The following is a 57671-nucleotide window of genomic DNA, read 5'->3' on the forward strand; positions in this document are numbered from 1 at the left end:
GTGGAGCGCGGTGACTACTGCCAGGGTGCTTCGGGGGCGTCCTCGCACATGATCCATGGCGGGATCCGGTATCTGGAGAACGGGGAGTTCCGGCTCGTGCACGAGTCGGTGGTCGAGCGGAACAGGCTGCTGCGGATCGCCCCGCACTATGTGAAGCCGCTGCAGACCACGATCCCGGTGTTCTCCACGTTCTCGGGCATCCTGAACGCGCCGCTGCGGTTCCTGACCCACCGCTCGGGCAGGCCGGGCGAGCGCGGGGCGGTGCTGATCAAGATCGGCCTGAGCCTGTACGACCTGTTCTCCCGTCAGGGCGGGTCGGTGCCCCGGCACCGGTTCCTGGGCCGGAGGAAGGCCCTGGCGGAGCTGCCGGCCCTGCGCCCGGATGTGAAGTACACCGCGACGTACTTCGATGCCTCGGTGCACGATCCGGAGCGGCTGACCCTGGACGTGCTGCGCGACGGGCTCGCTGCCGGTGCGCATGCCCGGGCGAGCAACTACGTCTCGGCCGTGGGCATCACCGGGGCGGGCGAGGGCGCGGCGGTGCGGCTGCGCGATGGGCTGACCGGGGAGGAGTTCGACTTCGCCGCGGAGGTGGTGGTGAACACCACCGGGGCGTGGGTCGATGCCACCAACGGCGCCCTCGGGGCACCGACGCGGTTCATGGGCGGGACGAAGGGCTCGCACATCGTGCTGGACCATCCGGAGCTCCTCGCGGCGTGCGCGGGCCGGGAGATCTTCTTCGAGCACAGCGACGGGCGGATCGTGCTGATCTACCCGATCGGGGACCGGGTGCTGGTGGGCACGACGGACATCGACGCCGGGGAGGACCTCGAGCCGGTGTGCACGGATGCGGAGATCGAGTACTTCTTCGACCTCATCCGCCACGTCTTCCCGTCGGTCCGGGTGGGCCGGGAGAGCATCGTCTACACCTTCTCCGGGGTGCGCCCGCTGCCGCGGCATGACGACACCGCCCCGGGGTTCGTCTCGCGGGACTACCGGATCGAGAAGGCCGCGCTGCCGGGCGGGGCGGGCCAGGGGATGCTGAGCCTGGTGGGCGGGAAGTGGACGACCTTCCGGGCCCTGTCCGAGCATCTGGCCGACGAGGTCCTGGCCCTGCTCGGACACGGCCGGTCGGTGGGCACCGGGGAGCTGCCGATCGGCGGCGGCCGCGGCTTCCCCACCGACGAGGAAGGCGTGCAGGCCTGGCTCAAGGCCCACACCGGCCCGGGCATCGACGCCCACCGCGCAGAGATCCTGCTCGCGAGATATGGAACACGCGCTTCACAGGTGATTGCCTTCCTCCGCGAAGGGGAGGACAGTCTGCTGCAGAGCACCAAGGAGCTGAGCGTCCGCGAGATCGCCTGGATGGCCCGGAACGAGCAGGTCGCCCATGTGGAGGACGTCCTCCTCCGCAGGACGTCCCTCGCGTTCCGCGGCCTCCTCTCGGGCGAGCTCGTCCGGGAAGTGGCCGAGCACCTCGCGCCCCATCTCGGCTGGGACGCCGAACGGACCCGGCGGGAGGTCCAGCGCGCATCCGCGACGCTGGCGGACCGCCATCGCGTCGAGGTCGATCAGCTGATCGGCTGAGGCGCGAGAACCACTCGCCCTTGGCCACGGTGGCCCGGGGCGACCCATCGAATCAAGGAGTCAATGATGTCTCTAGGGATCGTCTTCCTGTCCGAAGTGCTCGGCACCGGCATGCTCACCCTGTTGGGCTGCGGCGTCGTGGCCAATGTGGCCCTCAGGGGCACGAAGGGCAATGCAGGAGGCTTCCTCATGGTGACCTGGGGGTGGGGCATCGCCGTCTTCTCCGGCGTCTTCATCGCAGCCAAGTCCGGCGCGCACCTCAACCCGGCCGTGACTCTCGGCCTGCTCCTCAACGGCAAGGAGGAGTACGCCCCGGGCGTGCGGGTCGATGCCGCCTCGACCCTCACCTATTTCGGGGGCGAGCTCGTGGGCGCGTTCCTCGGCGCCGTCGTGTGCTGGCTGGCCTACAAGCAGCACTTCGACCACGAGGAGGATCCGGCGAACAAGCTCGCGACCTTCTCGACCGGCCCCGCCATCCGGAGCACAGGGTGGAATGTCGTCACCGAGGTAATCGGCACGTTCGTGCTCGTCATCGTGATCCTCTCGTTCGGCGGGACGCCTTCCGGCCTCGGCCCGCTCGCGGTGGCCCTCCTCGTCGTCGGCATCGGCGTGTCCCTCGGCGGTCCCACCGGCTATGCCATCAACCCGGCACGCGACCTCGGCCCCCGGATCGCCCACGCCGTCCTGCCGATCCGGGGCAAGGGCAGCAGCAACTGGGCGTACTCGTGGGTGCCCATCGTCGGCCCCCTCGTGGGCGGCGGCCTCGCAGGGCTCGTGGCCCGCGTGACTCCGGACATCTTCGCCGCGGTCGCCAGCTGATCCTCCACCGACCCGAAACCACTATCCGTTCGCAGGACCTCATTCCAAAGGAGCTATGAATGTCCGAACAGGCACAGCAGAGCGCTGCCCGATACGTCATCGCCATCGACCAGGGCACCACGAGCACGCGTGCGATCGTCTTCGACCACTCGGGGTCGATCGTCTCGACCGGCCAGCTCGAGCACGAGCAGATCTTCCCGCAGGCCGGCTGGGTCGAGCACGACCCCCAGGAGATCTGGGACAACACCCGTGAGGTCATCGGCCAGGCCCTGTCCAAGGGGAACCTGACCCGCCACGATATCGCCGCAGTCGGAATCACCAACCAGCGGGAGACCGCTGTGGTCTGGGACAGGACCACGGGCAAGGCCGTCTACAACGCCATCGTCTGGCAGGACACGCGCACGCAGCCGATCGTCGACGGGCTCGCGGCCGACGGCGGCGTCGAGCGCTTCAAGGAGAAGGTCGGGCTGCCTCTCGCAACCTACTTCTCGGGCACCAAGATCAAGTGGATCCTCGACAACGTCGAGGGCGCGAGGGCCAAGGCCGAGGCCGGAGACCTCCTCTTCGGCAACACGGACGCGTGGGTCCTGTGGAACCTCACCGGCGGCACGGACGGCGGCGTGCACGTCACGGACGTCACGAACGCCTCGCGGACGCTCTTCATGGACCTCGAGACCCTTTCGTGGGACAAGGAGATCCTCGACGTCTTCGGGGTGCCGGCCTCGATGATGCCTGAGATCCGGTCATCCTCCGAGGTCTACGGCACGGTGCACGGCTCCCAGCTCCTGCGCGAGGTTCCGGTCGCCGGCATCCTCGGCGACCAGCAGGCCGCGACGTTCGGGCAGGCGGCCTTCGACACGGGCGAGGCCAAGAACACCTACGGCACCGGATGCTTCCTCATCTTCAACACGGGGGAGGAGATCGTCCACTCCAAGAACGGGCTGCTCACCACGGTGGGCTACAAGCTCGGCGACGCGAAGCCGCACTACGCGCTCGAGGGTTCGATCGCCGTGACGGGCTCGCTCATCCAGTGGCTGCGGGACAACTTGGGCATGATCCAGAGTGCGCCGCAGGTCGAGGAGCTCGCCCGCTCGGTCGAGGACAACGGCGGCGTCTACATCGTCCCCGCGTTCTCGGGGCTGTTCGCGCCCTACTGGCGGGCCGACGCGCGCGGCGCGATCGTGGGCCTCACCCGCTACGTCAACAAGGGCCACATCGCCCGCGCCGCGCTCGAGGCGACGGCCTTCCAGACGCGTGAGGTGCTCGACGCCGTCAACGCGGACTCGGGCGTCCCCCTCGCCGAGCTCAAGGTCGACGGCGGCATGGTCGCCAACGATGCGCTCATGCAGTTCCAAGCGGACATCCTGGGCGTGGACGTGGTCCGGCCGAAGGTCATCGAGACGACTGCCCTCGGCGCGGCCTACGCGGCCGGCCTCGCGGTGGGCTTCTGGAAGGACCTCGGAGAGTGCTCGGCCAACTGGGGCGAGGACCGGCGGTGGAGCCCGTCGATGGACGAGGGCGAGCGCGACCGCCAGCTTCGGCTGTGGAAGAAGGCCGTCACGAAGTCCATGGACTGGGTCGACGCCGACGTGAAGTAGCCAGAGCGCGCGTGCAGCAGCGGCGCACGGCGGCCTCCCGCCGTCGTGCGCCGCCTGCGGTAGGATGACTGGCATGCACGGCATCCTCCTGCTTCGATAGCCGCTCGCGGCCCGCTGGGCCGAGCGAGCGGCCGCCCCTCCTTTCGCGAGGGGCTTTTGTGTGTCAGGGACCGGATGCCGCCAGGAAACGGGAGACGTGGAGAGAATCACGGTGAGCGAAGAGCAGGATGGGGCACAGGGCACTGCCCTGGCCGCAGAGCAGGCGGAGAACGCGTACAGCTTCGCTGCGATCGAGGCCAAGTGGCCGGCGGTGTGGGACGAGCTGGGCGTGTTCACGCCCGCCGACGACGGCAGCCGCGAGCGCCGGTACGTCCTCGACATGTTCCCCTACCCCTCGGGCGACCTGCACATGGGCCACGCCGAGGCCTTCGCGATGGGGGACGTCGTGGCGCGCTACTGGCGCCTCAAGGGCTATGACGTCCTGCACCCGATCGGCTGGGACTCCTTCGGCCTGCCGGCCGAGAACGCCGCGATCAAGCGCAACGCGCACCCTTCCGAGTGGACGTACGCGAACATCGAGACCCAGGCTGCCTCGTTCAAGCGGTACGGGCTGAGCCTGGACTGGTCGCGCCGCCTGCACACCTCCGACCCCGAGTACTACCGGTGGACCCAGTGGCTCTTCCTGCGCTTCTACGAGCGCGGTCTCGCCTACCGCAAGGACCATCCGGTCAACTGGTGCCCCAAGGACCAGACGGTGCTGGCCAACGAGCAGGTCGTCAACGGCGCGTGCGAGCGCTGCGGCACCCCGGTGACGAAGAAGGCCCTCAACCAGTGGTACTTCAAGATCACCGACTACGCCGAGCGTCTCCTCGACGACATGGCTGAGCTCGAGGGCCACTGGCCCGAGAGGGTCCTCGCGATGCAGCGCAACTGGATCGGCCGCTCGGAGGGCGCGCACGTGCACTTCCGGATCGAGGCAGCCGGAGGCGCCGAGGATGCAGCCGGCGGCACCGGTGCGCTGCCGGAGCGCGACGTCACCGTCTTCACCACCCGGCCGGACACGCTCTACGGGGCCACGTTCTTCGTGGTCGCGGCGGACGCCCCGCTCGCGACGGAGCTCGTCGCCCCGGCCCAGGCGCAGGAGCTCGCCGAGTACCAGGACCGGGTGAAGAACCTCTCCGAGATCGAGCGGCAGAACACGGACCGTGAGAAGACCGGCGTGTTCCTCGGCCGCTATGCGGTGAACCCGCTCAACGGCGAGCGCCTGCCCGTGTGGGCCGCCGACTACGTCCTCGCCGAGTACGGCACGGGCGCGATCATGGCGGTCCCGGCGCACGACCAGCGCGACCTGGACTTCGCACGCGCCTTCGGCCTGCCGGTCCGTGCGGTGCTCGACACGGGCGAGGACGACCCGGCCGAGACCGGCGTCGCGACCGCCGGGGAGGGGACTCTGGTCAACTCCGGCCCGCTCGACGGGCTCTCCAAGGGCGAGGGCATCGCGAAGGCCATTGAACTCGTCGAGGCCGCCGGCACCGGACGGCACACGGTCAACTACCGCCTGCGCGACTGGCTGCTCTCCCGGCAGCGCTTCTGGGGCGCGCCCATCCCGATCATCCACTGCGCCGAGTGCGGCGAGGTCCCCGTGCCGGACGACCAGCTGCCCGTGCGGCTGCCGGACGACCTGCGCGGCGAGCAGCTGGCCCCCAAGGGCACCTCGCCCCTCGCCGCCGTGGCCGAGTGGGTCAACGTGGCGTGCCCCTCCTGCGGCGGCGACGCGCGGCGGGACACGGACACGATGGACACCTTCGTCGACTCGTCCTGGTACTACCTGCGCTACCTCTCGCCGGACTACACCGAAGGCCCCTTCGATCCCGAGGCCGCGAAGCGGTGGATGCCGGTGGCGCAGTACGTGGGCGGCGTGGAGCACGCGATCCTCCACCTGCTCTACAGCCGGTTCTTCACCAAGGTCATCAAGGACCTCGGCCTCATCGACGCCGACGAGCCGTTCGCCTCGCTCATGAACCAGGGCCAGGTCCTCAACGGCGGCAAGGCCATGAGCAAGTCCCTCGGCAACGGCGTGGACCTGGGCGAGCAGCTCGACCGGTTCGGGGTCGACGCCGTGCGGCTGACGATGGTGTTCGCCTCCCCACCCGAGGACGACATCGACTGGGCCGACGTCTCACCGGCCGCGTCGGCGAAGTTCCTCGCCCGTGCGTGGCGGCTCGGACGGGACGTCACGAGCGCCCCGGGGACGGACCCGGCCGGCGGCGACCGCCCGCTGCGGTCCGCCACGCACCGCACCCTCGCGGAGGCGTCCGAGCTGGTCGAGGCGCACAAGTTCAACGTCGTCGTGGCCAAGGCCATGGAGCTCACGAATGCGACGCGGAAAGTCATCGACTCCGGTGCGGGCGGCGCGGATCCCGCCGTGCGCGAGGCCGTCGAGGCCATCGCCGTGATCCTGAGCCTCTTCGCGCCGTACACGGCCGAGGACCTCTGGGCCTCTCTGGGCCACGCCCCGTCGGTGTCCAACGCCGCTTGGCCGGAGCACGATCCGGCGCTGCTCGTCGAGGAGACGGTCACCGCGGTCGTCCAGGTCGCGGGCAAGGTGCGGGACCGGCTCGAGGTGGCGCCGGACATCGGCGAGGACGCGCTCCGGGAGCTCGCGCTGGCCTCGCCTGCGGTGGCCAGGACGCTGGACGGGCGCGGCGTGCGCACCGTGATCGTCCGCGCCCCCAAGCTGGTCAACATCGTCCCTGCGTGATGTCCCGTGGCGATGGCTGAGGGGGCGGGGCCGGGGCGGCGGCCGCCCGGGGGAGGGGCGCCTGAGGGCGCGGCCCTCGGGTGGCTCGTGCGCGGCTGGCAGCGCTGGCGCCCCGGCGTCGCACCCCAGCCTACGGGGGTGCGACGCCGTCCCCGGATTGCCGTGGTGACCGACTCGGCGGCCGGCCTCCCCCCGACGTGGGCCGAGGAGTTCGCCGCGACGGGCGCGTTCGCCTCGGTGGCCCTGCCGGTCCTGGCCGGGGACGAGATCTTCACTGACGGTGCCGACGTCGACACCGCGCTCGCGCTCGCGCTCGCGGCGGGCAGCGCGGTGCGCACGTCCCGCCCCGCCCCGGGCCAGTTCGAACGGGTGTACCGCCGTTTCGAGGAAGAGGGCTTCGAGGGCGTCGTGTCAGTCCACCTGTCGGGGGGCCTCTCCGGCACTGCCGACGCCGCCTCGCTCGCTGCCGAGCGCGTCGGGATCAGCGTGGAGGTCGTGGACTCGAGGTCGGCGGGGATGGCACTGGGATTCGCGGTGCGCGATGCGGTCACGGAGGCGGCCGACGGCGGGGACCTCGCTGCGGTGCGGACCGCGGCGACGGCGCGGCTCGGCTCGTCAGAGGTCCTGTTCTACGTTCCGAGCCTCGAGCAGCTGCGTCGCGGCGGCCGCATCGGCGCCGCGGCCTCGTTTGTGGGCACGATGCTGGCGATCAAGCCGATCCTGGCCCTGCGTGCGGGGCTCATTGTCCCCCTCGAGCGGGTGCGGACCGCGGCCAGGGCGGTCCAGCGACTGCGAGAGCTTGCCGTGGAACATGCGCGGGGCCTCGCAGAACCCGAGGTGGCGGTGCACTACTTCGGCAACCGGACCGAGGCGGAGCGTTTTGCGGCGGACCTTTCCGAGGAGCTCGGCATCGGCCCCGGCCGGGTGGTCCTCTCCGAGCTCCCGGCCGTTCTCGCGGCTCACACGGGGCTCGGCGTGCTGGCCGTGGTCGTGGCAGGGGACATGTCCTCCACAGCCACGGCTTGAGCGTGTCCGTCCACATAGGGACCGCTGGCAGGCCCCGCGGGGTGTGCGCCGTGCAACCGTGGTCCCATGGGATGGACTGGGCAGCGGTTGGGAGCCGCCGGGAGCACGCCGCGGCACCGGCTCGAGGACTTCTTCCCCGCCTCGGCCCGTGCCGATGACACGGCGCTCCTGCCCGTCCTGACCCCTGCGGACAGGGAGGAGCCCGAGCCGTCGGGCGCGGAGCCCAGGGACCGCGGGCCGTCCGACCGGGACTACGGCGGTCACCCGACCGCTCCGACGGGCCGCCGTCTCGTCCTGTCGCTCCGGGCGGCAGTCGTCGTCACGGTGCTTGCCGCCGCGTGCGCGGCGGCATGGTGGTGGTCCGCGGGCTCGGCCTCGCCCGCCGTGTCCACGGTGCGGACGGACGGGCGCGCGGAAGGAACGGCGGGCCACGAGCCGGGGGGCGCCGCGCACTCCGAAGCTGCTCCAGACGGCGCGGAGGCCACAGCAGCCCCAGACCGGCGGGGCACCGAGATCGCGGTCCATGTGGTCGGCGCGGTGCGCAGGCCCGGCGTGTACAGGCTGGACGAGGGTTCGCGCGTCCAGGATGCGGTGGCTGCGGCGGGCGGGGCGCAGCCGGGAGCCGATGTCCACCGGCTCAACCTCGCCGCAGTGCTCGTGGACGGCGCCCGCATCCATGTCCCCCAGAAGGGCGAGGAGGCAGAGGAGGATCCGGGTGCCGGTGCCCTCGTCTCCTCGGGGCAGCCCGGGGGAACCACGGGGGCCGCGTCCGGCGCTGGGGGCGCGAAGGTCAACCTCAACACCGCAACTGCAGAGGAGCTCACGTCGCTCCCGCGGGTGGGCCCCGTCCTGGCGCAGCGCATCGTGGACTACCGCGCAGCACACGGCCGCTTCACCGCTCCCGAGGACATCGACGCGGTCGAGGGGGTCGGGCCCAAGATGCTCGAGTCGCTCCTGCCCCTTGTGACCGTATGAGCGCCGGGAAGGCGCAGAACGAGCGCGCCGGAGACGCCCGCGCCCGGAAGGTCCACGCGGAGGAAGCCCCCGCCGGCAGTTCCCGCGGACGGACCGCATGGGACCGGTACCGGGCGGCGGCGGCCCGCGATGTGCCTGCCGGCACGCCGTCTCCCGCTCAGGCTCCCGCCGCCCTCGCGCGGGCGTGGGCCGGATCGCTCTGGTCTGTCCCGGACACGCCCGGACCGGTCAGGGCATCGAGGTGGAGGGACCTGCGCCTCGTGCCCCTCGCTGCGGCGGCATGGGCTGGAGCGGCGCTCGGTCCCCCCGCGGCCGCGTGGGCAGCGAAGGCTGCGGGAGTGCCGCCGTCGGACGGGGCACGGCTGGTCCTCGCGGCCGCTGGTGCGCTCGCTGTGTCAGGCGCCGCGCTCATTGCTGTCGCGCTGCTCCGCAGGGCCGCCCGTACCCTCCGCCCTGGACTGCTCCTCGGCACCGCGGTGCTCGCTGCCCTCGCCTGGGGCCTCGCGGCCTCCGCGTCGCACTGGGCCAGCGAGGTCGCAGGCCCTGCTGGGACGCTCCTCTCCGAAGGCGGGCAGACCCGGGCAGTGGTGGACGTCATGGACGACCCGCGTCCGCAGCGGCTCGCAGGGCCGTACGCCCGGGGACCGAGATTCCTCGTGGAGGCGCGCATGGTCCGCGCTGCCGACCGGGGGCTCGAGTATGCCGCCCGAGCCCGCGTGCTGCTCGCCGGGGGGCCGGAGGTCGGCAGGCTCCGTCCGGGACAGAGACTGCTCGTCTCGGGGGAAGCCGTGCCTCCAAATGCTCCGGGAGGCCGGGTGCTCATCAGCCTCTCGGCGTCCCCACGCGTACTCGAGCGCGGGGCGGGGCCGACTGCCGCCGCGGGGGACGCACGCGCTGCACTCCGCGCTGCGTCGTCCTGGCTGGCGGCGGACGCCGCCGGACTCGTTCCGGGGATGGCGGCCGGGGACACGGGAGCGCTCTCGGCGGATCTCGAATCCGCCATGCGGACGGCCGGACTCGGCCACCTCACCGCTGTGAGCGGAGCGAACTTCACCATCCTCCTCGGTACAGTGCTGCTCATCGCGAGATCCCTGCGCGCGCCCCGATGGCTGGCCCTCGCGGCGTGCGCCACGGCGCTTGCCGCCTTCGTGGCCACGGTCGGCGCCGAGGCCAGCGTCGCGCGCGCTGCCAGTATGGGAGCGGTGGGCCTCGTGGCGCTCTCGACCGGCAGGGCCTCGCGCAGCTGCTCCGCGCTCGCCGCGGCGGTGCTCGCCGTGATCGCCCTGGATCCGCCGCTGGCCGCGAGCATGGGGATGCTCCTGTCCGTGGCGGCGACGCTGGGGATCGCACTGCTCGGGCCCCCGATCGCCGAGGCCCTCGCGAGGAGGCTGCCCCCTTGGCTTGCGCTCGCCATCGCTGTGCCGCTCTCGGCGCAGCTCCTGTGCGGTCCCCTGCTCGTCGCCATCCAGCCGGCCTTCCTCACCTACTCGCTGGCGGCGAACATGCTTTCCGCGCCGTTCGTTGCGCCTGTCACGGTGGCGGGCACCCTGGCACTGGCCTTCGCCGCCTGGTGTCCGCCCGTGGCCATGGCAGCGTCCGCGGTGGCTGGCGCCGCCGCGCACCCCATTGCCGCCATAGCCCGGCTTGCGGCCGGGGCTCCGGGCGCCATGCTCCCGTGGCCGGAGGGCGCCGCCGGGATGGGGTCGATGGCGGCCTGTTCGGCAGTGAACGCGCTCCTGCTGTGGACGGCCCTCGTCCCCGCGGGCCGCGCATGGGCGGCCATGGCCGTCCACGCCATTGCCGCTGCCCTCAGCGGCGGAAAGCGCGCCGGCGGCCGCGGGGGCAGCATCGGCCCCGGGAGCCCGCGCGGCGGGGCACTTTCAGACTGGGGGCGCGGTCCGGGCCGACGGGCCGTCGCGGCGGGCGCGGTGCTGCTCCTCGCCGCCGCCTTGGCCGTTGCCGTGCGCTCGGCGGTCTCGGCGGTGTCCCTCCGCGACTGGCACGTGACCATGTGCGACGTGGGGCAGGGCGATGGGATCGTGCTCAGCGCCGGTCAGGGCGCGGCGGTGGTGGTGGACAGCGGGAAGGACCCGGCCCTCATGGATGCGTGCCTTGACGGGCTGGGAGTCAGGACCGTCGAGGCCTACGCGATCACACACTTCCACGCGGACCACTACGGGGGGACTGCCGGAGTGTTCGAGGGACGGATGGTGCGGCGCGTGCTCGTCTCCGCTGCGGCGGGCCGGCCCCCCGCGGCCCTCCGCGACGTCCTCGAACGCTCAGGCACGTCGGTCGAGAGCGCCGCGGCCGGCTCCGCCGGCACTGCCGGCTCGGCGAACTGGACGGTCCTCTGGCCGCCGGCCCGACCGGGGAGCGGGCAGCGCGCCGCGGACCCGGACGAGCAGAACGGTGCGAGCCTCGTCCTGCGGATCGGCTGGGCAGGCCTCAGGGGCCAACCGCTGCTGCTCACGGGAGACCTCGAGGAGGACGGCGCGGCGCGGCTCCTGGCCCGCGAACCCTCTCTGGTCCGGGACCCGCCGGCGGCCCTCAAGCTGGCGCACCATGGCGCCCGCAACGGGGGGACGGCGATCGTCCGCGCCCTGGATCCCCCCGTCGCGCTCATCTCCTCGGGCCGCGGCAACGATTACGGCCACCCCCACGCGGAAATCCTCGATGCCCTTGCGGCTCAGGGGTCCGAGGTTCTGCGCACTGACCTCTCGGGGCGGATCCAGCTGCGGTTCGCCGAAGGCAGCGTCGAGTGGTCGTCCGGATGACTGGCCGGGGAGCACTCGCAGGCGGCGCGACGGGAGCAGCACCGTGGGCTGCGATTGCCCCGAAGCGCACGTGTCGTGGCAAGGTAGACACGTGACCAGCCCTTTCCCGACCTGCCTGGGCGCGGCATGAGCCCGGCCGCCCGCGGCGGGCGCTCCCGCAGTACCGGAACTGCCTCCGCCGGGACAGTGGACTGGCGCTCCGTCGGCCCCGCCCCGATCGTCCTGGTGCTCGGCCCCGAAGACTACCTTGCCTCGCGTGCCATGGACTCGGTGCGTGCTCAGGCGAGGGCGGCCGATCCCGGACTCGAGCTCGCCCGCTTCGACGCGGCCGCCTACACGGCCGGGGAGCTCGTGCTCGCGGCCTCGCCCTCCCTCTTCGGAGAGCGCAAGCTCATCGAGGTGCACGGGCTCGAGTCGATGTCGGAGGAGTTCCTGCGGGACGCCCTCTCCTACCTGGGGTCCCCATCGGACGAGGTGGTGCTCGTCCTCCGGCACGGCGGGGGGACAAGGGGAAAGAAGCTCCTCGACGCGGTCAAGGCCACGTCCGCGCCCGTCGTGGACTGCCAGCCGCTCAAGAAGGACGCTGACAAGGCCGCCTTCGTCATCGCCGAGTTCAAAGGCTCGGGTCGCAGGATCGAGCGCGAGGCGGTAGACGCCCTCGTGGCGGCGGTCGGCAGCAGCCTCGCGGAACTGGCTGCGGCGTGCTCGCAGCTCCAGCTCGACGCCACGTCCGCCGTGGATGCCGCGCTGGTCGAGAAGTACTTCGGCGGCAGGGTCGAGGCCACCGCCTTCAAGGTGGCCGACGCCGCGCTGGCGGGCGACTCCGTCCGGGCGCTCTCGGCCTTCCGCCACGCCCTCGAGACCGGAGTCGACCCCGTGCCGATGGTCGCTGCCATCGCGTCGAAGCTCCGCACCCTCGCCCGCGTCGCCGGCGCCCGGGGATCGGCGCAGGCAGTGGCCCGGGAACTGGGCATGCAGCCCTGGCTCGTCGAGCAGGCCCAGAGGGACATCAGGGGCTGGACGCCGCAGAGCCTCGCAGCCGCGATCCGTGCCGTCGCCGAGGCCGATGCGCAGGTGAAGGGCCTCGCACGGGACCCTGCGTACGCCGTCGAGCGCGCACTCGCCACGGTGAGCGCCGCTGCCCGGGCCCGCTGACGCAGGAGGAGCCGACACAGGAAAAGCCGGGGCCGGCATCCTTCACGGATGCCGGCCCCGGCTGCACGTGCGCTGAGCTCAGCTCAGAGCGCGCCGACCTTCTTCGCGATGCCCGACTTGCGGTTCGCGGCCTGGTTCTTGTGGATGACGCCCTTGCTCACGGCCTTGTCGAGCTTCTTGCTCGCGCGGGCCAGAGCGGAGGACGCAGCGTCCTTGTCGCCGGCGCCGACGGCCGCCAGGACCGCGCGGATCGCCGTCTTGAGCTCGGACTTCACCGCCATGTTGCGCTGGCGGGCCTTCTCGTTGGTGAGAATGCGCTTCTTCTGGGACTTGATGTTTGCCACGTACGGAACTCTCTTGTTAAGCCAACAGGGTCTAGAGGGCTTTCGGGCCGGCCATCGACTGAGCGGCGTGGGGATGCCTATGGCAGCCGGCCTTCAGTGCCCGTCGACCTGCACGGACACACAGCACTAGATCTTAGCATCCCCCGGCGGTCCTGCGGGCAGGCTCTCAGTGCCAGCCGTGCCGTGTCCGCAGGCTGCCCGCGACGAGCTCGAACTGCGGGCGGGAGAGGACCGCGCCTTCACGCCGGACGGCAGCAGGGTCGATCCGCAGGATGCGGTCGAGCCGGACCTCGCTCGGCCGGCGGCGGTGGTCCCAGGCGCCGACCCCGATGTCGACGTAGTCGTCCGCGCCCGGACCGCCGTCGTGGTCCCGGCTCGTGAGCATGAGGGCCAGCAGCCGCGGGCCGTCGCGTCCGACGATGAGCACAGGCCGGTCCTTGCCCCGCGAGTGGTCCTCCTCGTACGGGACCCACGTCCACACGATCTCGCCGGGATCAGGCTGCCCGTCCGGGTCCGGCCGGTACTCGACCGCGGCCGCGCCCGTGAAGTCCCCTGCGTAGCCCGACTGCCGTGCGGGCAGCGGCGGCGCGGACAGCGTCCCCGGAGCGGCCGGCGTCGTGCGGCGGGGGAGGAGGGCGGCGCGGAGGACGCCGAGGGCGCGGAAGAGGGCGTTGGGCGGCACGCGCCCTAGCCTAGCTCCGGTCTCGCGCGGGTGCCGAAGCCAGACGGAGCCGTGGGAGGGCCAGATCCATGGGACACTGGGAAGTCAGCAAGTTCCCGCCAGCTCTCGGACAGTGAGGACGTACAGCGTGTCTCCCATGGCCCGCACCGCACCGGTGCCTGCCGCGACGGATCCGTCGATCATCCGCAACTTCTGCATCATTGCGCACATCGACCACGGCAAGTCCACCCTCGCCGACCGCATGCTGCAGTTCACGGGCGTCGTCCAGCCCCGGGACATGAAGGCCCAGTACCTGGACCGCATGGACATCGAGCGGGAGCGCGGCATCACGATCAAGTCCCAGGCTGTGCGCATGCCCTGGGAGGTCGACGGGACGGCTTACGCGCTGAACATGATCGACACCCCCGGGCACGTGGACTTCACGTACGAGGTGTCCCGCTCCCTCGCCGCGTGCGAGGGCGCCGTCCTGCTCGTCGATGCCGCGCAGGGCATCGAGGCGCAGACCCTCGCGAACCTGTACCTCGCGATGGAGAACGACCTCACGATCATCCCCGTCCTGAACAAGATCGACCTGCCCGCCGCGCAGCCCGAGAAGTACGCCGAGGAGCTCGCGAACCTCATCGGCGGCGACCCGGCGGACGTGCTCAAGGTCTCCGGCAAGACCGGCGTGGGCGTCGAAGGGCTGCTGGACCGCATCGTCGCGGACATCCCCGCCCCCGTGGGCGACGCCGCCGCGCCGGCCCGGGCCATGATCTTCGACTCCGTGTACGACACCTACCGCGGCGTCGTGACCTATGTGCGCGTCGTCGACGGCTCCCTCAGCCCCCGCGAGCGCATCCAGATGATGTCCACGAAGGCGAGCCACGAACTGCTCGAGATCGGCGTCATCTCCCCGGAGCCGATCCCGTCCAAGGGGCTCGGCGTGGGCGAGGTGGGCTACCTCATCACGGGCGTCAAGGACGTGCGCCAGTCCAAGGTCGGCGACACCATCACGAACCTCTCCAAGCCCGCGGCCGAGTCCCTCGGCGGCTACCAGGACCCGAAGCCGATGGTCTTCTCAGGCCTGTACCCGCTCGACGGCTCCGACTACCCGGACCTGCGCGACGCCCTGGACAAGCTCAAGCTCAACGACGCCGCGCTCGTCTACGAGCCGGAGACCTCCGCGGCGCTCGGCTTCGGCTTCCGCGTCGGCTTCCTCGGCCTGCTCCACCTCGAGATCGTCCGCGAGCGCCTCGAGCGCGAGTTCAACCTCGACCTCATCTCGACGGCCCCCAACGTCATCTACGACGTCACGCTCGAGGACAAGTCGGTCGTGACGGTGACGAACCCGAGCGAGTTCCCCACGGGCAAGGTCAAGGAGGTCCGCGAGCCCATGGTGTCTGCGACGATCCTCGCCCCCAACGAGTTCGTCGGCGCCATCATGGAGCTCTGCCAGGGCCGCCGCGGCCAGATGAAGGGCATGGACTACCTCTCCGAGGACCGCGTGGAGCTGCGCTACTGGATTCCGCTCGCGGAGATCGTGTTCGACTTCTTCGACCAGCTCAAGTCCAAGACGCGCGGCTACGCCTCGCTGGACTGGAAGGCCGACGGCGAGCAGGCCGCCGACCTCGTCAAGGTGGACATCCTCCTCCAGGGCGAGCAGGTGGACGCGTTCAGCGCCATCACGCACCGGGACAAGGCGTACGCCTACGGGACCATGATGACCGCCAAGCTGCGTGAGCTCATCCCGCGCCAGCAGTTCGAGGTGCCGATCCAGGCCGCGATCGGCTCGCGCATCATCGCCCGCGAGAACATCCGTGCCATCCGCAAGGACGTCCTGGCCAAGTGCTACGGCGGCGACATCACGCGCAAGCGCAAGCTGCTCGAGAAGCAGAAGGAAGGCAAGAAGCGCATGAAGATGGTGGGCCGCGTGGAGGTCCCGCAGGAGGCCTTCATCGCCGCGCTCACGACCGACGAGTCCGGCAAGGACAAGGCGAAGAAGTAGCGTGCGCGTCCCTCCGGCAGCCGGCAGGGTGGTGGCCTAGTGCCCAGCGCCCTGCCGCTCGGCGATCCTGCCCCGGCCGACGGCGTGCTCCCGGCCCAGGCGGCCGACGGCGCCTCGGAACGGAGCTTCTCCCTGTACGCGCACATTCCGTTCTGCGCCGTGCGGTGCGGGTACTGCGACTTCAACACCTACACGGCGACCGAGCTCGGCGGCGGCGCCTCCCAGGCGGCGTATGCTTCGACCGCGGTGGAGGAGGTTCGGTTCGCCGCGGCTGCGCTCGAGGCCTCCGGGGTGGCGAGGCGGCCCCTGTCCACGGTGTTCTTCGGCGGTGGGACGCCCACGCTCCTGCCTGCGGCGGACCTCGCCTCGATCCTGGACGCGGCTGTGGACGCATGGGGCCTCGCGCCGGGGGCGGAGGTCACCACGGAGGCGAACCCGGACTCCGTCACCCCAGAGTCCCTCCACGTGCTCGCAGAGGCCGGTTTCACGCGCGTCTCCTTCGGCATGCAGTCCGCCGTGCCGCACGTCCTGGCGGTCCTCGACCGGACGCATACCCCGAGCCGCGTCCCGGATGCCGTCCGGTGGGCGCGCGAAGCGGGCCTCGACGTCAGCCTGGACCTCATCTACGGCACGCCTGGCGAGAGCATGGAGGACTGGAGGGCCTCTCTGGAGGCGGCCCTCGCCTGTGGGCCTGACCACGTGAGCGCCTACGCGCTCATCGTCGAGGAGGGCACGCGCCTCGCCGCGCAGATCCGCCGCGGCGAGGTCCCCCCGGTCGACGACGACGACCACGCCGAGAAGTACGAGCTCGCCGATGCGGTCCTCGCCGAGGCGGGCTTCTCGTGGTACGAGGTGAGCAACTGGGCCCGCCGCACCGAGGACGGCGGCGGCGGGGGAGCGCGGTATGCGTGCCGCCACAACCTCGCATACTGGCACGGCGGGGACTGGTGGGGGATCGGCCCCGGCGCGCACTCCCACGTGGGCGGCGTGCGCTGGTGGAACGTCAAGCACCCCACGGCCTACGCGGGCAGGCTCGCCGCGGGCGCCTCGCCGGCTGCGGGACGTGAGACGCTCGACGCCGACACGCGCCGGATCGAGCGCGTCCTCCTCGGGATCCGGCTCGCCGAGGGGCTTCCCGTGGCCGAGCTCGAGCCCCAGGGGCGCGCTGCTGTCGCGGGGCTCATCGCGGACGGCCTCGTCGAGGGGAAGCACGCTTTGGCCGGGCGGCTCGTGCTCACGCTTCGCGGACGGCTCCTCGCGGACGCCGTGGTGCGCCGCGTGCTCCCATAGCGCTGGCGCCGCTCTGCGACCTCGGGTGGGCCGGCTACTGGATGAGCCGGAGGTTGTACTGGTACCGGTACGGCTGGCCGCGGTTCACCTGGACGCCTGCGATCACGGAGAAGACCGTGAGGGCGAGCCAGATGACGGTCGCGAAGACGGCGAAGACGTTGCCGACCACCGGAATGAGGGCGAGGACGTTGAACACGATCGCCGCGGCCGTGGGCGGCAGCGTGAAGTTGAGGGCCTCTTTGGACTCCTGGGCCGTGAAGGGCCCCCGGTCCTTGAACACGAGGTAGATCAGGAGCGAGGGCACGCAGCCGAGGATGCCCCCGAAGTGCGCGAGGGTCGCCCACTGCCGGTCCTCTGAGGAAGTGAGCGGCAGCGCCCGCGCCGGGATTCCGTGGTATTCGCTCTCGCCGTTGCGGGGGTCCTGCGGGTACTCGGCCACTGGGTTCCTTGCCTGTGTGTCGGTGCTTCATGCTCGGATGGGCCGCGGGTGGCGGCCCGAGAGCACTCCAAGGATAGCGGAGGCGCGGCCGTCAGGCCGTGAGGAAGTCGATGACCTCCTCGACACGCCCGAGCAGCGCGGGCTCGAGGTCCGCGTACGTGCGCACCCTTCCGAGGAGCCTCTGCCACGCGAGGCCCAGGTCCTCGGCGGTCTCGTGCGGCCAGCCGAACGCCGCGACGACGCCGGTCTTCCAGTCGGTGCCCCGCGGTACCGAGGGCCAGGCGGGGATGCCGAGGACGGAGGGCCTGATGGCCTGCCAGACGTCCACGTAGGGATGCCCCACGATCAGGACATTGCCCGCGGCGCCGGGCGCGGCCATGGCTGCCGCGGCGATGCGGGACTCCTTGGACCCCTCGACGAGGTGGTCCACGAGGACGCCGAGCTTCCGGTCCGGGCCCGGGCCGAAGTCGGCGATGGCGGCGGCGAGGTCGTCTACGCCGTGGAGGGGCTCGACGACGATGCCCTCCACGCGCAGGTCGTCACCCCACACCTTCTCCACGAGTTCGGCGTCGTGCTTCCCCTCGACCCACACGCGGCTGGCCTTGGCCACCTGGGCCCGCTGGCCCTCGACGCGCACGGAGCCGGAGGCGGTGCGGGCCGGTGCGGCGGGCGCGGAGGGCAGTGCGGGCGGGCCCACGCGCACGGGCCGGCCGTCCACGAGGAACCCGAAGCCGAGTTGGAACGAGCGCGTGCGGCCCCGGCGGTCCTCGAGGCTCATGACGTGCATCCCGCCGGACTTCTCGATCCGGGTCACGGCGCCCACCCAGCCGGACTCGGCGTCCTCGAGGACGAGGCCGATCTCTGCCGGCACGGTGGGGAGCTCGCGCTTGGCCGGGGCGGAGAGGCTCACGGGCCCCCACGTGTCGAAGGGTGAATGCTCCACGTGCTCGGCCTCTCTTCGTGTCCGTCAGCCCGGCCGGCGCCGGGCCCTCCCATGCTAGGCGAGTGCCCGGCGTCGGCCGTGCAGGCGGCGTGCACCGGCTGTTGTGCAGCCGCCAGCGCGCCGGGGGCGGGCATAATAGACTTGGCACTTGGTCCCAGGGAGTGCTAACGCTGGAGGGGTGAAGGAATGAACGAGCCGCGCAAGCTCGAGGTGCTGCGGGCAATCGTCGAGGACTACGTGCACTTCCGCGAGCCCGTCGGCTCGAAGGCGCTCGTGGACCGGCACCGTCTGGGCGTCTCGAGCGCGACGATCCGCAACGACATGGCCGCGCTCGAGGACGAGGGGCTCATCGCGGCCCCGCACACGAGCGCCGGCCGCGTGCCGACCGACAAGGGGTACCGCGTCTTCGTGGACCACCTCGCCGACGTCCGCCCGCTCTCCGCCGCCGAGAAGCGCGCGATCCACACCCTCCTCGACGGCGCCGACGACCTCGACGACGTCCTCGAGCGCACCGTGAGGCTCCTCTCGCAGCTCACCAACCAGGTGGCCGTGGTGCAGTATCCACAGCTCGGGCGGGCCCGGGTGCGGCACATCGAGGCCGTGTCCCTCGCGCCCCGCCAGGTGCTGCTCGTGCTCATCGCCGACTCCGGGAGTGTGGAGCAGCGCGTGCACGCAGTGCCCGAGGACGTGGACCGGGACCGGCTCGCCGTCCTGAGGGACAGGCTGCTCTCGGCCGCGGCGGGCACGCCCGTGGCACTGCTGGACGAGACGCTCGCCGCCGTGGTGGGCCTCCTCCCACCCGGCGAGCAGCCGCTGGGGGCCGAGCTCGCGCGAGGCCTCGTGCTCCTGGCCGCGTCGAGCCGCGAAGAGCGCATGGTCATGGCCGGGACCGCGTACCTGGCCCGGTCCACGGGCGACTTCCTCCAGAGCATCTCGCCGGTCCTCGAGGCCCTCGAGGAGCAGGTCGTGCTCCTGCGCCTCCTGTCGGAGATGGCCGGTGACCCGCGCGGCGTGGCCGTGCGGATCGGCCGCGAGAACTCCTACGACGGCCTGGCCGAGACCTCCGTCGTCGCCACGGGCTACGGGCTCGGGGACGGGCCGAAGATCGGCGTCCTCGGGCCGACCCGCATGGACTACCCGGCCACGATGGCCGCTGTGCGCGCCGTAGCCCGCTACCTGTCCAAGATCCTCGCTGGAAGCTGAGAGAAAGAAGACTGTGAGCAGCCACTACGAAACCCTGGGCGTTCCGTCTGACGCGAGCGCTGAGGAGATCAAGAAGGCCTACCGGAAGCTGGCCCGCAAGCTCCACCCCGACGTGAACCCGGGGGAGGAGGCCGCGGAGCAGTTCAAGGCGGTCACGCACGCCTTCGAGGTCCTCTCCGACCCGCAGAAGCGGCGCGTCTACGACATGACCGGCAACGAGAACGGCACGGACAACGGGTTCGGCGGATCCTACAACGGCGCCGGCTTCGCGTTCCAGGACATCTTCGAGACGTTCTTCGGCGGTGCCGGCGGCCAGGCCGGGCCCGCCTCCCGCGTGCGCCGGGGCCAGGACGCGCTCATCGCCGTGCGGATCGAGCTCAAGGACGCCGTCTTCGGCGTCAACAAGAAGCTCGAGGTCGACACCGCGGTGACGTGCGAGCGCTGCGAGGGCTCGTGCTGCGAGCCCGGCACGGAGCCGGTGCGCTGTACCGTGTGCGGCGGCAGCGGCCACGTCCAGCGGGCCGTCCGCTCGATCCTCGGCCAGGTCATGACGACGGCCGCCTGCCCCTCGTGCCAGGGGTTCGGCACCGAGATCCCGAGCCCGTGCCACGAGTGCAGCGGCGAGGGCCGCGTGCGCAGCCGGCGCACGCTCACGGTGAAGATCCCGGCGGGCGTCTCCACGGGCACCCGGATCCAGCTCTCCGGCCAGGGCGAGGCGGGCACCGCCGGTGGCCCGCCGGGGGACCTCTACGTCGAGATCCGCGTGGCGCCGCACGCGATGTTCACCCGCGAGGGCGACCATCTGCACGCGACCCTCAGCGTGCCCATGACTGCCGCCGCGCTCGGTTCCGAGATGACGCTCGAGACGTTCGACGGCGAGCAGGGCATCACCCTGCGGCCGGGGACCCAGTCCGGGGACGTCGTGACGCTCCCGGGCCTGGGCGCGGCGCGGCTGCGCGGCGGCGGACGCGGCGACCTGCTCGTGACGGTCAAGGTCGAGACGCCCACCCGTCTGGACCCCGAGCAGGAGGAGCTGCTCCGACAGTTCGCAAAGCTCCGCGGCGAGCACGTGGGCGAGGGCAAGCTCGTGGGCAGCGGCGGCGTCTTCGCGAAGCTTCGCGACAAGCTGGGCAATCTCTGACATGTCCCGGCCGCTCTTCTACGTCCCCGCAGGCACGCTCGACGGCGCGGCGCCGGGGGAGCGCGTGACAGTTGCCGGATCCGAGGGACGTCACGCCGCGACGGTGCGCCGCCTCGGGCCAGGCGAGGGCGTAGACCTCGCCGACGGCGCGGGCGTGCGGGCCGCGGGGCAGGTCGAGCAGGCCGAGGGGTCGGAGCTCGTGGTCGTCCTCGAGAGCGTGGTCCGCGAGCCCCGCCAGCCCTTCCGCCTCGTCCTCGTCCAGGCCCTCGCGAAGGGGGACCGGGACGAACTCGCCGCGGAGACGGCCACGGAGCTCGGAGTCGACGCCGTGGTGCCGTGGCAGGCGGAGCGCTCGATCGTGCGGTGGAAGGCCGAGAAGGCCGAGAAGTCGCTCGCGAAATGGCGCGCGGTGGTCTTCGCCGCGGCGAAGCAGTCGCGCCGGGCGACTGTCCCGGCGGTGGAGGCTGCGCTCGACAGCGCTGGCCTCGCACGCCGGATCTCCTCGGCGCGCCTCGCCGTCGTGCTCCACGAGGAGGCCGTCGAGCCGCTCTCACGCGTCCTGGACAGCCTCATCGCACACCGCCACGGGGGAGACGGGGGCGAGGCCCGGGGCCGGGAGGATGAGGTGCTCTTCGTCGTCGGGCCCGAAGGGGGGATCAGCCCCGCGGAGATCGCACGGTTCACCGAGGCGGGGGCGGTCACGGCGCTCCTGGGGCCCCATGTGCTCAGGTCCTCGACTGCCGGTCCCGCAGCGTTGGCCCTCGCGGGGGACAGGCTGGGCCGCTGGCCGGGACGCACTGCCGAGCCGAGCTGACCCCTTGCTGGCCGGTGCCGGCGAGGGTGGAGCGTGTGCTCAGTCGCCGATCCGGAAGGACTTCGAGTCCCACTCCGTGCCGCCCGAGTCGGCCGGGGCAGAGGCGTCCGCTGACGGGAGGATGCGGACCGCGTAGTCGCCGTCCTCGAGGTTCACGGCGAACCGGAACTCGCCGGCACGGCCCGTCTCGCGGCTGGGCTGGGCGGTGCCCGAGAGGTAGACCGAGGCTGCGCCGGTGTCGTCCTTGCGCAGCACCTGCCATGCAATGGAGGCCTCGGGGCCTGCCACGCGGCCGGTGACCTTGAGCTGGCCCGCGAGCGCCGCGCCCTCCTGCGGATCGATGATCCAGGCCCGGGCCGCCATCGAGACGTCGCGCTGCATGGCCTGCCCGAGCTGGACGCGCTCGAACGCGAGCTGCGAAGTGCGCCCGTCCACGAGGAGCATGACCGAGATCGTCTGGGACGTGTCCACGAGCCCTGCGGTGGCCGCCGCGGCCGTCGCCGTGTACACCAGCTGCTGCACCGCGAGCTGCGCGGTGCGCTCGTCCACATTCGTGCTGAAGGCGTCCTTCGAGACGTCAACCGTGATGATGTTCGTTCCCGAGACCGAGGCGGCGAGCTTCTTGGGCTTCTGCCACGGGGAGAAGTAGTCCGGATCGAGCGGTTTGTCGTCCATCATGATCCGCAGCGCCTTGACCACCGGGTTGTCGTCGCTCTCCGCCTCGCGGAACTCGCGGTAGAGGAAGACGCCGTCACGGGACCGGCCCAGCCAGTAGACGGGGCTCTTGGCGGAGGTCTGCGATGTCTCGAGCGGTGCCGGCGACTGCGTGGCCCCGGCGCCGGCCCCGGTGGCGCCCGCTGCCGCAGTCGGCACGGGCTTCCCGGGCGCGGCGCACGAGGCGACGAGGAGTGCCGCGAGCACCGCAGCTGCGAGGGATGCACCGGCACGGCGGCGTGCCGTCCCGGCGGCTCGCCGCCGCGCGCGTGTGCCCATGGTCACTCCGCAGTGTCCTCTCGTGGAGTCCTGATGCTGTCGTAGGTCGGGGACGGGCCGGCGTCCTCGGGCCGAGCGCCCCGACAGCACGAACCAGCTTTGCACACCCTCGAGGCGCCGGAGGCGCTGTTGCTGCAACCGTTCCCCAAGTGATGCTGGATTGATACGTTGGCCCTCTCGGCGGTCCGGGGAAGTTGCCTGTGCTGGGACTGCACTGCTTCTGGAAGCGCGGTGCGGGGCGTGCAGCAGTACGATGAAGGTCACGCCGGCAGGCGCCGGCAGGAAAAGGAGAGCGACCGCCCGTGACAGCGGAATTCCCGCACACCACACCCGCCGCACGCACCGAGGTGCTGCGCTTCGGCTCCAGCGACGAGATGGTGAGGATCCTCGGCCCCCACGACGAGGCGCTCCGCTTCGTCGAGCAGCAGTTCCCTTCGGTGTCGATCCACGCGCGGGGGAACGAGCTGACCATCGTGGGCCCGCCCGCCGAGGCTCCGCGGATCCGGCGGCTGTTCGAGGAGATGACGGCCCTGGCGGGGCGGGGCACGCCAGTCACCCCGGCTTCGCTCACCCAGCTCGTGTCCATGCTGCGGACGGAGACCGTCGCGAACCCGGCGGACGTCCTGACCCACAACATCCTCTCGAGCCGCGGGCGCACCATCCGCCCCAAGACCGCCAACCAGAAGGACTACGTGGACGCGATCGATGCGAACACGGTCATCTTCGGGATCGGGCCCGCGGGCACAGGGAAGACCTACCTCGCCGTGGCGAAGGCGGTGCAGGCGCTGCAGCACAAGGACGTCAGCCGCATCCTCCTCACGCGTCCGGCCGTCGAGGCCGGGGAACGCCTCGGATTCCTCCCCGGCACCCTCAACGACAAGATCGACCCCTACCTGAGGCCCCTCTACGACGCGCTCCACGACATGATGGACCCCGAGTCGATCCCGCGTCTCATGGCAGCGGGGACGATCGAGGTGGCGCCCCTCGCGTACATGCGCGGCCGTACGCTCAACGACGCGTTCATCATCCTCGACGAGGCCCAGAACACGACGCCCGAGCAGATGAAGATGTTCCTCACGAGGCTCGGCTTCGGCTCCAAGATGGTGGTCACGGGGGACATCACCCAGGTGGACCTGCCGTCCGGGACGTCGTCCGGGCTCCGGGTCGTGCAGGAGATCCTCGAGGGGGTCGAGGACGTCTCCTTCTCGGTCCTCGACGCGTCCGACGTCGTGCGGCACCGGCTCGTCGGCGACATCGTCGACGCGTACGGGCGGTGGGACAGCCGCGAGCGCGCCCAGCAGGAGCGGCGGCGCAGCCGCGCTGCCGGACGGGGGACCCCGCCGTCGTCCGACGGCGCGCACGCTGCTGGGGCGGCGCCACGGGAGTCCGGCGCTGCTGCCGGGGCCGAGGGCTAAGCTGGGAACCGTGAGCATCGAAGTCAACAACGAGTCCGGAGTCCAGGTCGACGCCGAGGAGCTCGTCCGCCTCGCCCGGTTCGTCTTCGACCGTCTGTGGCTGCACCCCCAGACCGAGCTGTCCATCCTGCTCGTCGACGAGGACGCCATGGAGCGGCTCCACCTCGAGCTCATGGACGAGCCGGGCCCCACCGACGTCCTCTCCGTCCCGATGGACGAGCTCACGCCCGGGATGCCGGGACGTCCCACGCCCCAGGGCATGCTCGGCGACATCGCGGTGTGCCCGCAGGTCGCCTCCGAGCAGGCGGCCCGCGGTGGGCACTCGGTCGAGGACGAGATGCTCCTGCTCACGACCCACGGCATCCTCCACCTCCTCGGGTTCGACCATGCGGAGCCCGAGGAGCGCGAGGAGATGTTCGGGATGCAGCGCGAACTCCTGACCGAGTTCCTCGGCCGGCCCGCCCCCAGCGAGACGGTGGCGTGACCACCGTCCTGCTCATCACGCTCGCGCTCGTCTTCGTCACGCTCGCCGGGTTCCTCGCGGCCGCCGAGGCCGCCTTCGCCTTCCTTCCACGGCACGACGCCGAGGAGCGGATCGAGACGGGCACGGCGCCTGCCCTCGCCCGCGTGGTCGAGGACCCTGTCCCGCACCTCCAGGCCCTGCGCTTCTGGCGCATCTGGTTCGAGACGGCGGGCGCTGTCGCGGTCGCCGTGCTCGCGCACAGCTGGCTCGGCAACGTGTGGCTTGCCGGCCTCACGGCCACTGCCGCCATGGCCCTCGTCGGGTTCCTCCTCGTCGGAGTGTCGCCGAGGCAGCTCGGACGGTTGCACGCCCTGCCCATCGCCTCGGCCGCTGCTCCGCTCGTGCGCGCCCTCCGCCTCGTCCTCGGACCCATCCCGGCGTGGCTGGTCTCCCTCGGCAGCTCGGCCAGCGGCGCCGACCCGCGCCACGAGGACGCGACCTACAGCGCCACCGAGCTGCGCGAGTTCGTGGAGCGCGCGAGCGACGCCGAGGACTTCGAGGACGAGAAGGCCGAGCTCCTGCAGTCCGTGTTCGAGCTCGGCGAGACGCTCGTGCGAGCCGTGATGGTGCCGCGCACGGACATCGTCGCGATCGAGTCCGGCTCCACGGCCGCCCAGGCGATGTCGCTCTTCCTGCGCTCGGGCTGCTCCCGTGTGCCGGTCTTCGGCGAGAGCCTCGATGACGTGCGGGGCGTCCTCTACCTCAAGGACGTCGCTGCACACCTCCACCGGTCGCCGGCCCGGGAGGGCGGCTACGGCCAGGCGGCGGCGACCGCCGTCGACCTCCTCGCACGCGAGCCCCGGTTCGTGCCCGAGTCCAAGCCGGTCGACGACCTCCTCACCGAGCTCCAGCGCGAGTCGATCCACCTCGCGATCGTCGTGGACGAGTACGGCGGCACGGCGGGGCTCGTGACCCTTGAGGACCTCATCGAGGAGCTCGTGGGCGAGATCGTCGACGAGTACGACGTCGATGCCGCAGAGGCGGTGCTCCTCGAGCCCGGCCGGTTCCGCATCGCCGCCCGGATGAGCCTCGACGACCTCGGCGAGCTCTTCGGCGTCGACCTCGAGGATGACGAGGTCGAGACCGTCGGCGGGCTCCTCGCGAAGGGCCTGGGCCGCGTCCCCATCGTCGGGAGCACGGCGGACATCCACGGGATCCGGCTCACGGCCGAGCGGATCGAGGGCCGGCGCAACCGCATCAGCCACATCCTGGCCGAACGCGCCCCCGAGCCCGCATCCACCCCAGCACCCCACGACGCCGAGCAAGCTCCCGTTGCCCGAGAAGCAGAGGACCACCATGGCTGAAACCCACCGCATGAATGCCGGCCAGACGGCCGAGGACTACCGGGCGGGATTCGCTGTGCTGGTCGGCCGCCCCAACGCCGGGAAGTCGACCCTCACGAATGCGCTTGTCGGCCAGAAGGTCGCGATCACGTCCGCGAAGCCGCAGACCACGCGGCACACCATCCGCGGGATCGTGCACCGCGAGGACGGACAGCTGATCCTCGTGGACACCCCTGGCCTGCACCGGCCGCGGACCCTCCTCGGCCAGCGGCTCAACGACCTCGTGGCCGACACGCTCTCTGAAGTCGACGCGATCGGCTTCTGCCTTCCGGCGAACGAGCGCATCGGCCCGGGGGACCGTTTCATCGCGAACCAGCTCGCCGCCGTCGGCCGCAAACCGATCGTGGCGATCGTGACGAAGGCCGACCTCGTGGACCGCGCCCAACTCGCTGAGCAGCTGCTCGCCGTCGATGCACTGGGCCGTGAGGTCCTCGGAGGCGAGGGGTGGACTGCGCTCGTCCCCGTGTCGGCCAAGGACGGCTATCAGGTCAGGACCGTCCAGGACGTGCTCATCTCCCACATGCCGCCCTCGCCGCCGCTGTACCCGGACGGCGAGCTCACGGACGAGCCCGAAGCGGTCATGGTGGCCGAGCTCATCCGCGAGGCCGCGCTCGAGGGCGTCCGCGACGAGCTCCCGCACTCCCTGGCCGTGGTGGTCGAGGAGATCCTGCCGCGCGAAGGCCGCACTGAGGACAACCCCCTGCTGGACGTGCGCGTGCACCTCTTCGTCGAGCGGCCGTCCCAGAAGGCGATCATCATCGGCAAGGGCGGTTCCCGCCTGCGCGAGGTCGGCACCACCGCCCGGCGGGGGATCGAGGCGCTCCTCGGCACTCGCGTCTACCTCGACCTCCACGTCAAGGTGGCCAAGGACTGGCAGCGCGACCCCAAGCAGCTCGGCCGCCTCGGCTTCTAGAGCCCCGAGGTCCTGGATGGAAGCGCGTTCACAGCAGGTATTCAGGGCCGGCCGGTACGATGTACTGACCCCTGAAACCGTAGGAAGGCCTCTCCGTGGCTCGACGTCCTGACGCCGCACTGGCCCACCGGGCCGGTGCGCACCACGCCCCCCTCGGCGCAGGACCCACACCGCGGCATCTCAGCACCGGCGCGCGGCACCGGGCCCTGCGCATCGCCGCCGTCGTCGTGGCAGTCGCCCTGGTCGGTGTCCTCGTGCTGGCCGGCTACTGGTTCCTGCGCCTGCAGACCAACCTGCGCCAGGCGCCGCTGTCCGCGGGCACCGGGACGGCCGATGCCTCGAGCGACGCGACCGACCGCCTGCAGATCCTCATCGTCGGCACGGACACGCGCGACGGTGCGAACTCCGCGTACGGCACGGCGGAGGACAGCGCGGGGACGGGCAACGCGGACGTCATGATCCTCATGGACATCCCTGAGGACAACCAGCGCATCACCATGGTGAGCTTCCCGCGCGACCTCATGGTGCCGATCCCCGCGTGCGAGGACTCCGAGACGGGGGTCAAGCACAACGCGGTGCCGGTGGGCCAGCTCAACTCCTCGATGTCCCTCGCAGGCCCCGGCTGCACCGTCGATGCGCTCAACAGCATCACGGGCCTGACGATCGACCACTTCCTCATCGCGGACTTCAACGCCGTGAAGGAACTGTCCAACACGATCGGCGGCGTCCAGGTGTGCGTCAACGCGGATATCGACGACAGCTACTCCGGGCTCAAGCTGCGCGCGGGCCAGAACACGATCAAGGGCGAGCAGGCCCTGGCGTTCCTGCGCAGCCGCCACGGCGTGGGCGACGGCAGCGACCTCTCCCGGATCAAGAGCCAGCAGACCTTCCTGGCGTCCCTGGCCCGCAAGGTCCGTTCCGACGGCACCCTCGGGAATGTCCCCAAGATGCTCGGCATCGCGGACACCATCACGCGCAACCTCACGGTGGACAGCCCCCTCGCGAACCCCCAGTCGCTGCTCACGATCGGCAACCGCCTCAAGGACGTCGACCTCGCGAAGGTAGCCTTCGTGACCGTCCCGATCGAGGAGTACCCTGCAGACCCCGCGAGGGTCCAGCTCAAGGAACCCGATGCGGAGGGGCTCTTCCAGGCCCTGCGGGACGGACGCGACCTCACTGCGCCGGACGCGCCGGCGCCCACGTCCACCCCCTCGGCGACCCCCCCGCCGAGCGGCGCCCCTGCGCCGACGGCCCCGAGCACGCGGGCCTACGACGCCTCGACCCAGCCGGTGGCGGTCGCCGACGGGACCGGCGCCGTGGGACGGGGGAAGCAGCTCCTCGAGTACCTCGCCAAGGACGGGTTCGCGTCGGCCACGCTCTTCGACGCCGAGCCCGCTGCCGCGACCACCGTCTACTACAGCGTGGGCTTCGAGGACGTCGCGGCAGACATCGCGGCACGCTTCAAGCTGCCCGCAGCGCAGGTCCAGCCCTCCACTGCCATCTACGGCGTGCAGCTCTACGCCGGCGCGGACTTCACGAGCGGTGACAGGTTCGTGGCGAAGGTCCCCAAGGACGTCGTGGCACAGACCGCCGCAGAGAAGACGTGCCAGTCGGCCTACGGCTACTGAGCCCAACCGGTGGAGCGGGCCGCCAGGAGGCGGCCCGCTCCGACGCCCGGGTCACCAGATGGTGACCCGCTCCTCGGGCTCGAGCCACATCGCGTCCCCGGGCTGTACCCCGAACGCGGCGTGGTAGGCGTCGAGGTTCTTCACGATCGCGTTGGTGCGGAACTCGTTGGGGGAGTGCGGGTCGATCGAGAGCCTGCGGACGGTCTCCTCGGGCCGGCACACCTGCCGCCAGACGGTGGCCCATGAGATGAAGAAGCGCTGCGCCCCGCTCAGCCCCTCGATCACGGGCGCCTCCCCGCCCCCGAGGCTCAGCTCGTAGGCCTTGTAGGCGATGCCGAGCCCGCCGAGGTCCCCGATGTTCTCGCCCAGGGTCAGCCGCCCGTTCACTGTGTGGCCCGGAGCCTCGGCCGGTGAGAGGGAGCCGAACTGGTCCACGAGCCGGGCGGTCAGGGCCTCGAACGCGCCGCGGTCCTCGTCGGTCCACCAGTTCCGCAGGGCGCCGCTGCCGTCGAACTGCGAACCCTGGTCGTCGAAGCCGTGCCCGATCTCGTGGCCGATCACCGCGGCGATGCCGCCGTAGTTGACCGCCGGGTCCGCGTCCGGGTGGAAGAACGGCTCCTGCAGGATCGCGGCGGGGAACACGATCTCGTTCATGAGCGGGTGGTAGTAGGCGTTGACCGTCTGGGGCGTCATGAGCCACTTGACCCGGTCCACGGGCTTGCCGATCTCGTCGAGGAGCCGGTCCAGCTCGCCGGCGTGGGCCCGGTGGACGTTGCCCAGAAGGTCGCCGTCCTCGATGTCCACGGCGGAGAAGTCGATCCACTCGTCCGGATAGCCGATCTTGGGACGGAACGCAGCGAGCTTCTCAAGGGCTCGTTCGCGGGTCTCCTGGCCCATCCACGGCAGCACCGAGATGCTCTCCCGGTACGCTTCGACGACGTTGTCCACGAGCTCCTGCATCTCGTGCTTGTGGGCGGCGGGGAAGTGCCGGTCCACATAGAGGCGCCCCACCGCCATCCCGAGGCCTGCCTCGACGGCGGCGACGCCACGCTTCCAGCGCTCCCGGTTCTGGGGCGTGCCGGAGAGCACGGTGCCGTAGAACGCGAAGTGGCGGTCCACGAATGCCGATGACAGGTACGGGCACGCCGCGCCCAGGAGGTGCCCGGTGAGCCACAGCTTCCAGGACCGCAGCGGCACTTCCTCGAGGAGTGCGGCGATCCCGGCGAGGTAGTCGGGGTTTCCGACGACGAGCTCGGCCCAGGCGTCCGACCCCACCCCGGTCTCGCGCGCCCAGAGCGGGAAGTGGGCAAAGGCCTCGGCGGCCTGGTCCCCGGTGCGCAGGTTGTAGGTCTTCTGGGGGTCCCGCAGGCTCACGCGGTCCCAGTGCAGCGACGCGATGCGCCGCTCGAGTGCCAGCACGTCGTCGGCGTCCTGCGCCGCGGTGGTGGACCCGAGCAGGGCGAACATGTCCTCCAGGTACTCGGTGTACGCCGTGACAGTCTCGGCGAACTTGTCCTCGCGGTAGTACGACTCGTCGGGTAGGCCGAGGCCGCTCTGGGACACGTAGAGCAGGACCCTCTCGGGGTCGCCCGCGTCCGGCGCCGCGTAGAAGCCGAGGAGGCCGTCAACGCCGGCCCTGCCGAGCCGCGCGGAGGCCGCGACGAGCGACTCGACGTCCGTGACGGCGTCGACCGCATCCAGGAGCGGGCGGAGGGGGCCGGCGCCGAGCCGCTCTGCCTCCTCGGCGTCCATGAAGGAACGGTAGAACGCGCCGATCTTCGCCTCGTCGGTGCCCGGCGGATGCTGGCCGGCTGCGAGCTCCTCGATGAGCTCGCGCACATCTGCCTCGGAGCGGTCGCGGAGCTGGACGAACGTCCCCACGAGTGCGCGGTCGTCGGGGATGGAGGTGGACGCGAGCCACCCGCCGTTGACGTGGCGGTACAGGTCGTCCTGGGGCCGGACGTCCTCGTCGAAGTACTCGCGGTCGACGCCGGACGGCGCGCTCGGGCTGGTCATGGTGCCTCCTGGGGTCGGTCGCTTCATCTTAGGCAGCGGCCGCGCCTGGAGGGCAGGAGGCCGTGCGCGTGGTGCTATCGTGGCCGTGTGCCGAACGCGCTGCTTCTTCTTAGCTGCCGTGGCGGGGCCAACTAGTCGCTGATCCAGCGAGGCCGGACCCCCGCCGCGGAGTCCTCACGTGCCCCGGCTGCCGTGGATCCCAGCGACGAAGAAAGGCCTACAGTAAAACCATGCGCAACGCTCAGAAGCCCTCGGGCATGCCCGTCCACCGCTATGTACCGTTCCACGAGCAGATCACCGTCGAACTGCCCGACCGGACGTGGCCCGACAAGCGGATCGAGAAGGCCCCGCGATGGTGCGCCGTGGACCTCCGCGACGGCAACCAGGCACTCATCGACCCCATGAGCCCGGCCCGCAAGCTGAAGATGTTCAAGCTCCTCGTCTCCATGGGCTACAAGGAGATCGAGGTCGGGTTCCCCTCCGCCTCCCAGACCGACTTCGACTTCGTGCGCCAGCTCATCGAGGGCGGCCACATCCCCGACGACGTCACGATCCAGGTGCTGACCCAGGCGCGCGAGCACCTGATCGAGCGCACCTACGAGGCGATCGCCGGCGCGAAGCAGGCGATCGTCCACCTCTACAACTCCACGTCGGTGCTCCAGCGCCGCGTCGTGTTCAACCAGGACGAGGACGGGATCCTGGACATCGCCGTCCAGGGCGCCCTCCTGTGCAAGAAGTACGAGGAGACGGTCCCGGACACGCACATCACCTACGAGTACTCGCCCGAGTCCTTCACGGGGACGGAGCTCGAGTACGCGGCCCGGGTGTGCAACAAGGTGGCCGAGATCTTCGAAGCCTCGGCGGACAGCCAGGTCATCATCAACCTGCCGGCCACGGTCGAGATGGCCACGCCGAACGTGTACGCGGACTCGATCGAGTGGATGAGCCGCCACCTGCACCCGCGCGAGGGCATCATCCTCTCGCTCCACCCGCACAACGACCGCGGCACGGGCGTCGCCGCCGCCGAGCTCGGCTACCTGGCCGGAGCGGACCGGATCGAGGGCTGCCTCTTCGGCAATGGCGAGCGCACGGGCAACGTGGACCTCGTGACCCTCGGGCTGAACCTCTTCGTCCAGGGCATCGACCCGATGATCGACTTCTCGGACATCGACGAGGTGCGCCGGACGGTCGAGTACTGCAACCAGCTGCCCGTGGGGGAGCGCGTCCCGTACGGCGGCGACCTCGTCTTCACGGCGTTCTCCGGCTCCCACCAGGACGCGATCAAGAAGGGCTTCGAGGCCCTCGAGCGTGATGCCGCGGCCGCCGGAAAGGCCGTCGAGGAGTTCACGTGGCAGGTCCCGTACCTGCCCGTGGACCCGAAGGACCTCGGCCGCACCTACGAGGCCGTCATCCGCGTCAACTCCCAGTCGGGCAAGGGCGGCGTGGCGTACCTGCTCAAGAACGAGCACCACCTCGACCTGCCGCGGCGCGCGCAGATCGAATTCTCGGGCGTCATCCAGCGCCGCACCGACACGGTGGGCGGAGAGGTCAGCGCCGCGGAGCTGTGGCGCATCTTCAGCGACGAGTACCTGCCGTCCGCCTCGGGCGACGGCAGCGCGCCGTGGGGGAAGTTCGCGCTCTCCTCGGTGAACACCGAGACGGCCGAGGACGGCACGATGACGCTGCATGCGACCCTGCGCATCGACGGCTCGCAGGTGCGCCGGACCGGCACGGGCAACGGCCCCATCGCGGCGCTGTTGGACATCCTCTCTGCCGAGGGCGTGGACGTGCGGGTCCTCGACTACAGCGAGCATGCGCTCTCCGAGGGCGGCAACGCCCGCGCCGCCGCGTACGTCGAGTGCGCGGTGGGCGACCGCGTGCTGTGGGGCGTGGGCATCGACTCCAACACGTCGATGTCCTCGCTCAAGGCCGTCATCTCGGCGGTCAACCGGGCACTGCGGGACGCCGCCGCGGTCTGACGGCCGGCACGGACGACGGCGGCAGGCACCGCGCGTGCGCGGGTCGCCCGCCGCCGTCGTCCGCTCCGTGGGAGAATGGCCCGATGGCCGAGTCGACGTTCGCCGCGCGCAGCTACCGGGATGACGGGGTGGTCCTGCGCACCCACAAGCTGGGGGAAGCGGACCGGATCGTCGTGATCCTCACCAAGCACCACGGGCTCGTCCGGGCGGTGGCCCGCGGCGTCCGCCGCACGGGAAGCAGATTCGGGTCCCGGCTCGAACCGTTCATGGTCACGGACGTCCAGCTCGTGCACGGCCGATCCCTGGACGTCGTGGGGCAGGCCGCCGCGAGGGCCGGCTACGGGGCCGCCATCGCAGCAGACTACTCGCGCTACACCGTGGCGGCCGCGATGGCGGAGACCGCTGAGCGGCTCACCGCCTCGGACGGGGACGGCGCCACCTCCCAGTACCAGCTCCTCGTCGGGGCCCTGGCCGCGCTGAGCAGGGGCGCCCATGCGCCGGGTCTCATCCTCGACTCGTACATGCTGCGGGCCCTTGCCACGGCCGGATGGGCACCGTCCTTCACCGACTGCGCCCGGTGCGGCGAGCCGGGCCCGCACGGTGCGTTCAGCGCTGCGCTCGGCGGGATCGTCTGCACGGCATGCCGGCCCCCCGGCTCCCCGGCGCCCGCGCCGGAGACGGTGAGCCTCCTTGCGGCGCTCCTGGCCGGGGACTGGGCCGCTGCCGACGCATCGGAGGCAGTCCATCGCCGGGAGGCGGCGGGGCTCGTCGCCGCCTACGCCCAATGGCATCTCGAGCGTGCGGTGGGGTCCCTGCGGCTCGTCGAGCGCGAGCCCACAGACCTGTGAGTGCGGCATTGGCGCTCTCGGGCAGGCTCTCTCCTCGACCACGGTCCCTCCCAGCCTGGGGCCAGTCCCTTCCAGCCAGCGCCCAGTTCCCCCCAGACCACTCCCGGACGGTGACCACCACGTGATGACTCCCCGAAAGCCCAGCCAGCCTGCCGCCGTCGTGCGCCCCTTCCCGCACCCGAGCGGTGCGACGGCACCGGCGATCCCCGCCGAGTTCGTGCCGCGGCACGTGGCCATCGTCATGGACGGCAACGGCCGCTGGGCCAACGAGCGCGGCCTGCCGCGGATCGAGGGCCACAAGGCAGGGGAGCCTGCGCTCCTCGACGTGGTGGCCGGCGCGATCGAGCTCGGCATCGAGTACGTGTCCGTCTACGCGTTCTCGACCGAGAACTGGAAGCGTTCGCCCGAGGAGGTCCGCTTCCTCATGGGCTTCAACAAGGAGGTGCTGCGGCGCCAGCGCGACACCCTGGGCTCGTGGGGCGTGCGGATCCGCTGGGCGGGACGGCGTCCGCGCCTGTGGGGGTCGGTCATCCGCGAGCTCGAGGACGCCGAGCAGCTCACGCGCTCCAACACCGTGTGCCACCTGACGATGTGCGTGAACTACGGCGGGCGTGCCGAGATCGCCGACGCCGCGGCCGCCATCGCTCGCGACGTGGCGGACGGGCGGCTGAGCCCGCGTGCGGTGAACGAGAAGACCGTGCAGCGCTACCTCGACGAGCCTGACCTGCCCGATGTGGACCTGTTCCTGCGCAGCTCGGGGGAGCAGCGCCTGAGCAACTTCCTGCTGTGGCAGTCCGCGTACGCCGAGATGGTGTTCATGGACACGCTCTGGCCGGACGTGGACCGGCGCACGCTGTGGGAGGCGGTCGAGGTCTACGCGCGCCGCGACCGCAGGTACGGCGGCGCTGTGGACCGCGCCCCCGCCATCTGAGGCCCAAGCGCTCTCGACTGGGGCTCAGACCCCTTCGAGCCACTGAGCGAGCCGCGCGTAGGCCTCGCGGCGCACGCCGGGCGCGGAGAGCAGCACGTCGTGCAGGCCGCCCTCGATCCGCGCCACCTCGAGCCGGCGGCACAGCGCCCCGGCAGCGAGCAGCATCGGTCCCACCGGGAGCACAGCGTCGGTGCGCCGCATCCGCTCACGCCAGAAGAGGCCCAGGTCCGAGGAGGCGGAGGCGAGCAGGAGCGTCGGGACCTCGATGGCCGGCCCGGCACGCAGCGATCGCTGGGCCTCGAGGACTCCGTGGAGCCAGCCCACTCGCACGGGGAACGCGTGCCTGGGGCGGAGCGCCGCGTCCAGGTCCCATTCGCCGCCGGCCTCGCGGGCGACCGCGCGCCAGTAGTGGCCGCGCGGAGGCAAGGGGATGGGCGCCTCGGGCCGGGTCCGGGCGGCGCGGCCGAGGACGCCCTCGAGGACGCGCGCCGGGCGGTCCCCGAGGTGGGGCACGAGCCACGGGCTGCTCAGGACCAGCCCGGCCAGTGCGCCCGGCTCCCGCTGGGCGAACAGGGCCGCGGCGAGGCCTCCGGCCGAGTGGCCCATGAGCACGGGCTCAACGCCGGACGCCTCGGATGCCGCCTGGACGGCGGCGCCCACGCTCTCGAGGTAGTGCCCCGAGGAGCCGACGAACCCGGGAGTTCCGGGCCCGGCGAGACTGCGGCCGTGGCCTGGGAGGTCGAGGGCGTACAGCGGGCGGCCCCGCGAGGAGGAGAAGCGGGCCAGCTCTGCATTGAAGAAGTAGTCGCTCCAGCCGTGGACGTAGACGAGAGGGGCGTGCGGGGGCGCCTCTGGGTCCGCCGGGCCGGCCGGCATGTGGCGGACGAGGACGCCGAGCGGCCCGTGGGACCCGTCGCCCAGCGCCCGCGCCTCGAATCCGGGGCCGAGGAAGTCGGGCGCCCAGTCCTGCTGCCCCATGCATGCGAGGCTACGCCCCGGAGGGAGTGCAGCGCATTTGGGAACGGGGCGGCGTGGCGCGAAACTGGGGTCATGCGCTTCTACCCCCTCTTCTTCCGGGCCGCCTTCTCGTGGATGGACGCCGAACGCGCCCACCGCCTCGGTTTCGGCGCCATCCGAGCGGTCCACGCCTGCGGGCTCGGCCGTGTCCTGGAGCGCTTCACCGCGCCGGCCCCCTCGCTGCGCACCGAGGCGTTCGGCCTCGCGTTCCCGTCGCCGTTCGGCCTCGCGGCCGGGTTCGACAAGGAGGGGAAGGGCATCGAGGCGCTCGTCGAGCTCGGCTTCGGGCACGTCGAGGTCGGCACCATCACTGGCCGCCCCCAGCCCGGCAACCCGGCCCCTCGGCTCTTCCGCCTCGTCGAGGACCGCGCGGTCGTCAACCGGATGGGCTTCAACAACGACGGCGCCGAGGCCGTCGCACCCCGGATCGCCGCGGCCCGCGCTGCCCTCCAGGAGCGCTACGGGGACCGCCGCCCCGTCATCGGGGTCAACATCGGAAAGACCAAGGCTGTCGAGCTCGAGGACGCCGTGGATGACTACCGCTTCAGCACGCGGCTGCTCGCGCCGGTGGCGGACTACCTCGTGGTCAATGTGAGCTCTCCCAACACGCCCGGCCTCCGGCTCCTCCAGAGCGTCGAGTCCCTGCGGCCGCTGCTGACCGCCGTGCGCGAGGAGTCCGAGCGCGCTGCGGGCCGCCGCGTCCCGCTGCTGGTCAAGATCGCGCCGGACCTGAGTGATGAGGACGTCGACGATGTCGCGCGGCTCGCGCTGGAGACGGGCCTCGAGGGCATCATCGCGACCAACACGACCATCGGGCGCGACGGACTCGCCAGCCCGGCAGGGAAGGTCGAGGCGGCCGGCGCCGGCGGCCTCTCCGGCGCCCCGCTCAAGGAGCGCTCGCTCGCGGTGCTCCGCCGGCTCAGGGCGGCGGTGGGGGACGGGCTCGTCCTCGTCGCCGTCGGCGGCGTCGAGACCGCCGACGACGTGCGGGAGCGCCTCGACGCCGGCGCATCGCTCGTGCAGGGCTACACGGCGTTCCTCTACGAGGGGCCGTTCTGGGCCGCGCACGTCAATCGGGGCCTCGCGCGCACCATGGCGGCCACGGTCGCCTGAGCAGGCCCGCGCACAGCGGGCGGAAGACGACGACGGCGCGGCACCCGGGTGGGTGCCGCGCCGTCGTGCTTGGCGGTCCGGAGGAGGCCGACTCAGGCCGGGTACTCCCGACTCAGGCCGGGGTACTCCCGCTCAGGCCGGGTACTGGCCGCGCTTGACCTGCGGCTTGGGGAGGCGCAGCGGGCGGAACTGCAGGGCACGCATGCTCCCGTACCACACGGTGCCGCGCTCGACCTCGCCGAACTTCGCCACGAGGCGCTTCTTCAGCTGGCGGGAGAGCCAGAACGTGTCCGCGAAGACGAGCAGGAACACGCCCCAGAACGCCGTGAGGATGTACACCTGCGCCGTGCTGTCCTGCGGCACGACGAACGAGGCGATGACGAAGACGAGGGCCGCGAACATGAGGTACTCGCCGAGGTTGAAGCGGGCGTCCACCACGTCGCGGGCGAAGCGCTTCTGCGGGCCGCGGTCGCGCCACGGGAGATTGCGCTCGTCGCCGGTCTCGAGGGCGCGGCGCACGCGCAGGCGCTCTTCTGCGGCCGCCTGGCGCTCGGCCGCCTTCGAGGCCTTGCGGTCAGTGGGCACGAGAGGCCTGCGCCGTGCCGCCTCCTGGTCCTTGCGGCGGGGGGTCGGGGCGCCCTTGCCCCCTCGGGGGGCCGCCTCCGATTCCGCGGGCATGACGGGCTTCTCGGCGGGGGTCTCGTTCTTGCGTCCAAACACCACCTCAGGATACCGGCCGCGGGGCAGGCATTGAGCCGGGCCACGGCCCCGCGTAGTGTGAAGTTATGTTTTCACAGTCTGCCCAGCCCGCCGTCGCCGAGGGCGCCGTCACCGCCCTGCGGGACGCCGTCGGCCGCCGCTTCCCCGAGACCCTCGCCGAGCTCGCCGCCCTCGTCGCCGTGCCCGGCATCGCCTGGCCGTCCTTCCCGGCGGAGCAGCTCGAGCGCAGCGCGGAGGCGGTCCTCGGCCTCGTGCGCGCCGCGGGCTTCGACGACGCCGAGATCCTCCGTGCCCCGAAGCCGGACGGCACGCCCGGCGGACCGGCCGTCGTCGCCCACCGTGCGCCCGCCCCAGGACAGCCGACAGTCCTGCTCTACGCACACCACGATGTCCAGCCGCCGGGGGAGCGGGACCTGTGGGAATCGGAACCGTTCGTGGCGACCGAGCGCGACGGGCGGCTCTACGGACGCGGCGCGGCAGACGACAAGGCAGGGATCCTCGTGCACCTCGCAGCCTGCCGGGCACTCGCCGAGGCCTCGCCCGGGCAGGGCGGGGTGGGCATCACCCTCTTCATCGAAGGCGAGGAGGAGGCGGGCTCGCCCAGCTTCCGCTCGTTCCTCGAGGCCTACCGCGACCGTCTGGCTGCGGACGTGATCGTCGTCGCGGACTCGAGCAACTGGGCCGTGGGAAAGCCCGCCGTGACGACGAGCCTGCGGGGCCTCGTGGACGGCACGTTCGAGGTCGGCGTGCTCGCCCACGCGGTGCACTCGGGCGTCTTCGGAGGCCCCGTCCTCGACGCGCCCACGCTCCTCGCCCGGCTCATCGCGACGCTGCACGACGACGAGGGGAACGTCGCCGTCGCCGGGCTCGTCGCGGGGGACGATCCCGAGGTCGACTATCCGGAGGAGCAGTACCGGCGCGACGCTTCGGTGCTCGACGGCGTGGCCCTCGCCGGGAGCGGGAGCATCGCCGCCCGGCTGTGGACCCGGCCCGCGCTCTCGATCATCGGCATCGACGTGCCGGCGGTCGCGGTGGCATCGAACACGGTCCAGCCGGCGGCGAGGGCCAAGTTCAGCCTGCGCCTCGCGCCCGGCCAGGACCCGGCCGCCGCTCTGGAGGCGGTGCGCCGCCACCTCGAGGAGCACGTGCCCTTCGGTGCGCACCTGCGCTTCACACCGGGGGAGACGGGGAGCGCGTTCCTCGCGGACACCTCGACCGAGGCGGCCCGAACGCTCCACTGGGCGCTCTCCGCAGCCTGGGGGACGGACGCGGTGGACATGGGCATGGGCGGCTCCATTCCCTTCATCGCGGACCTCACGGAGGTCTTCCCCGACGCGGACGTGCTCATCACCGGCGTCGAGGACCCCGACTCGCGGGCCCACAGCGCCAACGAGTCGCTGCATGTGGGCGATTTCGAGAAGTGCATCCTCGCCGAGGCTCTGCTGCTCGCCGGGCTCCGGCGGTAGGCGGCGTGTGACGTCGGCTACATGGGGTTAGCAGACCCTCACACTTCGGTCGTAGCATGGACAGAAGGCCGAAGTCAGCCGGAGGCCACAGTCACCCGAGGGTTGGGCAGCCCGGCCAAGGAGAGAAGGTACACAATGAGCACTGCAACCAACGAGTCCGAGGCGCTGGCCTCGCACGAGGTGGCCCTCACCGATGTCGCCGCGGGCAAGGTCCGCAGCCTCCTCGAGCAGGAGGGCCGCACCGACCTGCGTCTGCGCGTCTCGGTGCAGCCGGGTGGCTGCTCGGGCCTCATCTACCAGCTCTACTTCGACGAGCGACTCCTCGACGGCGACGCCGTGCGGGACTTCGACGGCGTCGAGGTCGTGGTCGACAAGATGAGCGTTCCTTACCTCGCTGGTGCCACGATCGACTTCGAGGACACGATCTCGAAGCAGGGCTTCACGATCGACAACCCCAACGCGCAGGGCTCGTGCGCGTGCGGCGACTCGTTCCACTGAGTTGCCCCTCTGCAGGCCTCGGCCGTGCCTCCGCTGCCCTGTTTCCAGGGTCCGTGGGGGCACGGCCGAGGCGTGCCGGGGACATGTGGGCGATTGCCGCGCGATAGCGGTAAGCTCTACACCGAGTAGTAAAACTATGTCACCCGACACTCGGATCTGGGCCTGCCAGTTTGGGCTGCCTGTGCGAGCGCCGGAGCAAAGCACCAAGAGGAAGGGCCGTCTGTGAGGTCGCAGAACCGAACCAGCAGCCAGCGCAGTCGCATCATCTCGGTCACGGCCCTCGCCGCGGCCGGCGCGCTCGCACTGTCTGGATGTTCACCCGAGGTACAGCGAGGCTGGCTGCCGACTGAGAAGGACACGACCAGCAATACGGGCATCCTGACGGACCTCTGGGTCAACTCGTGGATTGCGGCGCTGATCGTCGGCATCATCACCTGGGCGCTCATGCTCTGGTGCATCGTGGCGTACCGCCGGCGCAAGGGCGCGACGGGCTTCCCCCGCCAGATCAGCTACAACCTCCCCCTCGAGATCTTCTACACGGCGATCCCGCTGTTCCTCGTCGTCGTGTTCTTCTACTTCACGGACCGCGACCAGCGCGCCGTCGACAACCCGAACGCGAACCCGGACGTGACCGTCAATGTGGTCGGCAAGCAGTGGTCCTGGGACTTCAACTACGAGCAGGGCGGCATCGTCAAGGAAGACGTCCACGAGTCGGGCATCCAGGCGCACCTCACCGGCAAGGAGTACGACCTCGAGCAGCTCCCCACGCTCTACCTGCCGGTGGACAAGAGCGTCACGGTCGAGCTCACCTCCCGCGACGTGATCCACTCCTTCTGGGTTCCCGCGTTCCTGCAGAAGCGGGACATGATCCCCGGCAAGCCCAACTACATGTACTTCACCCCGCAGAAGGAAGGCGTCTATGAGGGGAAGTGTGCCGAGCTCTGCGGCGAGTACCACTCTGAGATGCTCTTCCGTGTGAAGGTGGTCTCCGAAGCCGAGTTCCAGGCGCATCTGGTCGGCCTCGAGAAGGGCCTCCTCGACGAGAAGTACGACCGCAACCCGAACCTGAACGAGAAGTAAGGGACCATGGCCACCTATACACAGTCGCCTTCGGCCGGCGCCCTGAGCGCGCCGGTGGTGCCCAAGTCCAAGGGGCGCATCGTCGTCAACTGGATCACCTCCACGGACCACAAGACCATCGGGTACATGTACCTGATCGCCTCGTTCGTCTTCTTCTGCCTCGGTGGCGTCATGGCCCTGCTGATCCGTGCCGAGCTCTTCGAGCCCGGCATGCAGATCCTGCAGACCAAGGAGCAGTACAACCAGCTGTTCACGATGCACGGCACCGTGATGCTGCTGATGTTCGCGACGCCGCTGTTCGCCGGCTTCACGAACGTCATCATGCCGCTCCAGATCGGCGCCCCCGACGTCGCCTTCCCGCGCCTCAACGCGCTGGCGTTCTGGTTCTTCCTCTTCGGCTCGACGATCGCCACGGCCGGCTTCATCACCCCGCAGGGTGCCGCCTCCTTCGGCTGGTTCGCCTACGCTCCGCTGTCCAACACGACGTTCACGCCCGGTGTGGGCGGTGACCTCTGGGTCTTCGGCCTCGCCCTCTCCGGCTTCGGCACCATCCTCGGTGGCGTCAACTTCATCACGACGATCATCTGCATGCGCGCCCCGGGCATGACCATGTGGCGCATGCCGATCTTCACCTGGAATGCGCTGATCACGTCGATCCTCGTGCTCATGGCCTTCCCGCCGCTCGCTGCCGCCCTGTTCGGCCTCGGTGCGGACCGCCGCTTCGGTGCCCACGTGTTCGACCCGGAGAACGGCGGCGCCGTGCTCTGGCAGCACCTGTTCTGGTTCTTCGGCCACCCCGAGGTGTACATCATCGCCCTGCCGTTCTTCGGCATCGTCTCCGAGATCTTCCCGGTGTTCAGCCGCAAGCCGATCTTCGGCTACAAGGGCCTCGTCTTCGCGACGATCGCGATCGCAGCCCTCTCGGTGACCGTGTGGGCCCACCACATGTACGTGACGGGCGCCGTCCTGCTCCCGTTCTTCGCGTTCATGACGATGCTGATCGCCGTCCCGACCGGTGTGAAGTTCTTCAACTGGATCGGCACGATGTGGCGGGGATCGCTCACCTTCGAGACTCCCATGCTGTGGAGCATCGGCTTCCTCATCACGTTCCTCTTCGGCGGACTGACCGGCATCATCCTGGCCTCGCCGCCTCTCGACTTCCACGTGTCCGACTCGTACTTCGTGGTGGCGCACTTCCACTACGTGGTCTTCGGCACCGTCGTCTTCGCAATGTTCGCCGGCTTCTACTTCTGGTGGCCCAAGTGGACGGGAAAGATGCTCAACGAGCGTCTCGGCAAGATCCACTTCTGGCTCCTCCTGATCGGCTTCCACGGCACGTTCCTCATCCAGCACTGGCTCGGCGTCCTGGGCATGCCCCGTCGTTACGCGGACTACCTCGTCGAGGACAACTTCACTTGGATGAACCAGTTCTCGACGATCGCCTCGTTCGTGCTCGGCCTGTCGCTCATCCCGTTCTTCTGGAACGTGTACATCACGGCCCGCAGCGCGAAGAAGGTCACCGTGGACGACCCGTGGGGCTTCGGCGCCTCGCTCGAGTGGGCCACCTCGTGCCCGCCGCCGCGCCACAACTTCACGTCGCTGCCGCGCATCCGTTCGGAGCGTCCCGCTCTTGACCTGCACCACCCCGAGCTGTCGATGGCCGGTGCCATCCAGCACGCCGGCACGGCTGCAGCCGTGACCGCGAACCGGAAGGACACCGCCCAGTGAAAATCGAGTCCTGGCTCTTTGGAACCGGCATCTTCTTCTTCGTCCCGGTGGCCGTGGTCTACGGCTTCCTGACGAACTGGAGCGAGTGGGTAGGCATCCTCGGCATGCTCCTCGTGGGCGGTCTTGCCGGCATGATCGGCAGCTACCTCGGGGTCACCGCGAAGCGCGTCGGGCTCCGCCCCGAGGACCGCGAGGATGCTGAGGTGCACGAGGGCGCCGGCGAGCAGGGCCACTTCAGCCCCTGGAGCTGGTGGCCGCTCGTCCTCGGCCTCTCCTGCGCCGGTGGGTTCCTCGGGCTCGCGGTGGGCTGGTGGATCCTCTTCGTCGCCGCAGGACTCGCACTCGTGGCACTCGTCGGCTGGGTCTTCGAGTACAGCCGCGGAGACCACGCGCACTGATACTGATCGCTGGCTGCCTCACGGCAGCGAGAAGGCCGGGGCCGGCACCTGAGAAGGTGCCGGCCCCGGCCGCTTGCTGCGCCCGGTGGCCTTTCTGCATCTCGGGTGGGGGTGTGTCACGATGGACGCGGGGACAGCCGCGAGCTGGTGCTGCCGCCTGCGCAGCGCTATGAGGAGGACAGTGGACAACGCAGACGCCATCCGTGGCGAACTCGACCGTTCCTCGAAGACGGCCGTGTACATCCAGCTGCGCGAGATCCTCAGGTCCCACGTCGTGACCGAGCTGTCGCCGGGGGCGGCGCTGCCTTCCGAGCGCGAGCTATCGCTGAGGTTCGGCGTGGCCCGCATGACGGTGCGGCAGGCCATCGATGCGCTGGTAGCCGAGGGCGTCCTCGACCGCATCGTCGGCTTGGGCACGTTCGTGAGCAGGCCCAAGCTCGATCTCCAGATGAAGCTGACGTCCTACAGCGAAGAGATGCAGCGCCGCGGGATGGTGCCGGACGCGCGTGTTCTGAGCTTCGAGCAGATCGGCGCCTCGGCATACCTTGCGCGAGAGCTGCAGGTCGACGAGGGGACTCCCGTGGTCCGCTTCCGCCGGCTCCTCCTTGCGGACAAGGAGCCCATGAGCGTCGATGAGAACTACATCGTGGCCCACCGCGTGCCGGGGATCCTCGACGGCCCGCCGCCTACGTCGCTCTACCAGGTGCTCAGCGAGAAGTATGGGCTGGTCATGGAGTGGGGCGAGGACACGATAGAGGCCACGGCGGCGTCGCCGTCGACCGCGCGGCTCCTCAACGTCGAGATGGGGTCGCCGCTGCTCAAGATCCAACGGCACGCTTATGTCTCCAAGTCGATGGTGGACTACTCCGTCTCGTACTACCGCGCGGACCGGTACAAGCTCTGGGTGCCCCTCCAGCGGCCTGGTGTGCGAGCACCGCGCAGCTACTCCACCAAGCGCTTCTCCGGCTGAGAGGACGCCCTCAGCCGCCCGCTGCGTCCTTCTGGCGCGGCGCGTCCGGGGCCACGCCGAAGCAGAAGGGCCCCGCAACCTGATGGTTGCGGGGCCCTTCTTGGCGCGCGGGATGCTAGTGGCCGAGGCTCTTGGCTTCCTCGCGGGACGAGATCTCCTCGTGGTGGCCGTGAGCGTGCGCTGCTGCGAGCTCGGCGGGCGTCACCGGCGCGACACGGTCTTCGAAGAACCACCGCGAGAGCTTCGCGCGGCGGCGTTCCTTGCGGTCGACAACCCCCTTCGCGTTCGGCTGGGCCGGAAGGATCTCCGGCGATTCGAACGCCACGAGACGGTACTGCTTGTATGCGTCGAGCGGGGCGTGGACCTCGATGAACTCGCCATGGGGGAGGCGAACGATCCGACCGGTCTCGCGGCCGTGCAGAGCGATCTCGCGGTCCTTGCGCTGAAGGCCCAGGGCGATGCGCTTGGTCACGATGAAGGCGATGATCGGGCCGACGAAGAAGAGCGTCCGCAGCCAGTAGGTCACGTCGTTCAGCGACACGTGGAAATGCGTCGCGATGAGGTCGGAGCTGGCGGCCGCCCACATGACGCAGTAGAACACGAAGCCGGCGACACCGATCGCGGTGCGGGTCGGGGCATTGCGCGGACGGTCGAGGACGTGGTGCTCGCGGTCGTCCTTGGTGATCCAGCGCTCGATCCACGGGTAGGTGAAGAGGACCGTGAACACGAGGCCGGCGGGCACGAGGGCCGGCAGGAGGACGTTCAGCGTGAGCGTCTGTCCGAAGACGACGAACTCGAAGTGCTGGCGGTACCCGTCGACAGAGCCCAGGACACCGGGCATGAGGCGGAGCGCGCCGTCGACCCACCCGATGTACCAGTCAGGCTGGGTGCCTGCGGACACGGGGGAGGGGTCGTAGGGGCCGTAGTTCCAGATCGGGTTGATCGTGAACGCCGCAGCCATGAGGGCGATGACACCGAAGACGATGAAGAAGAACCCTCCGGCCTTGGCCGCGTAGACCGGGCCGAGCGGGTAGCCGACGACGTTGCCGTCATTGCGGCCCGGACCGGGGTACTGCGTGTGCTTGTGGAGGACCACGAAGAACAGGTGCAGCGCCACGAGGAGAAGGATCATTGCGGGCACGAGCAGGATGTGCAGCACGTAGAGGCGACCGATGATGGCCGTCCCGGGGAACTCGCCCCCGAAGAGGAAGAACGAGATCCAGGTGCCGAGCACGGGGATCGACTTGATGACGCCGTCGATGATGCGGAGGCCGTTGCCGGACAGGAGGTCGTCCGGGAGCGAGTAGCCGGTGAAGCCGGCCGCCATCGCCAGGATGAGGAGCACGCCGCCGACGACCCAGTTGATCTCACGCGGCTTGCGGAAGGCGCCGGTGAAGAACACGCGCAGCATGTGGACGCTGAGGGAGGCGACGAACAGAAGCGCGGCCCAGTGGTGCACCTGACGCATGAACAGCCCGCCGCGCACCTCGAACGAGATGTCCAGCGAGGAGGCGTAGGCCACGGACATCTCCATGCCACGGAGCGGAACGTAGGCGCCGTCGTAGTGGGTCTCCGCCATCGAGGGGTCGAAGAAGAACGTCAGGAACGTCCCCGACAGCAGCAGGATGACGAAGCTGTACAGCGCGACCTCGCCGAACATGAACGACCAGTGGTCGGGGAAGATCTTCCGGCCGAACTCCCGGAGCATCGGCGAGGCGCCGCTGCGCTGGTCGACGAAGTCGGCAATGCGGCCGACCTTCGTCGGGGCCTGGTAGGTGGAGGCGGTTGCGCCGCTCACGAGTACTCACGCTCCCAGTAGCTAGGTCCAACGGGTTCTTGGAAGTCGGAGCTCGCCACGAGGTACCCCTCGGCGTCGACTTCGATGGGAAGCTGCGGCAGCGGGCGGCTCGCAGGTCCGAAGATGACCGCGCACTCGTTCGTCAGGTCGAAGGTCGACTGGTGGCACGGGCACAGCAGGTGGTGCGTCTGCTGCTCGTACAGCGCCACGGGGCAGCCGACGTGCGTGCAGATCTTGGAGTAGGCGACGATGCCGTTGTAGCTCCAGCTCTCGCGGCCCGGGCTGATGTTGAGGTCCGCCGGGTTGAGGCGCATGAGCAGGACGACGGCCTTGGCCTTCTCGTTCAGCTTGCCCTCATGGAGCTCGTTGAGGCCTTCGGGGATGACGTGGAACGCCGAGCCGATCGTGACGTCCGCGGCCTTGATCGGGGTGCCATCGGGGTCGCGGGCGAGCCGGACCTTCTTGCCGTTGGCGTCAGGGGCCCACATGGTGTGGCGCAGCTTGTCATCGGGGCGCGGGCCGAGGTCGCCGAAGACGGCGAGCGCCGGCAGCGGCGCAACCAGCATCGCACCGATGAGGGTGTTGCGGATGAGGGGGCGGCGCTTGATGCCGGTCTCCTCGATGATGTCGTCCACGATCTTGACGGCGGCCTCGCGGTCCTCGTCCGAGCGGATCCCGTGCCGGGCTTCGGAGACCTCGTGGTCCGGCATGAGGGCCTTGGCCCAGTGCACAATGCCGGTTCCGATGCCGAGCATCGCGAATGCGGTGCCGAGCCCCAGCAGGAGGTTCTGCAGCCGGATCGTGGCGATGTCCGAATCGTGCCCGAGGTCGATCGCGAAGTACGCGACGAGGAACACGATCGTGCCGATCACCGAGATGATGAAAAGCGCCGTGACCTGGCGCTCAGCGCGCTTCGCAGCCTTGGGGTCGGTGTCGGCCAGACGGAGGCGGTGCGGCGGGAGTCCCGGGTCCGCAAATGCCTGCTCAGTCTGACCAGCCGTAGCTACGGCGCTCCCGTGCTGGGGAGATCCGTCACTATGGTTGCCCATAATTCCCCTCATCCTTCCTGGCCCCGGACTGTCCCGGGACGGTGTTCAAATCGTTGCCGCACTGACGCGGCCTACAAGTGCTGCGCGGGGCCTCAGGAGCTGCGCGAGGTGAGCCAGATCGTGAATCCGATGATGACCCCAAGACCGGCGACCCACACGAAGAGGCCCTCGGAGACCGGGCCGAGCGCGCCGAGGTCAGCCCCGCCGGGCGAGCCCTGGGTCTCGATGGTCTTGAGGAACGTGATGATGTCCCGCTTGCCCTCGGGGGAGATGTTCGCGTCGCTGAACACCGGCATGTTCTGGGGGCCAGTCGCCATGGCCTCGTAGATGTGCTTCTCGCTCACGCCGGCGAGTGACGGGGCGAACTTGCCGCGGGTCAGTGCACCGCCTGCAGCCGCAGCGTTGTGGCACATGGCGCAGTTGACGCGGAAGAGTTCGCCGCCGTGCGTGGCGTCGCCCTCGTTGTCGAGGAGGGACTCCTCCGGGAGCGCGGGCCCCGCGCCGAGCGAGGCAACGTACGCGGCCAGCTGCTTGGTCTGCTCATCATTGAACTGCTGCGGCTTCTTGAATGCCTGCGGACCCTGCATCTGCATGGGCATGCGGCCGGTTCCCACCTGGAAGTCCACCGCTGCGGCACCGACGCCGATGAGCGACGGGCCAGCGGCCGTGCCGGAGGCGCCCATGCCGTGGCACGTGGCGCAGTTTGCCACGAAGAGCTTCTCGCCTTCGCTGACGTCCGCTGCCGAGTAGGTCGTGTCTGCCTTGGCCTGATTGGCCGAGCTGGCCACTGCATAGAGTCCGCCGGTCAGCAGCAGGCCCATGACCAGCAGTGCGAGGACTGCCAGAGGGTGACGCCGCTTCTGCGAGAGTGCCTTCACGAAATCGTTCCTATCCTTTGCCTGCCGCCGCCGTTCGGAGCGGCCCAACATCTGCTTCTGTGCTCGGTGCTACTTGAGGACGTAGATGACCAGGAAGAGGCCGATCCACACGACGTCGACGAAGTGCCAGTAGTACGAGGTGACGATCGCCGAGGTTGCCTCGAAGTGACCGAACTGCTTGGCCGCGTACGCACGTCCGATGATGAAGAGGAACGCCACGAGGCCGCCGATGACGTGGAGGCCGTGGAAGCCGGTGGTCATGTAGAACGCCGAGCCGTAGGCGTTGGAGGAAAGCGACACGTGCTCGGAGACGAGCATGGCGTACTCCGTGGCCTGGCCGGCGACGAAGAATGCGCCCATGAGGAAGGTCAGCAGGAACCACTCGATCATGCCCCAGCGGGCGAAGGCGAAGACGCCCCCGGTGCGGCGCGGCTGGAGCCGCTCGGCCGCGAACACGCCCATCTGGCAGGTGAACGAGCTCGCCACGAGGACGATCGTGTTCACGAGCGCGAAGGGGAAGTTGAGCTTGGCCGTCTCCTCCGCCCACAACTCGCCGGAGGCGGCACGCAGGGAGAAGTACATGGCAAAGAGGCCGGCGAAGAACATCAGCTCGCTGGACAGCCACACCACGGTCCCGACCGAGACCATGTTGGGGCGATTCAGCGTGGGATGTGCCGTGGTTGTCGGGGCATGAGTCGCTGTCGTCACAAGGACATTATGTCTGCAAACGGCGGGTTCGCCCAACGCGAAGCGCCCCTTCGGGGAACTTTTTCTACAAACCCTCGAAATCATGCGGATCGCAGGGCTCGCGCGGCTGCGAGGGTGGGGCGAGTCACGCATTGGGCGCCCTGCGGGCGGGGTCGATAGCATCAGGAGCGTGACTACTGCCTCTGCGTCCAGCCCTGTGACCGCGCCCACATGGCGCTCGATCATCGGTTCGCTCGTCCAGCGATCCGACCTCACACAGGTCCAGACCGCGTGGGCCATGGACGAGATCATGGCGGGCGAGGCGACGCCATCGCAGATCGCCGGCTTCCTCGTGGGCCTCCGCTCCAAGGGGGAGACGGTGGCAGAGCTCGCCGGCCTCGTCGACGTGATGGTCTCGCGCGCAACCCCGATCGCCATCAGCGGCGAGAAGCTCGACATCGTGGGGACCGGGGGGGACCAGCAGAACACCGTGAACATCTCGAGCACCGCCGCGCTGGTGGCTGCCGGGGCGGGAGCGCGGGTGGTGAAGCACGGCAACCGGGCGGCGTCGTCGTCGTCCGGCTCCGCGGACGTGCTCGAGGCCCTCGGGGTGCGTCTTGACATGAGCGTGGAGCGCGTCGCGGAGTCCGCCGAGCAGTGCGGCATCACGTTCTGCTTCGCCCAGGTCTTCCACCCGTCGTTCCGCCACACGGCAGTGCCGCGGAAGGAGCTCGCGGTCCCGACGATCTTCAACATCCTCGGCCCGCTCACGAACCCTGCCCGTGTCCAGTCGTCGGCTGTGGGCGCCGCGGATGCCCGCATGGCGCCGCTCATCGCCGGGGTGCTGGCCGAGCGCGGGAGCCGGGGCCTCGTGTTCAGGGGTGACGACGGTCTCGACGAGCTCACGATCACCACCACGTCCCGGGTGTGGGAGGTGCGGGACGGCCGCATCGCCGAATCCATCCTTGATCCCGCGGAGCTCGGGCTCGCCCGTGCCCCACTCGAGGCGCTCCGCGGCGGGGACGCGCAGCACAATGCCGATGTGGTGCGCCGCGTCCTGGCGGGGGAGCGGGGGCCGGTGCGCGACGCCGTCGTCCTCAATGCCGCAGCAGGCCTCGTGGCCTTCGCCGCGGAAGCCGAGGGACCGCTCGCGGAACGGCTCGGCGCCGCCGTAGCGCGTGCCGAGGAGTCCATCGACTCCGGCGCCGCGGCCCGGGCGCTCCAGGGCTGGGTGGACTTCAGCCAGTCCTGAGCGCCGGCGCCGCGGCGTTCAGGAGAGACCCAGGGAGAAAGCGGCCTCGAGGTCGTGGCGCGAATAGGCGCGGAAGGCGATATGCGTGGTCGTCTCCACCACGCCTTCGACCTTCGAGAGGCGGTCGGCCACGACGTCTGCCAATTCCTCGTGCTCCCGGACGCGGGCGATCGCAATGAGGTCCCACTCGCCCGTCACTGAGTACACCTCGCTGATTCCTGGGATGGCCGAGATCTTCTCCGCAGCCTCCGGGATCTGGGTCGTGTCAGTCCTGATGAAGACGAATGCCGTGATCATGGTCCTCCGATCGAGCTGGTGCGTTTCTCGGACCAGCCTAGCGCTGGGCCCGCGCCCCTGCGGACCGATCCCGGGCGAGCACCCTCTGCGCGACAAGGGCGATCGCGCGCCAGCCGAGGAACAGCGCACCGAGGAACCCGAATGCCACGAGGAGGAAGGGCACTGGGGTCGCCCCGCCCATTGCCGCGCGCAGGGCCATGCCGAGCGCGTACGAGCCAATCCACACGGCGATGCCCGTGGGCCAGGGCGCATCAGGGCGGCGCCACACGCGGAATGCCGCCCAGGCCACCGCGAGGCCGACCAGGAAGGGCCACGCGGTGGCGAGCACGCCCAGCACCGGATTCTCGAGGCTGTGGAATCCCCGGCCGAGCCCCGCGAAGGCAAGCACGACGGCGGTGTCCAGACACGCGGCGACGGCGGCCGCGCGCGCTGTGTGCCGACTGGGGGAGGGGGCAGGGGGGTGCGGGGGCGCTGTGGAGCCGGGCTGGTCGGGCATGGGACAAGCCTAGGCCGGGAGGGATCGGTCTCGCCGCGCCCTTCCCTGCCGGCGGGGGTCCGGGAAAGAATCGCGGCATGCCTTCGATCACCCCCTGCCTCTGGTTCGACACCCAGGCCCTCGAGGCCGCTGAGTTCTACACCGCTGTCTTCCCGCGATCCGAGATCCTCTCCGTGTCCCACTACGGCGAGGGTGCCCAGCGCCCGGCCGACATGGTGCTGAGTGTCGAGTTCACGCTGGACGGCAAGCCCTTCGTGGCACTCAACGGTGGGCCTGAGTTCACGTTCTCGGAGGCGGTCTCGATGCAGATCCACTGCGCGGACCAGGCCGAGGTGGACCACTACTGGGAGTCCCTCACGGCGCAGGGCGGCGAGGAGAGCATGTGCGGTTGGCTCAAGGACCGGTACGGATTCTCGTGGCAGGTCATTCCCCGGCGGCTCGCCGAGCTTCTTGCCGACCCCGACCCAGCCCGGGCGAGGAGGGCCATGGGGGCGATGCTCTCGATGCGCCGCATCCTCATCGCTGAGCTCGAAGCGGCCGCCGACGGCGTCGGCTGAGCTCGCAGGCCGCCTCCGCCCGCAGCGCGCACTGCCCAGAGTCAGCTGGCTTCGAGGACTTCCGCCTCGAGCACCTCGACGACGGCACGCGGCGCATGGTGCTCCTTGATGAGCAGCACCGCCATCTCGCGGGCCCGCTCTGCGGCGCGCTCGTCGCCCTCGGCAGAAGCGATGATCGAGCCTTTCACAAGGATGTGGCAGGACCAGGCGAAGTCCTCAGGGTCCCGCAGACCGGCCGCTTCGGCAAGAGCGGCGAGCTCAGCGCGAGTCTTGGCCAGGTAGTCGAGCGCTGCGCGCCCTAGCGGGTGGTCACGGCCCATCTCGATCAGGACGTGCAGGAACGAGCTGACCTCCGCGGTGCCTTGGCGGAACCAGTCGTTGAACACGTCGAATATGGCGAGCAGTGCAGGTCCACCCTCGCTCCCACGCCGTTCCACGGCGTCCTCGATGGCGGTCCTCCGCAACTGGTACCACCGCTCCAGGTAGGCCAGAGCCAGCTCATCCTTGGAGCGGAAGTGCTTGTAGAAAGTGGCCTTGGCCACGCCAGCCCGTGCGATGAGCTCGTCCACGCCCACATCGCGGATCCCACGGCGCGCGAAGAGCTCATACGACGTCGAAAGTATTCGGTCGCGCGCACTGACTCGCGCGGGGGGCGGCGCCTGGCTGAGCTCGTCCATCTGCATTCGTCCATGATAGGCGATTTCGAGAAAAGTAGACAGACTTGTCTGTCTCCTCTGGACAGAACGGTCTGTCTACTCTAGCTTCGGTGTCATGACTGAGACTCTGGCGCACACCACACCGTCCGATGAATCAGCAGCCGATCTTGAGGCCGGCTCCGCACGGACCACTTGGACGGACCGTGACGAGCCGTCCCCGAGCTGGCCTGCCGAGCAGGACCTGGGGCTCGGGGGAGAGGCCGAGGGGCTGGCCCTCGAGCACCTCGGAGTCGCGGACGCACTCGCCCGTCGCTTCAAGTGCCCCGGGCATGACGCGGACGACCTCCGGCAGGTCGCCCGCCTCGGGCTCATCAAGGCTGCGAAGCGCTATGAGGAGGGCAAGGGGCACGGGTTCGTTGCATTCGCCGCGCCGACCATCACGGGCGAGCTCAAGAGGTATGTGAGGGACCACTCATGGGTGGTGCGCCCGCCGCGCAGCATCCAGGAGCTGCGCCTTCGGCTTCGCGGAGTGCGGCCGGCGCTGGCCCAGCGGCTCGGGCATGACCCGAGCACGGCTGAGTTGAGCCGTGAGCTCGGAGCCGGACTTGCAGAGGTGGCGGAGGCTCAGATCGCCGAGGCCGCGATGGTGGCAGAGCAGATCGATGACGGCGACACGTCCCGGTCCGACGACGGCGTGAAGCATGCCGTCGCCTTCGCCGCGGACGACCCGGGCTACGAGCAGGTCGAGACCCGCCTCGCCCTCGCGGCCGCCCTTGAGGATCTCTCGGAGCGTGACCGCAGAATCCTGTACCTGCGCTTCCACCACGAGATGACCCAGTCGCAGATCGCCAAGGAGCTCGGCGTGAGCCAGATGCAGGTCTCGCGACTGCTCAACCGCGTGCTCGGCCAGCTCCGTACCCGCATGGCAGCCTGATCCGGAAGACTATGAGTGCCAGCGTCCCGCCCGTCGGGGGTGATGGACGGGCCGCGCGCGCGGCGAGTCACCGCGCGAATGCCAATGCGGAGCTGGTCATCGAAGCGCAACGAGTCCTGCAAGCTGCAAGCACCAAGAGAACGGGCACTGATTGGCCGCTTGGCTAGCCGTGTCAGTCTCCTCGCGTCAACGCGCGACGATGCCGCGCTGGACGGGCCGTCAGACATGTGGCACAGAATTCCCTGTGAGGGGGCCGTGTCCGGTCTCAGTCTGCTTGGCAACCGTGACCTGAGGTTTTGCCAACTCTGCTGAGACAGATCACGCTCTGACCGTCCCAGTAGAGTTGGCAATTCCGTCGAGGGGTGGCGGCTGTTGGGGTCCTCGCCATGCCAAGTCCTCTATTAGACGTGAGTTGGTGCATATGCTGGCGCTGTGAGCATTGAGCAGTCGGGAGGGACCGCTGCGGTCCTCGAGTTGATCACTGCCCGCGCTCTGTGGCTTATCAGGCAGGATTCCGCACCAACCGCAGGACAGGGGCCGATTGATTCGGCGGAAGAGGTCCCCGGCAAATTAGTGCTGGCCTGACGTATTTGAGACCGGCGTATTGTCGCTGTAATCCCCCCCATGGGCTCCCTACTGCAGGACTGATGGATCGAGCCCCAGGCTCTGTCGACCTTGTTAGATCGAATCCATTGGCGACGTAAGCTCGACGGAAGGTCGCGGCCTGGAGGAGCGCTCATGAGCCCTGAGATTCGAGTCATTTTCGTCCAGCAGGGAACAGTGCCGTCCTATGGCTATACCGAAGGCGTTAGGGGCCGGGCAGGCTGCGAGCTCGTGTGCGCGGGAGCATTGCGATACGACGTCTACCAGGTAGAGCGAATTCTTCGCGCCTGCGCCGAGGATCTCACGCGCCGACCGTCGCACGAGGCGGCCATGGTGGAAGTCGCGGGACTTGGGACTTTCGCGATGGGAGGCGTCGAACCGGACTGGGTAGAGGCGTTGCTACTCGGCATCCCGGCGCGACGGCAGCAGGCACGTTGGGTTCAGGTCATCCCAGTCGAGCCGGCCCCCACTCTCGACACCCCTGACATGGCTCGAAGTCTGGCTGAGGGGCATGATCCGGCTTGGCAGTGGCTGGTGCGCCCCTGGGACCTGCCCATACCCGAGGAAAGTTGCGTCGTCACAACCCTCGAGGTCCTCACCGGGTCTTCACCGCCAGTAACGATCTACCGCTGGGAAGCTGGTCAATGGGAGGCATTGGACAAGCCAGCAGCCGAGCTGGACCGAGCCACTGCGCGCGTGGCACCCTTCGGCCTGCTCACAGCGCTTGTTGCCGACTGGTCGCTCGCTCTGTCACTCGGAGTCGGAGAGGGTTTCCAACGTCTCGGATCAGAGTGGATACGAAGCCGGTGAAGGCCGAGGTCTTCTTGGGGTGTTGCGCTCCCGGGGCGACGTTGTGGTTTCTGACCTCCTCGCGACATAGTTGCCGAAGGTGGCGCCGGCGTCGCGGCGGTGGCGGTCAGTGATGGTGTAGCTGTAGTTGAAGGCGTCGGCGACGACGGGGGCTGGCATTTCGAGCACGAGTGCGCGCAGCGAGGCGTTGCGGGCGCCGAGCAGGTCGATCCCGCTGTCGCGGAGCCGGTTCATGATCGTCCCTTGGTGCATGTGCTTGCCGGGCTGCACGCCAGGGAAGAGCCACTTGTTCCCGAGGTGGGCGGAGGTGTTCGAGTTGGGCAGGGCTTTGAGGTGGGCGCGCACGATTCCGTCGAACGGCGGCGGTATCTCAAGCCGGTCGCCAGTGAAGGAGACGGTGAGCCGTTCTCCGATGTCCTCGATCTGCTCCAGGCGCATCTGGGCCACGCGGGTGATCGGCTGCGCGTAGAGGAGGAGGAATAGGCCTGCGATGCTCTCCGCGCCGGGGATTCCGGCTCTCGGGTTGAGCAGATTTCGGATGTGCTCGAGGCGCTGCTGCTGGCTGATGACCGGTGTCGTGTTGGCGACGCGGTAGGGGAAATCCACGGGTGGGAGGTGTCCGTGCTGGCCGGCCCAGCGGACGAAGCTGCGGGCGAGGCTTCGGGTTGTGGGCCCGCTGTCGAGCCATTGGTCCACGTCGGCCTGAGAGCAGGCCCGGGGGGTGGTGCCTCGCTGTCGGAGATGCACGAGGAAGCCGATGGCCATCGTGGTGGACTGCTTGGCGGAGAGGAAGGTTGCCTTCTTCATCGCCCCGCTGCTGTCGAGTTGGCGCATGCGGTTCAGGTGGACCCAGCGGGCGTACTGCTGGATGAGCCGTGCGTCTTCGGCCGGGAGGCTGTGGAGCTTGGCTTCGAGCCAGGTCTGGAAGCGCTCGATGTCCAGGTTCACCGGTTCGAGGATGTGATGCTCGATGCAGAGTTCACGCAGGAAGGCGACCTTTTCGGGCGTGGGGTTCCTGGAAGGCCTCGTGGGTGAGTCCATGCTGTCGTATTCGCACCAGCTGCGAACATGCCATCCTCTACTTGACATAATGTGGATTATCGGCGCTCAATCGGCGAACCGCGCTTCGCTGAAGTTGGTGGCTCAATCTCTCAGTGGCAGGCCGCCTTGCAGTCGAGGTGAGCCGTTGAGCCCTTGACCACTGGTTCGCATAGGCTCGGGGCCAATGGCTGAGCCAGACGCGTACAGCAGACGCGCGGCGGAATACGCCGAACTGTTCGGTGCGGTGGATAAAGGCATGGAGGTCGAAGGCCTCGACCTCGTGCCTCGTTCATTGAACACGCCCGAAGGCGATTCCCTGAATGTTCCCCACGCGGTCACTACTGATCCCGGGCGGCGCCCGCATGCGGCGCTCGTCGCTCGCCGAACGTGAATCAATAGCCGGCCGTCGGCGCTGGCAGGTACTGCCATTACCCGTATCAGCAGGGCTCTCCCCCGCTGTGCTTCGCGCTGGTTCGCTGGTTGCAGCCACCAGAGAACCGGAGGAACCCGCATGACCGCAACAGCCTCACCGCCCAAGCCCACGCAACCCCGTGCGGGACGTGCCCTGCCCGTCGTCCTGGGCCTGCTCACGGCCTTCGGGCCCATCTCGATGGACCTCTACCTCCCCGTGCTCCCGGCCCTCACGGCCGATCTCGGGACCCACGCGTCAACGGCCCAGCTGACCGTGTCGGCATGCCTCTTCGGCCTTGCGTTCGGCCAGCTGGCGGCCGGCCCGCTCTCGGACCGGTTCGGCCGGCGCCGGCCCCTGCTCATCGGCATCGTGGTCTACGTCTTCGCCTCCCTGCTGTGCGCCGTGAGCCCTACGGTCGAGGTCCTCATCGGCGCACGGCTGCTCCAGGGCCTGGCGGCCTCGGTCGGCATCGTCACCGCCCAGGCAGCTGGCCGCGACCTGTACTCCGGCGGCCGGCTCGTGCGGTATTACGGCCGCCTCGCCGTCCTGGGCGGGCTCGCGGCGATCATCGGCCCGGTGATCGGCGGCCAGATCGCGCTGTTCACAGACTGGCGTGGGGCGTTCGCCTTCCTCGCCGTGGCCGGGACGGGAATCCTGGCAGCCTCGGCGACGGCCTTCCCCGAGACGCTCCCCCACGGGCTCCGCACCGCCGGCGGACTCGCCCCGATGATGCACGGGTTCCGCCGACTGCTGGCCGACAGAACGTTCACCTCGTGCTTCCTCGTCGCGGCGTTCACCGGTGCGGCGCTGTTCGCCTACCTCGCCGGCGCCACCTACGTGCTCCAGGGTGTCTACGGGCTCAGCCCCCAGGAGTACGCCCTTGCCTTCGGCCTCAATTCGCTCGGGTACATGGTGTTCGGCTTCGCCTCGGGGCGGGCCTCCGAGCGCTGGTCGGAGGCCCCCGTCCTCGCCGTCGGCCTCGTGATGGCGGCGGCGGGCGGGATATTCCTCTTCACGACGGCGATCGCCCATCTCCCGGTGTGGGCCCTCATCGTCTCGCTCCTCGTCCTGGTCTCGGGCATCGCAGTGACGAATCCGCCGTCCACCTCCCTGGCCCTCGCCGGCTACCCTGACATGGCCGGGACGGCCTCGTCGCTCCTGGGCCTCGCGCGATTCGGCCTCGGTGGCGTGGCCGCGCCCCTCGTCGGCCTCGGCGGCAGCGGTGACGCGACCGCACTCGGCGTCGTCGCAGCGAGCACGACGGCGATCGCCGGTCTGGCGTTCTGGGCCTCGTTCGCGGGACTTCTCGGGCGGCCGAAAGGGGTGAGGGCGAGTGGCGCAGGAGCGATCCCAGCGCACACGAACCGGACAGCCAACGCTACGCCCCCACGTACGCGGCGAGGTGCTTGCCTGTGAGCGTGGACCTGGCGGCCACGAGCTGGGCGGGCGTGCCCTCGAAGACGACCCGCCCGCCGTCGTGCCCCGCACCGGGGCCGAGGTCGATGATCCAGTCCGAGTGCGCCATCACCGCCTGATGGTGCTCGATCACGATCACGGACTTCCCCGAGTCCACGAGCCGGTCCAGGAGCGAGAGCAGGTTGTCGACGTCCGCCAGGTGCAGGCCGCTCGTCGGCTCGTCGAGGACGTACACGCCGCCCTTCTCCCCCATGTGGGTGGCGAGCCGGAGCCGCTGCCGCTCCCCCCCGGAAAGCGTGTTGAGCGGCTGCCCCAACGTGAGGTAGCCCAGACCCACGTCCTCGAAGCGGCCGAGGATCGCCGCGGCCGCGGGCGTCTTGGCCTCGCCGTCGGAGAAGAACGCCCTGGCCTCGGCCGCGGAGAGGTCCAAGACCTCGGCGATGTTGAGCCCGCCGAGCCGCAGTCCGAGGACCGACGCCTGGAAGCGCTTGCCCCCGCAGTCCTCGCACGGCGTGGAAACCGTCTCCATGAACCCGAGCTCGGTGAAGACCATGCCGTTGCCATTGCACGTCGGGCACGCGCCCTCGGAGTTCGAGGAGAAGAGCGCCGGCTTCACCCCGTTCGCCTTCGCGAACGCCTTCCGGATCGGCTCGAGGAGGCCGGTGTAGGTGGCCGGATTGCTGCGACGGGACCCCTTGATCGCGGACTGGTCCACCGAAACAACGTCCGCCGACGCGGGGAGGGCGCCGTGGATGAGCGAGCTCTTCCCGGACCCAGCGACGCCGGTCACCACGCACAGCACGCCGAGGGGCACGTCCACATCGACGTTCTGGAGGTTGTGCAGGTCCGCGCCCCGGACCTCCACGGCGCCGGTGGGCGTGCGGACGGAGTCTTTGAGCGAGGCCCGGTGGCCGAGGTGCCGGCCAGTGAGCGTGCCGCTGGCCCGCAGCCCCGCGAGGGTGCCCTCGAAGCAGACCGCCCCGCCCGCGCGTCCGGCCCCTGGGCCGAGGTCGACCACGTGGTCCGCGATCGTGATGGTCTCCGGCTTGTGCTCGACCACGAGCACGGTGTTCCCCTTGTCCCGCAGGTCTGTCAGGAGCCGGTTCATGCGCTCGATGTCGTGGGGATGGAGTCCCACGGTCGGCTCGTCGAAGACGTAGGTGACGTCCGTCAGGGCCGAGCCGAGGTGCCGGATCATCTTGGTCCGCTGGGCCTCTCCCCCGGACAGCGAGCCGGAGGGCCTGTCCAGGGAGAGGTAGCCGAGCCCGATCCCGGTAAAGGACTCGAGGAGGTGCGTCAGGTTCGCGACGAGCGGGGCCACACCCGGATCGTCGATCCCGCGGACCCATTCGGCGGCGTCCGTGATCTGCATGGCGCACACGTCGGCGATGCTCGCGCCGCGGATCCTCGAGGACCTAGCGGCATCGTTCAGGCGCGTTCCCCCGCATGCCGGGCATTCGGCGAAGACCGCGGCCCGCTCGACGAACGCCTTGATGTGGGGCTGGAGCGACTCGGGGTCCTTGCTGAACATGGACTTGCGGATCTTGGGGATGAGGCCCTCGTACGTGACGTTGATGCCGCCGGCCTTGACCTTCACCGGCTCGCGGTAGAGGAAGTCGTGGCGCTCCTTCTCGGTGAACTCGCGCACGGGCTTGGACGCGTCGTAGAAGC

51 protein-coding genes (1 of these 51 running past the window's edge) are annotated in these 57671 nt (G+C 70.2%); 34 read left to right on the forward strand and 17 right to left on the reverse strand.

The features are described 5' to 3' along the window. The 8 genes from ABCQ75_RS10935 to holA all read left to right on the forward strand — a co-directional run. The coding region (locus ABCQ75_RS10935) for a glycerol-3-phosphate dehydrogenase/oxidase (protein WP_345885407.1) at positions 1-1587 on the forward strand (1587 nt) is incomplete at its 5' end. 66 nt (positions 1588-1653) lie between these two features. Next, positions 1654-2406 (forward strand): MIP/aquaporin family protein, encoded by a 753-nt coding sequence (locus tag ABCQ75_RS10940; protein WP_345885408.1) that lies wholly within the window; start codon positions 1654-1656, stop codon positions 2404-2406. A gap of 59 nt (positions 2407-2465) precedes the next feature. Next, positions 2466-4004: a glycerol kinase GlpK gene (gene glpK / locus ABCQ75_RS10945; RefSeq protein WP_345885409.1), complete on the forward strand. Its 1539-nt coding sequence runs from the start codon at positions 2466-2468 to the stop codon at positions 4002-4004. A gap of 205 nt (positions 4005-4209) precedes the next feature. Beyond that, positions 4210-6765: a leucine--tRNA ligase gene (gene leuS, locus ABCQ75_RS10950; protein ID WP_427916089.1), complete on the forward strand. Its 2556-nt coding sequence runs from the start codon at positions 4210-4212 to the stop codon at positions 6763-6765. 138 nt (positions 6766-6903) lie between these two features. Next, positions 6904-7791 carry a DegV family protein gene (locus tag ABCQ75_RS10955; RefSeq protein WP_345885410.1) on the forward strand — a complete coding sequence of 296 codons (888 nt, stop codon included), beginning with the start codon at positions 6904-6906 and terminating at the stop codon, positions 7789-7791. 66 nt (positions 7792-7857) lie between these two features. Beyond that, positions 7858-8766, forward strand: coding sequence for a helix-hairpin-helix domain-containing protein (locus ABCQ75_RS10960; protein ID WP_345885411.1), 909 nt, complete (start codon positions 7858-7860; stop codon positions 8764-8766). Then, a complete protein-coding gene (locus ABCQ75_RS10965) occupies positions 8763-11540 on the forward strand; it encodes a ComEC/Rec2 family competence protein (protein ID WP_345885412.1) in 2778 nt (925 codons plus the stop codon). Before ABCQ75_RS10960 ends, ABCQ75_RS10965 begins: the two co-directional genes overlap by 4 nt. A gap of 126 nt (positions 11541-11666) precedes the next feature. Next, complete coding sequence (holA, locus tag ABCQ75_RS10970) at positions 11667-12695, forward strand: DNA polymerase III subunit delta (protein WP_345885413.1); 1029 nt, start codon at positions 11667-11669, stop codon at positions 12693-12695. 83 nt (positions 12696-12778) lie between these two features. Here holA and rpsT read toward each other — a convergent pair whose 3' ends face one another. Together rpsT and ABCQ75_RS10980 are read right to left on the reverse strand one after the other, a co-directional pair. After that, positions 12779-13039 carry a 30S ribosomal protein S20 gene (rpsT, locus tag ABCQ75_RS10975; RefSeq protein WP_345885414.1) on the reverse strand — a complete coding sequence of 87 codons (261 nt, stop codon included), beginning with the start codon at positions 13037-13039 and terminating at the stop codon, positions 12779-12781. Between the two features lie 166 nt (positions 13040-13205). After that, positions 13206-13721: a type II toxin-antitoxin system PemK/MazF family toxin gene (locus ABCQ75_RS10980; RefSeq protein ID WP_427916087.1), complete on the reverse strand. Its 516-nt coding sequence runs from the start codon at positions 13719-13721 to the stop codon at positions 13206-13208. A 127-nt stretch (positions 13722-13848) separates the two neighbouring features. On the opposite strand from ABCQ75_RS10980, the gene lepA reads away from it, so the two are divergent. Together lepA and hemW are read left to right on the forward strand one after the other, a co-directional pair. After that, positions 13849-15705: a translation elongation factor 4 gene (gene lepA, locus ABCQ75_RS10985; RefSeq protein WP_345885415.1), complete on the forward strand. Its 1857-nt coding sequence runs from the start codon at positions 13849-13851 to the stop codon at positions 15703-15705. Positions 15706-15744: 39 nt separating this feature from the next. After that, complete coding sequence (gene hemW / locus ABCQ75_RS10990; protein ID WP_345885416.1) at positions 15745-16995, forward strand: radical SAM family heme chaperone HemW; 1251 nt, start codon at positions 15745-15747, stop codon at positions 16993-16995. Between the two features lie 34 nt (positions 16996-17029). Here hemW and ABCQ75_RS10995 read toward each other — a convergent pair whose 3' ends face one another. After that, a complete protein-coding gene (locus ABCQ75_RS10995; protein WP_345885417.1) occupies positions 17030-17434 on the reverse strand; it encodes a DUF4870 domain-containing protein in 405 nt (134 codons plus the stop codon). Between the two features lie 91 nt (positions 17435-17525). Next, a complete protein-coding gene (locus tag ABCQ75_RS11000; RefSeq protein ID WP_345885418.1) occupies positions 17526-18377 on the reverse strand; it encodes a DUF3097 family protein in 852 nt (283 codons plus the stop codon). Positions 18378-18563: 186 nt separating this feature from the next. On the opposite strand from ABCQ75_RS11000, the gene hrcA reads away from it, so the two are divergent. Genes hrcA through ABCQ75_RS11015 form a run of 3 tightly spaced genes read left to right on the forward strand, consistent with a single transcriptional unit; the run spans position 18564 to position 21535 of the window. Further along, the gene (gene hrcA, locus ABCQ75_RS11005; RefSeq protein WP_345885419.1) at positions 18564-19580 is read left to right on the forward strand and encodes a heat-inducible transcriptional repressor HrcA; all 1017 of its coding nucleotides are present in this window, start codon (positions 18564-18566) and stop codon (positions 19578-19580) included. A gap of 13 nt (positions 19581-19593) precedes the next feature. Continuing rightward, positions 19594-20721 (forward strand): molecular chaperone DnaJ, encoded by a 1128-nt coding sequence (dnaJ, locus tag ABCQ75_RS11010; protein ID WP_345885420.1) that lies wholly within the window; start codon positions 19594-19596, stop codon positions 20719-20721. A 1-nt stretch (position 20722) separates the two neighbouring features. After that, positions 20723-21535 (forward strand): 16S rRNA (uracil(1498)-N(3))-methyltransferase, encoded by an 813-nt coding sequence (locus ABCQ75_RS11015; RefSeq protein ID WP_345885421.1) that lies wholly within the window; start codon positions 20723-20725, stop codon positions 21533-21535. A 39-nt stretch (positions 21536-21574) separates the two neighbouring features. Here the strand turns inward: ABCQ75_RS11015 and ABCQ75_RS11020 are convergent, their stop codons facing one another. Further along, positions 21575-22528: a GerMN domain-containing protein gene (locus ABCQ75_RS11020; protein ID WP_345885422.1), complete on the reverse strand. Its 954-nt coding sequence runs from the start codon at positions 22526-22528 to the stop codon at positions 21575-21577. Positions 22529-22902: 374 nt separating this feature from the next. On the opposite strand from ABCQ75_RS11020, the gene ABCQ75_RS11025 reads away from it, so the two are divergent. From ABCQ75_RS11025 to ABCQ75_RS11045, 5 genes are all read left to right on the forward strand, one after another. Continuing rightward, positions 22903-23943 carry a PhoH family protein gene (locus tag ABCQ75_RS11025; protein ID WP_427916090.1) on the forward strand — a complete coding sequence of 347 codons (1041 nt, stop codon included), beginning with the start codon at positions 22903-22905 and terminating at the stop codon, positions 23941-23943. Positions 23944-23953: 10 nt separating this feature from the next. After that, positions 23954-24427, forward strand: coding sequence for an rRNA maturation RNase YbeY (gene ybeY / locus ABCQ75_RS11030; RefSeq protein ID WP_345885423.1), 474 nt, complete (start codon positions 23954-23956; stop codon positions 24425-24427). Then, a complete protein-coding gene (locus tag ABCQ75_RS11035) occupies positions 24424-25770 on the forward strand; it encodes a hemolysin family protein (RefSeq protein ID WP_345885424.1) in 1347 nt (448 codons plus the stop codon). The genes ybeY and ABCQ75_RS11035 overlap by 4 nt, the downstream gene beginning before the upstream one ends. After that, a complete protein-coding gene (gene era, locus ABCQ75_RS11040; protein WP_345885425.1) occupies positions 25763-26722 on the forward strand; it encodes a GTPase Era in 960 nt (319 codons plus the stop codon). The genes ABCQ75_RS11035 and era overlap by 8 nt, the downstream gene beginning before the upstream one ends. A 95-nt stretch (positions 26723-26817) precedes the next feature. After that, the gene (locus tag ABCQ75_RS11045) at positions 26818-28350 is read left to right on the forward strand and encodes an LCP family protein (protein ID WP_345885426.1); all 1533 of its coding nucleotides are present in this window, start codon (positions 26818-26820) and stop codon (positions 28348-28350) included. A gap of 51 nt (positions 28351-28401) precedes the next feature. Here the strand turns inward: ABCQ75_RS11045 and ABCQ75_RS11050 are convergent, their stop codons facing one another. After that, positions 28402-30366: a M13 family metallopeptidase gene (locus ABCQ75_RS11050; RefSeq protein WP_345885427.1), complete on the reverse strand. Its 1965-nt coding sequence runs from the start codon at positions 30364-30366 to the stop codon at positions 28402-28404. Positions 30367-30596: 230 nt separating this feature from the next. Here ABCQ75_RS11050 and leuA point away from each other — a divergent pair, with 230 nt between their 5' ends. The 3 genes from leuA (at position 30597) to ABCQ75_RS11065 (ending at position 34124) form a co-directional block, all read left to right on the forward strand. Next, positions 30597-32345 (forward strand): 2-isopropylmalate synthase, encoded by a 1749-nt coding sequence (leuA, locus tag ABCQ75_RS11055; protein ID WP_345885428.1) that lies wholly within the window; start codon positions 30597-30599, stop codon positions 32343-32345. A gap of 83 nt (positions 32346-32428) precedes the next feature. Beyond that, on the forward strand, positions 32429-33193 hold the full coding sequence (gene recO / locus ABCQ75_RS11060) for a DNA repair protein RecO (protein WP_345885429.1): 765 nt from the start codon (positions 32429-32431) through the stop codon (positions 33191-33193). Positions 33194-33317: 124 nt separating this feature from the next. Further along, positions 33318-34124 (forward strand): isoprenyl transferase, encoded by an 807-nt coding sequence (locus tag ABCQ75_RS11065; protein WP_345885430.1) that lies wholly within the window; start codon positions 33318-33320, stop codon positions 34122-34124. Positions 34125-34148: 24 nt separating this feature from the next. Here ABCQ75_RS11065 and ABCQ75_RS11070 read toward each other — a convergent pair whose 3' ends face one another. After that, positions 34149-35102 carry an alpha/beta hydrolase gene (locus ABCQ75_RS11070; protein ID WP_345885431.1) on the reverse strand — a complete coding sequence of 318 codons (954 nt, stop codon included), beginning with the start codon at positions 35100-35102 and terminating at the stop codon, positions 34149-34151. Positions 35103-35174: 72 nt separating this feature from the next. Between ABCQ75_RS11070 and ABCQ75_RS11075 the strand changes: the two genes are divergently transcribed. Next, entirely contained in the window at positions 35175-36254 is a 1080-nt protein-coding gene (locus ABCQ75_RS11075) for a quinone-dependent dihydroorotate dehydrogenase (RefSeq protein WP_345885432.1), read from the forward strand. A 132-nt stretch (positions 36255-36386) separates the two neighbouring features. On the opposite strand, the gene ABCQ75_RS11080 is transcribed toward ABCQ75_RS11075, so the two are convergent. After that, positions 36387-36974: a DUF3043 domain-containing protein gene (locus ABCQ75_RS11080; protein ID WP_345885433.1), complete on the reverse strand. Its 588-nt coding sequence runs from the start codon at positions 36972-36974 to the stop codon at positions 36387-36389. Positions 36975-37039: 65 nt separating this feature from the next. Between ABCQ75_RS11080 and ABCQ75_RS11085 the strand changes: the two genes are divergently transcribed. The 6 genes from ABCQ75_RS11085 to ABCQ75_RS11110 all read left to right on the forward strand — a co-directional run bounded on the left by ABCQ75_RS11085 (position 37040) and on the right by ABCQ75_RS11110 (position 43114). Continuing rightward, positions 37040-38440, forward strand: a complete 1401-nt coding sequence (locus ABCQ75_RS11085; protein ID WP_345885434.1) for a dipeptidase — start codon at positions 37040-37042, stop codon at positions 38438-38440. A 135-nt stretch (positions 38441-38575) separates the two neighbouring features. Then, positions 38576-38938, forward strand: a complete 363-nt coding sequence (locus ABCQ75_RS11090) for a HesB/IscA family protein (RefSeq protein WP_345885435.1) — start codon at positions 38576-38578, stop codon at positions 38936-38938. 222 nt (positions 38939-39160) lie between these two features. Beyond that, positions 39161-40018 carry an aa3-type cytochrome oxidase subunit II gene (gene ctaC / locus ABCQ75_RS11095; protein ID WP_345885436.1) on the forward strand — a complete coding sequence of 286 codons (858 nt, stop codon included), beginning with the start codon at positions 39161-39163 and terminating at the stop codon, positions 40016-40018. A 6-nt stretch (positions 40019-40024) separates the two neighbouring features. Beyond that, positions 40025-41746 (forward strand): aa3-type cytochrome oxidase subunit I, encoded by a 1722-nt coding sequence (gene ctaD, locus ABCQ75_RS11100; protein ID WP_345885437.1) that lies wholly within the window; start codon positions 40025-40027, stop codon positions 41744-41746. After that, on the forward strand, positions 41743-42144 hold the full coding sequence (locus ABCQ75_RS11105; protein ID WP_345885438.1) for a cytochrome c oxidase subunit 4: 402 nt from the start codon (positions 41743-41745) through the stop codon (positions 42142-42144). The genes ctaD and ABCQ75_RS11105 overlap by 4 nt, the downstream gene beginning before the upstream one ends. 181 nt (positions 42145-42325) lie before the next feature. Then, on the forward strand, positions 42326-43114 hold the full coding sequence (locus ABCQ75_RS11110; RefSeq protein ID WP_345885439.1) for a GntR family transcriptional regulator: 789 nt from the start codon (positions 42326-42328) through the stop codon (positions 43112-43114). A gap of 115 nt (positions 43115-43229) precedes the next feature. Here ABCQ75_RS11110 and qcrB read toward each other — a convergent pair whose 3' ends face one another. The 4 genes from qcrB to ctaE all read right to left on the reverse strand — a co-directional run bounded on the left by qcrB (position 43230) and on the right by ctaE (position 47547). Continuing rightward, positions 43230-44912 (reverse strand): cytochrome bc1 complex cytochrome b subunit, encoded by a 1683-nt coding sequence (qcrB, locus tag ABCQ75_RS11115; RefSeq protein ID WP_460985764.1) that lies wholly within the window; start codon positions 44910-44912, stop codon positions 43230-43232. Next, positions 44909-45961 (reverse strand): cytochrome bc1 complex Rieske iron-sulfur subunit, encoded by a 1053-nt coding sequence (gene qcrA, locus ABCQ75_RS11120; RefSeq protein WP_345885440.1) that lies wholly within the window; start codon positions 45959-45961, stop codon positions 44909-44911. Before qcrA ends, qcrB begins: the two co-directional genes overlap by 4 nt. A gap of 92 nt (positions 45962-46053) precedes the next feature. Further along, entirely contained in the window at positions 46054-46839 is a 786-nt protein-coding gene (gene qcrC, locus ABCQ75_RS11125) for a cytochrome bc1 complex diheme cytochrome c subunit (protein ID WP_345885441.1), read from the reverse strand. 69 nt (positions 46840-46908) lie between these two features. After that, positions 46909-47547 carry an aa3-type cytochrome oxidase subunit III gene (gene ctaE / locus ABCQ75_RS11130; RefSeq protein ID WP_460985763.1) on the reverse strand — a complete coding sequence of 213 codons (639 nt, stop codon included), beginning with the start codon at positions 47545-47547 and terminating at the stop codon, positions 46909-46911. A 169-nt stretch (positions 47548-47716) separates the two neighbouring features. Here ctaE and trpD point away from each other — a divergent pair, with 169 nt between their 5' ends. Continuing rightward, on the forward strand, positions 47717-48778 hold the full coding sequence (trpD, locus tag ABCQ75_RS11135; protein ID WP_345885443.1) for an anthranilate phosphoribosyltransferase: 1062 nt from the start codon (positions 47717-47719) through the stop codon (positions 48776-48778). A gap of 18 nt (positions 48779-48796) precedes the next feature. Here the strand turns inward: trpD and ABCQ75_RS11140 are convergent, their stop codons facing one another. After that, complete coding sequence (locus ABCQ75_RS11140) at positions 48797-49075, reverse strand: Lrp/AsnC family transcriptional regulator (protein ID WP_345885444.1); 279 nt, start codon at positions 49073-49075, stop codon at positions 48797-48799. Positions 49076-49112: 37 nt separating this feature from the next. Next, positions 49113-49571 (reverse strand): DUF3054 domain-containing protein, encoded by a 459-nt coding sequence (locus ABCQ75_RS11145; RefSeq protein WP_345885445.1) that lies wholly within the window; start codon positions 49569-49571, stop codon positions 49113-49115. Positions 49572-49648: 77 nt separating this feature from the next. Between ABCQ75_RS11145 and ABCQ75_RS11150 the strand changes: the two genes are divergently transcribed. Beyond that, positions 49649-50128 carry a VOC family protein gene (locus ABCQ75_RS11150; protein WP_345885446.1) on the forward strand — a complete coding sequence of 160 codons (480 nt, stop codon included), beginning with the start codon at positions 49649-49651 and terminating at the stop codon, positions 50126-50128. A gap of 41 nt (positions 50129-50169) precedes the next feature. Here the strand turns inward: ABCQ75_RS11150 and ABCQ75_RS11155 are convergent, their stop codons facing one another. Beyond that, positions 50170-50811: a TetR/AcrR family transcriptional regulator gene (locus ABCQ75_RS11155; RefSeq protein WP_345885447.1), complete on the reverse strand. Its 642-nt coding sequence runs from the start codon at positions 50809-50811 to the stop codon at positions 50170-50172. Positions 50812-50899: 88 nt separating this feature from the next. On the opposite strand from ABCQ75_RS11155, the gene ABCQ75_RS11160 reads away from it, so the two are divergent. Then, positions 50900-51718 carry a sigma-70 family RNA polymerase sigma factor gene (locus tag ABCQ75_RS11160; protein ID WP_345885448.1) on the forward strand — a complete coding sequence of 273 codons (819 nt, stop codon included), beginning with the start codon at positions 50900-50902 and terminating at the stop codon, positions 51716-51718. A gap of 738 nt (positions 51719-52456) precedes the next feature. Next, positions 52457-53131 (forward strand): hypothetical protein, encoded by a 675-nt coding sequence (locus tag ABCQ75_RS11165; RefSeq protein ID WP_345885449.1) that lies wholly within the window; start codon positions 52457-52459, stop codon positions 53129-53131. Here the strand turns inward: ABCQ75_RS11165 and ABCQ75_RS11170 are convergent. Beyond that, the gene (locus ABCQ75_RS11170) at positions 53108-54172 is read right to left on the reverse strand and encodes a hypothetical protein (protein WP_345885450.1); all 1065 of its coding nucleotides are present in this window, start codon (positions 54170-54172) and stop codon (positions 53108-53110) included. The genes ABCQ75_RS11165 and ABCQ75_RS11170 overlap by 24 nt on opposite strands. 184 nt (positions 54173-54356) lie before the next feature. Here ABCQ75_RS11170 and ABCQ75_RS11175 point away from each other — a divergent pair, with 184 nt between their 5' ends. Continuing rightward, entirely contained in the window at positions 54357-54563 is a 207-nt protein-coding gene (locus ABCQ75_RS11175; protein WP_345885451.1) for a hypothetical protein, read from the forward strand. A gap of 120 nt (positions 54564-54683) precedes the next feature. Continuing rightward, the gene (locus tag ABCQ75_RS11180; RefSeq protein WP_345885452.1) at positions 54684-56000 is read left to right on the forward strand and encodes a multidrug effflux MFS transporter; all 1317 of its coding nucleotides are present in this window, start codon (positions 54684-54686) and stop codon (positions 55998-56000) included. On the opposite strand, the gene ABCQ75_RS11185 is transcribed toward ABCQ75_RS11180, so the two are convergent. Beyond that, positions 55963-57671, reverse strand: partial view of an ATP-binding cassette domain-containing protein gene (locus tag ABCQ75_RS11185; protein WP_345885453.1) — the 3' portion only. The gene runs 643 nt beyond the window's last position; only the last 1709 of its 2352 coding nucleotides appear in the window; the start codon falls outside the window, past its right edge — the gene reads right to left on this strand; the stop codon is at positions 55963-55965. The genes ABCQ75_RS11180 and ABCQ75_RS11185 overlap by 38 nt on opposite strands.

It is taken from the genome of Sinomonas halotolerans, assembly GCF_039615075.1.
In the GTDB taxonomy this organism is placed as follows: Bacteria; Actinomycetota; Actinomycetes; order Actinomycetales; family Micrococcaceae; genus Sinomonas; species Sinomonas halotolerans.

Coding starts and splice junctions, on each gene's coding strand:
- glpK (WP_345885409.1), top strand. CDS start 2,466: ATGTCCGAACAGGCACAGCAGAGCGCTGCCCGATACGTCATCGCCATC.
- ABCQ75_RS11020 (WP_345885422.1), bottom strand. CDS start 22,528: ATGGGCACACGCGCGCGGCGGCGAGCCGCCGGGACGGCACGCCGCCGT.
- ABCQ75_RS11025 (WP_427916090.1), top strand. CDS start 22,903: ATGGTGAGGATCCTCGGCCCCCACGACGAGGCGCTCCGCTTCGTCGAG.
- ABCQ75_RS11145 (WP_345885445.1), bottom strand. CDS start 49,571: ATGCCCGACCAGCCCGGCTCCACAGCGCCCCCGCACCCCCCTGCCCCC.
- qcrA (WP_345885440.1), bottom strand. CDS start 45,961: ATGGGCAACCATAGTGACGGATCTCCCCAGCACGGGAGCGCCGTAGCT.
- ABCQ75_RS11070 (WP_345885431.1), bottom strand. CDS start 35,102: ATGGGGCAGCAGGACTGGGCGCCCGACTTCCTCGGCCCCGGATTCGAG.
- ABCQ75_RS11085 (WP_345885434.1), top strand. CDS start 37,040: ATGTTTTCACAGTCTGCCCAGCCCGCCGTCGCCGAGGGCGCCGTCACC.
- ABCQ75_RS11075 (WP_345885432.1), top strand. CDS start 35,175: ATGCGCTTCTACCCCCTCTTCTTCCGGGCCGCCTTCTCGTGGATGGAC.
- ABCQ75_RS11015 (WP_345885421.1), top strand. CDS start 20,723: ATGTCCCGGCCGCTCTTCTACGTCCCCGCAGGCACGCTCGACGGCGCG.
- ABCQ75_RS11065 (WP_345885430.1), top strand. CDS start 33,318: ATGACTCCCCGAAAGCCCAGCCAGCCTGCCGCCGTCGTGCGCCCCTTC.
- ABCQ75_RS11090 (WP_345885435.1), top strand. CDS start 38,576: ATGAGCACTGCAACCAACGAGTCCGAGGCGCTGGCCTCGCACGAGGTG.
- ABCQ75_RS11180 (WP_345885452.1), top strand. CDS start 54,684: ATGACCGCAACAGCCTCACCGCCCAAGCCCACGCAACCCCGTGCGGGA.
- hrcA (WP_345885419.1), top strand. CDS start 18,564: ATGAACGAGCCGCGCAAGCTCGAGGTGCTGCGGGCAATCGTCGAGGAC.
- ctaD (WP_345885437.1), top strand. CDS start 40,025: ATGGCCACCTATACACAGTCGCCTTCGGCCGGCGCCCTGAGCGCGCCG.
- ABCQ75_RS10940 (WP_345885408.1), top strand. CDS start 1,654: ATGTCTCTAGGGATCGTCTTCCTGTCCGAAGTGCTCGGCACCGGCATG.
- ABCQ75_RS10960 (WP_345885411.1), top strand. CDS start 7,858: ATGGGATGGACTGGGCAGCGGTTGGGAGCCGCCGGGAGCACGCCGCGG.
- ABCQ75_RS11170 (WP_345885450.1), bottom strand. CDS start 54,172: ATGGACTCACCCACGAGGCCTTCCAGGAACCCCACGCCCGAAAAGGTC.
- leuA (WP_345885428.1), top strand. CDS start 30,597: ATGCGCAACGCTCAGAAGCCCTCGGGCATGCCCGTCCACCGCTATGTA.
- ABCQ75_RS11155 (WP_345885447.1), bottom strand. CDS start 50,811: ATGCAGATGGACGAGCTCAGCCAGGCGCCGCCCCCCGCGCGAGTCAGT.
- ABCQ75_RS11165 (WP_345885449.1), top strand. CDS start 52,457: ATGAGCCCTGAGATTCGAGTCATTTTCGTCCAGCAGGGAACAGTGCCG.
- era (WP_345885425.1), top strand. CDS start 25,763: ATGGCTGAAACCCACCGCATGAATGCCGGCCAGACGGCCGAGGACTAC.
- ABCQ75_RS11160 (WP_345885448.1), top strand. CDS start 50,900: ATGACTGAGACTCTGGCGCACACCACACCGTCCGATGAATCAGCAGCC.
- ABCQ75_RS11140 (WP_345885444.1), bottom strand. CDS start 49,075: ATGATCACGGCATTCGTCTTCATCAGGACTGACACGACCCAGATCCCG.
- recO (WP_345885429.1), top strand. CDS start 32,429: ATGGCCGAGTCGACGTTCGCCGCGCGCAGCTACCGGGATGACGGGGTG.
- ABCQ75_RS11150 (WP_345885446.1), top strand. CDS start 49,649: ATGCCTTCGATCACCCCCTGCCTCTGGTTCGACACCCAGGCCCTCGAG.
- ABCQ75_RS11050 (WP_345885427.1), bottom strand. CDS start 30,366: ATGACCAGCCCGAGCGCGCCGTCCGGCGTCGACCGCGAGTACTTCGAC.
- holA (WP_345885413.1), top strand. CDS start 11,667: ATGAGCCCGGCCGCCCGCGGCGGGCGCTCCCGCAGTACCGGAACTGCC.
- ABCQ75_RS10965 (WP_345885412.1), top strand. CDS start 8,763: ATGAGCGCCGGGAAGGCGCAGAACGAGCGCGCCGGAGACGCCCGCGCC.
- ABCQ75_RS11175 (WP_345885451.1), top strand. CDS start 54,357: ATGGCTGAGCCAGACGCGTACAGCAGACGCGCGGCGGAATACGCCGAA.